General features: G+C 39.9%; 48 protein-coding genes, 1 rRNA gene and 1 riboswitch (2 of these 50 only partly in view). Of the genes, 5 read left to right on the plus strand and 44 right to left on the minus strand.

Annotated features, from left to right (window positions below; translation table 11 throughout):
• From ACIFUW_RS12650 to pth, 13 genes are all read right to left on the minus strand, one after another.
• Positions 1–1,527: ribosomal RNA gene (locus tag ACIFUW_RS12650) — 16S ribosomal RNA — on the minus strand; it reaches 33 nt to the left of the window's first position.
• Between the two features lie 680 nt (positions 1,528–2,207).
• Positions 2,208–3,704 carry a lysine--tRNA ligase gene (gene lysS, locus ACIFUW_RS12655; protein WP_002296055.1) on the minus strand — a complete coding sequence of 499 codons (1,497 nt, stop codon included), beginning with the start codon at positions 3,702–3,704 and terminating at the stop codon, positions 2,208–2,210.
• Positions 3,705–3,814: 110 nt separating this feature from the next.
• Positions 3,815–4,819: a tRNA dihydrouridine synthase DusB gene (gene dusB / locus ACIFUW_RS12660; RefSeq protein ID WP_002290055.1), complete on the minus strand. Its 1,005-nt coding sequence runs from the start codon at positions 4,817–4,819 to the stop codon at positions 3,815–3,817.
• Positions 4,820–5,707, minus strand: coding sequence for an Hsp33 family molecular chaperone HslO (gene hslO, locus ACIFUW_RS12665; RefSeq protein ID WP_002296053.1), 888 nt, complete (start codon positions 5,705–5,707; stop codon positions 4,820–4,822).
• A gap of 216 nt (positions 5,708–5,923) precedes the next feature.
• Entirely contained in the window at positions 5,924–8,035 is a 2,112-nt protein-coding gene (gene ftsH, locus ACIFUW_RS12670) for an ATP-dependent zinc metalloprotease FtsH (RefSeq protein ID WP_002287418.1), read from the minus strand.
• 89 nt (positions 8,036–8,124) lie between these two features.
• Positions 8,125–8,670, minus strand: a complete 546-nt coding sequence (gene hpt / locus ACIFUW_RS12675) for a hypoxanthine phosphoribosyltransferase (RefSeq protein WP_002287415.1) — start codon at positions 8,668–8,670, stop codon at positions 8,125–8,127.
• Positions 8,670–10,115, minus strand: coding sequence for a tRNA lysidine(34) synthetase TilS (gene tilS / locus ACIFUW_RS12680; RefSeq protein ID WP_002287414.1), 1,446 nt, complete (start codon positions 10,113–10,115; stop codon positions 8,670–8,672). Before tilS ends, hpt begins: the two co-directional genes overlap by 1 nt.
• Positions 10,116–10,234: 119 nt before the next feature.
• The gene (locus ACIFUW_RS12685; protein ID WP_002287412.1) at positions 10,235–10,705 is read right to left on the minus strand and encodes a S1 domain-containing RNA-binding protein; all 471 of its coding nucleotides are present in this window, start codon (positions 10,703–10,705) and stop codon (positions 10,235–10,237) included.
• A gap of 45 nt (positions 10,706–10,750) precedes the next feature.
• On the minus strand, positions 10,751–11,176 hold the full coding sequence (locus ACIFUW_RS12690) for an FtsB family cell division protein (protein WP_002287409.1): 426 nt from the start codon (positions 11,174–11,176) through the stop codon (positions 10,751–10,753).
• A 66-nt stretch (positions 11,177–11,242) separates the two neighbouring features.
• Positions 11,243–11,512, minus strand: a complete 270-nt coding sequence (locus ACIFUW_RS12695; RefSeq protein WP_002287407.1) for an RNA-binding S4 domain-containing protein — start codon at positions 11,510–11,512, stop codon at positions 11,243–11,245.
• A 10-nt stretch (positions 11,513–11,522) separates the two neighbouring features.
• Positions 11,523–13,118, minus strand: a complete 1,596-nt coding sequence (locus tag ACIFUW_RS12700; RefSeq protein ID WP_002287405.1) for a putative polysaccharide biosynthesis protein — start codon at positions 13,116–13,118, stop codon at positions 11,523–11,525.
• A gap of 14 nt (positions 13,119–13,132) precedes the next feature.
• Entirely contained in the window at positions 13,133–16,654 is a 3,522-nt protein-coding gene (gene mfd / locus ACIFUW_RS12705) for a transcription-repair coupling factor (RefSeq protein WP_125278159.1), read from the minus strand.
• Between the two features lie 16 nt (positions 16,655–16,670).
• Positions 16,671–17,231 (minus strand): aminoacyl-tRNA hydrolase, encoded by a 561-nt coding sequence (pth, locus tag ACIFUW_RS12710; protein WP_002287401.1) that lies wholly within the window; start codon positions 17,229–17,231, stop codon positions 16,671–16,673.
• A 352-nt stretch (positions 17,232–17,583) separates the two neighbouring features.
• On the opposite strand from pth, the gene ACIFUW_RS12715 reads away from it, so the two are divergent.
• Together ACIFUW_RS12715 and ACIFUW_RS12720 are read left to right on the plus strand one after the other, a co-directional pair.
• Positions 17,584–18,558 (plus strand): L-lactate dehydrogenase, encoded by a 975-nt coding sequence (locus tag ACIFUW_RS12715; RefSeq protein ID WP_002287399.1) that lies wholly within the window; start codon positions 17,584–17,586, stop codon positions 18,556–18,558.
• Positions 18,559–18,727: 169 nt separating this feature from the next.
• On the plus strand, positions 18,728–20,128 hold the full coding sequence (locus ACIFUW_RS12720; RefSeq protein ID WP_002287397.1) for a L,D-transpeptidase family protein: 1,401 nt from the start codon (positions 18,728–18,730) through the stop codon (positions 20,126–20,128).
• A gap of 77 nt (positions 20,129–20,205) precedes the next feature.
• On the opposite strand, the gene ACIFUW_RS12725 is transcribed toward ACIFUW_RS12720, so the two are convergent.
• On the minus strand, positions 20,206–20,928 hold the full coding sequence (locus tag ACIFUW_RS12725; protein WP_002287391.1) for a YebC/PmpR family DNA-binding transcriptional regulator: 723 nt from the start codon (positions 20,926–20,928) through the stop codon (positions 20,206–20,208).
• A gap of 78 nt (positions 20,929–21,006) precedes the next feature.
• On the minus strand, positions 21,007–21,513 hold the full coding sequence (locus ACIFUW_RS12730) for a VanZ family protein (RefSeq protein WP_002303647.1): 507 nt from the start codon (positions 21,511–21,513) through the stop codon (positions 21,007–21,009).
• Between the two features lie 122 nt (positions 21,514–21,635).
• Here ACIFUW_RS12730 and ACIFUW_RS12735 point away from each other — a divergent pair, with 122 nt between their 5' ends.
• Entirely contained in the window at positions 21,636–23,435 is a 1,800-nt protein-coding gene (locus tag ACIFUW_RS12735) for a M3 family oligoendopeptidase (protein WP_002287387.1), read from the plus strand.
• 67 nt (positions 23,436–23,502) lie between these two features.
• Here ACIFUW_RS12735 and ACIFUW_RS12740 read toward each other — a convergent pair whose 3' ends face one another.
• The 18 genes from ACIFUW_RS12740 to ACIFUW_RS12825 form a co-directional block, all read right to left on the minus strand.
• Entirely contained in the window at positions 23,503–25,077 is a 1,575-nt protein-coding gene (locus ACIFUW_RS12740) for a C40 family peptidase (RefSeq protein ID WP_002287386.1), read from the minus strand.
• Positions 25,078–25,331: 254 nt separating this feature from the next.
• Complete coding sequence (mreD, locus tag ACIFUW_RS12745) at positions 25,332–25,841, minus strand: rod shape-determining protein MreD (RefSeq protein ID WP_002287385.1); 510 nt, start codon at positions 25,839–25,841, stop codon at positions 25,332–25,334.
• Between the two features lie 3 nt (positions 25,842–25,844).
• Entirely contained in the window at positions 25,845–26,699 is an 855-nt protein-coding gene (mreC, locus tag ACIFUW_RS12750; protein ID WP_002296044.1) for a rod shape-determining protein MreC, read from the minus strand.
• 154 nt (positions 26,700–26,853) lie between these two features.
• Entirely contained in the window at positions 26,854–27,492 is a 639-nt protein-coding gene (locus ACIFUW_RS12755; protein WP_002287382.1) for a thiamine diphosphokinase, read from the minus strand.
• On the minus strand, positions 27,493–28,143 hold the full coding sequence (rpe, locus tag ACIFUW_RS12760; protein WP_002303644.1) for a ribulose-phosphate 3-epimerase: 651 nt from the start codon (positions 28,141–28,143) through the stop codon (positions 27,493–27,495).
• A gap of 12 nt (positions 28,144–28,155) precedes the next feature.
• Complete coding sequence (gene rsgA, locus ACIFUW_RS12765; protein WP_002287379.1) at positions 28,156–29,055, minus strand: ribosome small subunit-dependent GTPase A; 900 nt, start codon at positions 29,053–29,055, stop codon at positions 28,156–28,158.
• Between the two features lie 164 nt (positions 29,056–29,219).
• Positions 29,220–31,289, minus strand: coding sequence for a Stk1 family PASTA domain-containing Ser/Thr kinase (pknB, locus tag ACIFUW_RS12770; protein ID WP_002287377.1), 2,070 nt, complete (start codon positions 31,287–31,289; stop codon positions 29,220–29,222).
• Entirely contained in the window at positions 31,286–32,026 is a 741-nt protein-coding gene (locus ACIFUW_RS12775; RefSeq protein ID WP_002287376.1) for a Stp1/IreP family PP2C-type Ser/Thr phosphatase, read from the minus strand. The genes pknB and ACIFUW_RS12775 overlap by 4 nt, the downstream gene beginning before the upstream one ends.
• A gap of 12 nt (positions 32,027–32,038) precedes the next feature.
• On the minus strand, positions 32,039–33,397 hold the full coding sequence (gene rsmB, locus ACIFUW_RS12780) for a 16S rRNA (cytosine(967)-C(5))-methyltransferase RsmB (RefSeq protein WP_002305546.1): 1,359 nt from the start codon (positions 33,395–33,397) through the stop codon (positions 32,039–32,041).
• Positions 33,397–34,335 (minus strand): methionyl-tRNA formyltransferase, encoded by a 939-nt coding sequence (gene fmt, locus ACIFUW_RS12785; protein WP_002303642.1) that lies wholly within the window; start codon positions 34,333–34,335, stop codon positions 33,397–33,399. The genes rsmB and fmt overlap by 1 nt, the downstream gene beginning before the upstream one ends.
• A complete protein-coding gene (def, locus tag ACIFUW_RS12790; RefSeq protein ID WP_002287369.1) occupies positions 34,328–34,819 on the minus strand; it encodes a peptide deformylase in 492 nt (163 codons plus the stop codon). Before def ends, fmt begins: the two co-directional genes overlap by 8 nt.
• A gap of 14 nt (positions 34,820–34,833) precedes the next feature.
• On the minus strand, positions 34,834–37,242 hold the full coding sequence (priA, locus tag ACIFUW_RS12795) for a primosomal protein N' (RefSeq protein ID WP_002287367.1): 2,409 nt from the start codon (positions 37,240–37,242) through the stop codon (positions 34,834–34,836).
• A 252-nt stretch (positions 37,243–37,494) separates the two neighbouring features.
• Positions 37,495–37,800, minus strand: a complete 306-nt coding sequence (gene rpoZ, locus ACIFUW_RS12800; RefSeq protein ID WP_002287365.1) for a DNA-directed RNA polymerase subunit omega — start codon at positions 37,798–37,800, stop codon at positions 37,495–37,497.
• A 4-nt stretch (positions 37,801–37,804) separates the two neighbouring features.
• The gene (gmk, locus tag ACIFUW_RS12805) at positions 37,805–38,419 is read right to left on the minus strand and encodes a guanylate kinase (RefSeq protein ID WP_002303641.1); all 615 of its coding nucleotides are present in this window, start codon (positions 38,417–38,419) and stop codon (positions 37,805–37,807) included.
• A 486-nt stretch (positions 38,420–38,905) separates the two neighbouring features.
• Positions 38,906–39,190 (minus strand): hypothetical protein, encoded by a 285-nt coding sequence (locus tag ACIFUW_RS12810; protein ID WP_002287356.1) that lies wholly within the window; start codon positions 39,188–39,190, stop codon positions 38,906–38,908.
• A gap of 17 nt (positions 39,191–39,207) precedes the next feature.
• Positions 39,208–40,098, minus strand: coding sequence for a YicC/YloC family endoribonuclease (locus tag ACIFUW_RS12815; RefSeq protein ID WP_002305541.1), 891 nt, complete (start codon positions 40,096–40,098; stop codon positions 39,208–39,210).
• Positions 40,099–40,117: 19 nt separating this feature from the next.
• Positions 40,118–40,336: a YdbC family protein gene (locus ACIFUW_RS12820; protein ID WP_002287352.1), complete on the minus strand. Its 219-nt coding sequence runs from the start codon at positions 40,334–40,336 to the stop codon at positions 40,118–40,120.
• Positions 40,306–42,006 (minus strand): patatin-like phospholipase family protein, encoded by a 1,701-nt coding sequence (locus tag ACIFUW_RS12825; RefSeq protein ID WP_002287350.1) that lies wholly within the window; start codon positions 42,004–42,006, stop codon positions 40,306–40,308. Before ACIFUW_RS12825 ends, ACIFUW_RS12820 begins: the two co-directional genes overlap by 31 nt.
• Before the next feature lie 266 nt (positions 42,007–42,272).
• Here ACIFUW_RS12825 and ACIFUW_RS12830 point away from each other — a divergent pair, with 266 nt between their 5' ends.
• The gene (locus ACIFUW_RS12830) at positions 42,273–43,046 is read left to right on the plus strand and encodes a hypothetical protein (protein WP_002287349.1); all 774 of its coding nucleotides are present in this window, start codon (positions 42,273–42,275) and stop codon (positions 43,044–43,046) included.
• An 80-nt stretch (positions 43,047–43,126) separates the two neighbouring features.
• On the opposite strand, the gene thiT is transcribed toward ACIFUW_RS12830, so the two are convergent.
• The 9 genes from thiT to mprF all read right to left on the minus strand — a co-directional run bounded on the left by thiT (position 43,127) and on the right by mprF (position 54,057).
• The gene (thiT, locus tag ACIFUW_RS12835; protein ID WP_002296029.1) at positions 43,127–43,696 is read right to left on the minus strand and encodes an energy-coupled thiamine transporter ThiT; all 570 of its coding nucleotides are present in this window, start codon (positions 43,694–43,696) and stop codon (positions 43,127–43,129) included.
• Between the two features lie 65 nt (positions 43,697–43,761).
• Positions 43,762–43,864: riboswitch (TPP riboswitch) on the minus strand.
• A 5-nt stretch (positions 43,865–43,869) separates the two neighbouring features.
• Entirely contained in the window at positions 43,870–44,841 is a 972-nt protein-coding gene (locus ACIFUW_RS12840) for a ribose-phosphate diphosphokinase (protein WP_002287347.1), read from the minus strand.
• A gap of 93 nt (positions 44,842–44,934) precedes the next feature.
• Positions 44,935–46,308: a bifunctional UDP-N-acetylglucosamine diphosphorylase/glucosamine-1-phosphate N-acetyltransferase GlmU gene (glmU, locus tag ACIFUW_RS12845; protein ID WP_002287346.1), complete on the minus strand. Its 1,374-nt coding sequence runs from the start codon at positions 46,306–46,308 to the stop codon at positions 44,935–44,937.
• Positions 46,309–46,810: 502 nt separating this feature from the next.
• The gene (purR, locus tag ACIFUW_RS12850) at positions 46,811–47,629 is read right to left on the minus strand and encodes a pur operon repressor (protein WP_002287345.1); all 819 of its coding nucleotides are present in this window, start codon (positions 47,627–47,629) and stop codon (positions 46,811–46,813) included.
• Between the two features lie 166 nt (positions 47,630–47,795).
• Positions 47,796–48,620 (minus strand): metal ABC transporter permease, encoded by an 825-nt coding sequence (locus ACIFUW_RS12855; RefSeq protein ID WP_002287344.1) that lies wholly within the window; start codon positions 48,618–48,620, stop codon positions 47,796–47,798.
• Positions 48,593–49,273, minus strand: coding sequence for a metal ABC transporter ATP-binding protein (locus ACIFUW_RS12860; RefSeq protein ID WP_002287343.1), 681 nt, complete (start codon positions 49,271–49,273; stop codon positions 48,593–48,595). The genes ACIFUW_RS12855 and ACIFUW_RS12860 overlap by 28 nt, the downstream gene beginning before the upstream one ends.
• Before the next feature lie 22 nt (positions 49,274–49,295).
• Entirely contained in the window at positions 49,296–50,234 is a 939-nt protein-coding gene (locus tag ACIFUW_RS12865) for a metal ABC transporter substrate-binding protein (RefSeq protein ID WP_002287342.1), read from the minus strand.
• Between the two features lie 244 nt (positions 50,235–50,478).
• A complete protein-coding gene (ispE, locus tag ACIFUW_RS12870; RefSeq protein WP_002296028.1) occupies positions 50,479–51,330 on the minus strand; it encodes a 4-(cytidine 5'-diphospho)-2-C-methyl-D-erythritol kinase in 852 nt (283 codons plus the stop codon).
• A gap of 153 nt (positions 51,331–51,483) precedes the next feature.
• Positions 51,484–54,057, minus strand: coding sequence for a bifunctional lysylphosphatidylglycerol flippase/synthetase MprF (mprF, locus tag ACIFUW_RS12875; RefSeq protein WP_002287340.1), 2,574 nt, complete (start codon positions 54,055–54,057; stop codon positions 51,484–51,486).
• A 140-nt stretch (positions 54,058–54,197) separates the two neighbouring features.
• On the opposite strand from mprF, the gene proC reads away from it, so the two are divergent.
• The gene (gene proC, locus ACIFUW_RS12880; protein WP_002303638.1) at positions 54,198–55,004 is read left to right on the plus strand and encodes a pyrroline-5-carboxylate reductase; all 807 of its coding nucleotides are present in this window, start codon (positions 54,198–54,200) and stop codon (positions 55,002–55,004) included.
• Positions 55,005–55,082: 78 nt separating this feature from the next.
• On the opposite strand, the gene rny is transcribed toward proC, so the two are convergent.
• Positions 55,083–56,639, minus strand: coding sequence for a ribonuclease Y (gene rny, locus ACIFUW_RS12885; RefSeq protein ID WP_002287336.1), 1,557 nt, complete (start codon positions 56,637–56,639; stop codon positions 55,083–55,085).
• Positions 56,640–57,049: 410 nt separating this feature from the next.
• Positions 57,050–57,671, minus strand: partial view of a recombinase RecA gene (gene recA / locus ACIFUW_RS12890; RefSeq protein ID WP_002287328.1) — the 3' portion only. Its footprint extends 428 nt past the window's final position; the window shows 622 of its 1,050 coding nt (coding positions 429–1,050); the start codon falls outside the window, past its right edge — the gene reads right to left on this strand; the stop codon is at positions 57,050–57,052.

The following is a 57,671-nucleotide window of genomic DNA, read 5'->3' on the forward strand; positions in this document are numbered from 1 at the left end:
GCTACCTTGTTACGACTTCACCCCAATCATCTATCCCACCTTAGGCGGCTGGCTCCAAAAGGTTACCTCACCGACTTCGGGTGTTACAAACTCTCGTGGTGTGACGGGCGGTGTGTACAAGGCCCGGGAACGTATTCACCGCGGCGTGCTGATCCGCGATTACTAGCGATTCCGGCTTCATGCAGGCGAGTTGCAGCCTGCAATCCGAACTGAGAGAAGCTTTAAGAGATTAGCTTAGCCTCGCGACTTCGCAACTCGTTGTACTTCCCATTGTAGCACGTGTGTAGCCCAGGTCATAAGGGGCATGATGATTTGACGTCATCCCCACCTTCCTCCGGTTTGTCACCGGCAGTCTTGCTAGAGTGCCCAACTGAATGATGGCAACTAACAATAAGGGTTGCGCTCGTTGCGGGACTTAACCCAACATCTCACGACACGAGCTGACGACAACCATGCACCACCTGTCACTTTGCCCCCGAAGGGGAAGCTCTATCTCTAGAGTGGTCAAAGGATGTCAAGACCTGGTAAGGTTCTTCGCGTTGCTTCGAATTAAACCACATGCTCCACCGCTTGTGCGGGCCCCCGTCAATTCCTTTGAGTTTCAACCTTGCGGTCGTACTCCCCAGGCGGAGTGCTTAATGCGTTAGCTGCAGCACTGAAGGGCGGAAACCCTCCAACACTTAGCACTCATCGTTTACGGCGTGGACTACCAGGGTATCTAATCCTGTTTGCTCCCCACGCTTTCGAGCCTCAGCGTCAGTTACAGACCAGAGAGCCGCCTTCGCCACTGGTGTTCCTCCATATATCTACGCATTTCACCGCTACACATGGAATTCCACTCTCCTCTTCTGCACTCAAGTCTCCCAGTTTCCAATGACCCTCCCCGGTTGAGCCGGGGGCTTTCACATCAGACTTAAGAAACCGCCTGCGCTCGCTTTACGCCCAATAAATCCGGACAACGCTTGCCACCTACGTATTACCGCGGCTGCTGGCACGTAGTTAGCCGTGGCTTTCTGGTTAGATACCGTCAAGGGATGAACAGTTACTCTCATCCTTGTTCTTCTCTAACAACAGAGTTTTACGATCCGAAAACCTTCTTCACTCACGCGGCGTTGCTCGGTCAGACTTTCGTCCATTGCCGAAGATTCCCTACTGCTGCCTCCCGTAGGAGTTTGGGCCGTGTCTCAGTCCCAATGTGGCCGATCACCCTCTCAGGTCGGCTATGCATCGTGGCCTTGGTGAGCCGTTACCTCACCAACTAGCTAATGCACCGCGGGTCCATCCATCAGCGACACCCGAAAGCGCCTTTCAAATCAAAACCATGCGGTTTTGATTGTTATACGGTATTAGCACCTGTTTCCAAGTGTTATCCCCTTCTGATGGGCAGGTTACCCACGTGTTACTCACCCGTTCGCCACTCCTCTTTTTCCGGTGGAGCAAGCTCCGGTGGAAAAAGAAGCGTTCGACTTGCATGTATTAGGCACGCCGCCAGCGTTCGTCCTGAGCCAGGATCAAACTCTCATAAAAAGTTCGAACAATCTTGCGATTGTTAAGCTCAATTTGTTTGCTAGCATATTGCTTGCTTGTTAAAAATGTTTGTTGTCTTGAATTGAATCAAGACGCCCTACACATTTGGTTTGTCTTACTTTGTTCAGTTTTCAAAGGTCTACTTCATCGAGAGTGTTTCCCGATTCATTTTTGGCTGCCGTAGCAACTTTTATATCATATCAGAGAGACAAGCGATTGTCAACTCTTTTTTAAAAGTTTTTTTCGATTTCGTTTTTCGAAATCTTTCGGCAACTCATTTACCATAACTTATCGTTTGTTATTTGTCAAGAACTTTTTTGAAGTTTTTTTCGATAGAATCAAGCTTCGCAAGTGGTTCTTTTTTAACGACTCAGTTATCTTATCATGTCGTTAGTAACATGTCAATAACTTTTTTGTTATGTTTTTGAATAAATATTTTCTTCTGTCTTTTGGACAAGTAATAATATACCAACTAAATTTAGCTTGGTCAACGAATTTTTTGTATTTTTTCAAGTTTTTTTCAATAAACGATTATTCATAACTTTTCTTTCTTTATCGTTCGTTTTCGTCTTCTTTAATGTCTAGAATAGTCGGCATTAGCTTTTGAACTTTCGTTATTATTTATTCCTTTCTACACAGCAAAAGCTGCCTAAGGAATTCCTTAGACAGCTTTTATTCGATTATCTCATTGTTGGGAATAGCAAAACATCCCGAATTGATTGTGCATCAGTTAGCAACATTACTAATCTGTCGATCCCGATGCCTAGACCACCAGTTGGCGGCATACCGTATTCTAAGGCTTCCAAGAAGTCTTCGTCTACACCGTGAGCTTCGTCATTTCCTAGTTCACGTTCTTTTTCTTGCGCTTCGAATCTTTCTCTTTGATCAATTGGATCGTTCAGTTCTGTAAAGGCATTAGCAAATTCGCGCCCCACTATGAATAGTTCGAATCGATCTGTGAATCGAGGATCTTCTGGATTTTTCTTCGCTAAAGGCGAAACTTCGACTGGATGTCCGTATACAAACGTCGGTTGTGTCAATGTTTCTTCAACAAATGTTTCAAAGAATTCATTGATAACATGTCCGACACCCATAGCTTCGGTTACTTCTACATTGTGTTTTTCGGCTAAAGCTAATGCTTCTTCCAATGTCATTTCTTGCCAGAAGTCTACACCAGTTTGTTCTTTGATTGCATCTACCATATGGATGCGTTTAAAGTCACTTTCTAAGTCGACAGCTTGTCCATCATATGTGATTTTTGCTGTTCCTAGTACTTTTTCAGCTGCGTTACGGATAATACCTTCTGTCAGATTCATTACATCATTGAAATCAGTATATGCTGTGTATGCTTCTAACATCGTAAATTCTGGATTATGTGTAGTATCAATTCCTTCATTACGGAAAACGCGGCCGATTTCATAAACTTTTTCCATTCCGCCAACAATTAGTCGTTTTAAATGAAGTTCTAGCGCAATACGCAAATATAAATCAATGTCCAGTGCATTATGATGCGTGATAAATGGGCGTGCGGCAGCTCCACCTGCCTCATTGTGCAATACTGGTGTTTCTACTTCAATATAGCCATTGCCATCTAAATAGCGACGGATTTCGCTGATAATTTGGCTTCGTTTCATAAATCGGTCAAAGCTTTCGCGATTACTGATTAAATCCAAGTAGCGTTGTCTGTAGCGTTGTTCAATATTCGTTAAGCCATGGTATTTATCTGGCAGTGGACGAAGTGCTTTTGACAAAATCGTGATTTCTGAAGCTTTGATAGAAACTTCGCCTGTGTCTGTTTTCATGATTTGTCCAGTTACACCAAAGAAATCTCCAAGGTCTGCATGTTTGAATACTTCATAGGCCTCATCACCTACTTGGTCTTTTCTTACATAAATTTGAATTTGGCCTTCACGATCTTGTAGATGCGCAAATCCAGCTTTCCCTTTTCCTCGGCGAGTCATCATACGACCAGCTACACTAGCGGTCAATCCCATTTCTGCTAGTTCTTCTTTTGTTCTTGGATCAAATAGTTCATGCAATTCTTCTGAGTTGTGCGTGCGTTCAAATCGTTTTCCAAATGGATCGATTCCATCTTCACGCAATTGTTCCATTTTTTGACGACGTACAAGCATTTGATCATTTAAATCTTCTACTTGATGTTGTTGTTCCTGTGTCACAAAAGTTCCTCCATTCTCATGTTAATCTCTTTCCTATAATGCCAATGAAACACAAAAAAAGCAAGCCGAACTTGGAATTTCGGCTTGAAAATTCACGAAAAACTTAGAAATCACAACGTTTGTTTCAATAGTACTTTTTCCGCTTTTTCTACAAATTGATCCAGCAGGTCATTGATTTCTTGCTGTTTTTCTGTCTGATTGATTGCTACTTTCACTTTCGCTGCTCGAGGAATCCCTTTTAAATAATAAGCCGCATGTGTTCTGAATTCTCTACAAGCTACTTTTTCTCCTTTGAGATCTGCTAAGCGTTGTAAATGAAGTTTAGCTGTAGCAATTTTTTCGGCTGGTGTTGGTTCAGGAATCAGTTCCCCTGTTTCGAGATAATGCTGTGTGCGGTGAATCATCCATGGATTGCCCAGCGCTGCACGACCAATCATCACACCGTCTGCACCGACATAGTCAAGCATCCATTTTGCATCTTCTGGCGTTTTGACATCCCCGTTCCCCATAAATGGAATCGTCAAATGTTTTTTCACTTCTTTCAATACTTCCCAGTCCGCTTTTCCTTCATACATCTGAACCCGTGTACGTCCATGCATAGCGATGGCACTTGCTCCAGCTGATTGTGCTGCTAATGCATTTTCTACAGCAAAGACGTGCTCTTCATCCCAACCAATACGCATCTTGATTGTTACTGGGATATTTACTGCTGAAGAAACAGCTTGGACCATTTCGTATACTTTCTCAGGATCTAAAAGCCATTTTGCTCCTGCTTCTGCTTTGATTACTTTATTTACTGGACAGCCCATATTGATATCTATTATATCGGCAGCTGTGTTTTCTTCGACAAATTGAGCAGCTTCAACTAGACTATCTTTATTTCCGCCAAATATCTGTAAACTTAATGGATGTTCTGTTTCTTCAATGTGGAGCATCTCTAAAGTTTTTTTGTTTCTGAAATGAATACCTTGGTCACTGATCATTTCACATACGACTAAGCCCGCACCAAATTCTTTGACAGTGACTCGAAATGCTGAATTTGTTATTCCAGCCATCGGTGCAACAACGACACGATTAGGGATTTCCACATTGCCAATTTTCCATGTGTGTTCCACTTAAATCCCTCCTAAGGCTTCTTTCTTCAATCCATCTAATTCTTCTTCGCTATACTTGTATTTGTTATTACAGAAAGAACAAACCGCTTCTGCACCGTGATCTTCGTCTATCATTGCTTGGATTTCTTCTGCACCTAACGCGATAATTGCTTCTGCAAATTTTTCTTTTGAACAGTCACATTTGAATTGAACAGGCATTTTTTCCAAAATGTTCAATTCTTCTGTACCAAGCAATCCTTTCAATATTTCTTCTGGTGTCTGTCCTTCATCTAAGAGGGTAGAGATTCTTGGTGTCGTTTTTAATTGTTCTTCGATCTTGCTGATTGTTTCTTCATCGGCACCTGGCATGATTTGGATCATGAATCCTCCCGCCGTCTTGATGCTGTCGTCAGTATTGACCAATACACTCAGTCCAACAGCTGAAGGGATTTGTTCTGAGATAGCAAGATAGTAAGTAAAATCTTCAGCGATTTCTCCAGAAACAATCGGCGTTTGCCCAGAAAAAGGTTCTTTTAATCCTAAGTCTTTTGTGACAGTAAACATTCCTTGTGTTCCAACTGCTCCCCGCACATCGATTTTACCTTCACTATTTAGAGGAAGACTGAGATGCGGATTTTTGATGTAACCTTTCACATCTCCCTTTCCATTTGCATCTACTACAATTCCTGTTGCTGGACCATCGCCTTGGATTCGAACAGTTAGTTTGTCTTCTCCTTTGAGCGTCGCACCAAGTAGCAGACTACCGACCAATGTCCGTCCCAAAGCAGCTGAGGAGGTGTGCCAAGTATCATGACGTCTTTGTGCCTCCGCTACGGTATTTGTTGCTTGAACGGCGTATGCTCGGACGAATCCGTCGTGAGCAAGTGCCTTAACCAAATAATCTTTCATTTGTTATGTACTCCTTTTTCCGTTTTTAAACTCATAGTGAATCATACTAGCAACTACTGCTTTTTTCAACTTTGGAATGCTTCTTTTAAAAATAATTCAGAATCATCTAGAAAACAGGACATCACCCTATTTACAACTTAAATAAAGAAATCTCCCGAAAACCGGTTTTTGTTCCGGTTTTCGGGAGTCATATCAGATCAATTGACCTATATTTTTTTATTTGTATTGATCGTCTGAATGATTATCTTCTGATTGTTGAGAATCTGAATCATGTTCTGCTTTATTTTCCTCATTCAGTTCATGTTTTGCTTCTTCAAAATCACGTTTTTCTTCCGCTTGTTTTTCAGCGTCTTTTTCTTCCAAAGCACGTTTTGCTTCTTCAAAAGTTTTCGCTTCTTTTTCGCTTGGATAATCATTTGACTCAGTACCTTCAGGCATCACACCGTGTTCAAACAATGACTTGATTGCTTTGGCATCCAATGTTTCGAATTCCAAAAGTTTTTCAGCAATCAGTTTATGCTGTGCACGATGAGCTTCGATGATTTCTCGAGCTTTATCATGAGCTTCCATCAAGATTTTTCGTACTTCTTGATCAATCTCGAAAGCGACTTGTTCCGAGTAAGCTTTTGTTTGACCATAGTCGCGGCCAACAAACACTTGATGGTTTCCTTCATATTGAACAGGACCTAAACGATCACTCATTCCATATTCTGTTACCATGCTTCGTGCTAGAGCTGTCGCTTGCTCAAAGTCATTGGAAGCACCAGTTGATTGGACATTGAAGATGATTTCTTCAGCTGTACGTCCACCAAGTAAGCCTACGATTTGTTCAAACATATCTTCTTTCGTCATCAAGAACTGATCTTCTTTTGGTAAAGCGATCATATATCCGCCGGCGCGTCCGCGAGGGATGATCGTTACTTTGTGGACGACCCGAGCGCGACTCAATACTAATCCGACAATCGTATGACCAGCTTCGTGATAAGCAACCATTTCGCGTTCTTTTTTGCTGATTACGCGATCTTTTTTAGCTGGACCTGCAATCACGCGATCTTCCGCTTCATCGATATCAGAAGCATCGATTTTCTTTTTATTTCTTCTAGCAGCTACTAACGCTGCTTCATTCAAGACATTTTCTAAATCTGCTCCGGCAAAACCTGGTGTCTGTTGAGCCACAACTTTCAAGTCAACGTCATCTGCCATCGGTTTATTCCGTGCATGGACTCGCAAGATTGCTTCACGACCTTTTACATCTGGACGTCCAACTAAAATCTGGCGGTCAAAACGGCCTGGACGTAGTAACGCTGGGTCTAGTACATCAGAACGGTTGGTTGCAGCAATGACGATTACTCCTTCATTTCCGTCGAAGCCATCCATTTCTACAAGCAATTGGTTCAATGTTTGTTCGCGTTCATCATGTCCGCCGCCCATACCGGCACCACGTTGACGACCTACCGCATCAATTTCATCAATGAAAATGATAGCTGGTGCGTTTTTCTTCGCTGTTTCAAACAAATCACGAACACGACTTGCTCCAACACCGACAAACATTTCTACGAAATCAGAACCCGAGATCGAGTAAAACGGTACTCCAGCTTCTCCGGCAACAGCTTTTGCTAATAAGGTTTTACCTGTTCCTGGAGGTCCTTCTAAAAGTACACCTGCCGGGATACGGGCACCTAATTCAACAAATCGGCGAGGATCTTTCAGAAATTCAACAACTTCAACTAGTTCTTGTTTTTCTTCTTCCGCACCCGCTACATCAGAAAAACGTACGCGATTAGCTTTTTTGTCTGCTTCTTTGGCTTTTGATTTACCAAAGTTCATGACACGGCCGCCACCGCCACCGCCGCCGCCTTGTTGTCCCATCATCATGTAAAAGAAAAAGATGATGATTACGATTGGCAAGAAGCTAAGCAATAGGGAAACCCATATACCGCTGCTTGATTCTTCTTTTACTGTTGTAGCAACTTTGTTTTCTTTTGCCAGTTCTGTTACTTGGCTCAATGTTGTATCATTTGGCAAAATGATTGTTGTGAAATGGGTAGTAGTCGTATCTGTTGAACCTAAGATAGCTAACCCACCGCTGTTAGCGACGGTCTGCTGTTCTTTGTATTCACCAGTGATCTTATATACACCATTTGCAGGCTGCACTTCAAATTCTTTGATCTTGCCTGCTTGTAGTTGTTCTGTGAATTTTGAGTACTCGATATCTGACGATCGCTGGCCGTTATTACCAAAAATGAAATAAACGACCATTACCATCGCTAAGATTACGAGGACATAATACAAGGCATTTTTCATCATGCCGTTGTTCTTTTTGTTCATAGTTGCCCTCCCTAAGCGTCAATTTAATTTAACAGTTTTTTATCAATCCTGACCATTCTATTGTACCATAATTTAATTGAGATACAGCATTAATTTGATTGATAAACACTAGGTTTCAATACACCGATGTACGGAAGGTTACGATATGCTTCTGCATAATCCAAGCCATAACCGACCACAAATTCATTTGGTACGTTGAAGCCAACATAATCTGCTTCGATATTTACTACTCTTCCTTCAGGTTTGTCAAGTAGTGTAACAATTTTGACTGATTTTGCTTTGCGGTATTTGAAAAGATCCACTAAATAAGCAAGTGTTCTTCCGCTGTCAATGATATCTTCAACGATCAACAGATCGCGACCTTCTACATTCGTATCTAAGTCTTTGACGATTTTTACTTCCCCTGACGAGACTGTTGCATTCCCGTAGCTTGAAACATCCATGAAATCCAATTCCAAATACGTATCGATAGAACGAACGATATCTGCCATGAATGGTACCGCTCCTTTTAAGACACCTACTACTAGGGGATTGGTGTTTTGGTAAATTTCTGTTAACTCTTTGCCTAGTTCTTTGCAACGAACTTGTATCTCTTCTTGTGAGATCAAAATTCTCTCAATATCCTTTTCCAACATCAGGTTCTCCTTCCAATTGCTTCTTTTTGATATTTGTAAAGAAGTATGTAGTGTATTTTATCAGTTTCTTCACGAATACTCAAATATGAAAAGGCAAAAGGTATCAAGCTATATATATTTCTTTTGGCATCTGTAATGATCCAAGCATGCTGCCTTTGTGAATTAGGTACTTTCTGATCGATAAAATATCTAGATACTTTTTTTGTGAGATTCTCTGTTAATTTAATGCGGTCTCCTGCTTTTCTTTTTTCGACATACAGTTGCACATCAGCAGGAATCCAAATGTCATGAGAAAATAGAGACCATGAATCTGTTGCTTTGATGTCCCCTGCATTTTCAGGTTTGACCAGACCAATCCATTCTGTTTCATTCAAATATATTCCTTGTTCTGGAATCAGCAACAAGCGCTGGTCTTCTGTCTGGCTAGTTGCTTGTTTTTCTTTTTTAGAGAGTACAACAAAATGATACTCTCTTTTCAGTATCCAATTATTGCCAATACTGAGTTGCCATTGGCTTTTTTTCTGTTGCCACTGGTCTAAAATCGACTCCATTTGTTGTTCTTTCAAAATAATTCCTGTTTTTGAGAATGCTTTGTCGAAAAAGGAGTAAAAAAAATAGTATCGTTCAGCATCTGTCATTTCTTCAATCATTTCTGCAGAAAATCGAAATTGTTCCTCCCACTGTTCGACTTCCTTTTCGATCAACTGTCCCATATATTTTTGAATGACTTGGTCTGCCCATTGGATCTGTTGCGAAAATTGCTGGAAATGTCTCAACGCCTGTGTATTTTCTTGTTTCAATTGAGGAACTACCAAATGACGAAGCCGATTTCTCTGGATATCTAACAATTGGTTTGTCTGATCCTCAAAGTAAACAAGCTGCGATTCCGCTGCATAAGTATATAGGTCTTCTTTGCTAAAACTCAGCAACGGACGAATCAGTCTGCCCGTAGCAAATGGTTGTACTTCTTTGATTCCAGAAAAAGTATTTAACTGTCCCCCACGAACGATTTTCATTAACACCGTCTCGATTTGATCATCTCCGTGATGAGCAGTCATCAACGTGTCATATTGTCCTTCTTCCATCACGCGAGTGAATTCTTGATAACGAAAGTTACGAGCTTCTGTTTCTATGGCGGATTTGGCTGGATCTTCCCAAATACTTACATATAAAGGGAGATTCTTCTCTTCACAATATGAGCGAAGATAGGCAGCTTCTTCTGCTGATTCTTCTCTTAATTGGTGATTGATGTGGACGATACCTAAAGAAAAACCGATTTGGCGTTGCACTTGTAAAAGTAAATGGAGCAAAACCATCGAATCAACACCACCTGATACCGCTGCTAAAATTCTCGATCCTTGTTGCCAGAATCCTTGTTCATTCCCGTGCCGAATAAATGACTGCTGTAATAGCGGTGCTTTTTTCCCGCCTTTTTCAACGTTCATCCTTTCCACACCCTTTCTTCCTAAAAAAAAGAGAGCGGGAAAACGTCTAAAACGACAATTAACCTGCCCTCTGTTGATACTATGACCCAAATAGTCGCACTATCATTATTTGCGGCTTTTTAGCTGCGACGTCCGCCACGGCCACCGCGCTTTCCTTCTGTGTTTCGCTTCAATGAAGATAAGCGGTCATCGCTATCTTTCAAAAATGAACTCATCAATGAATCGAAGTCTTCTTTTTGAGCTGAAGGTTGACTGCGAGAAAAAGATTTTTTCTGTGCTGGACGATTTCGGTTGTCACGGGGATCTTTTTGTTGATATTTTTTAGGACGGCTTTCTTCTCCAGATTCAGCAGGTTGTTCCTGCGCTTTCCGGATAGATAGTCCGATTTTTCCATCATCATTTACTGAAATAACTTTAACTGTTACTTCATCTCCTACACTTAAAACATCATGGATGTCTTTTACATAGCCATTTGACACTTCGCTAATATGAACTAGACCCGTTTTTCCAGCACCTAGATCAATAAACGCACCAAAATTTGTGATTCCTGATACTTTTCCTTGCAGTTTTGCTCCTACCTCGATTGACATAAAAAAAATGTTCCTCCTAATTATTTCCCTTTTTTATATTCCTGCTTATTTTGCAGTTGTAGAACTAGTTGATTGATCTGTTTCATTTGTCGAGCTGTCTGTATTTGATTCTAATATAGGATAAACTTTTTCACCGTCTTTTGAGTAAAAGAATTTGCTTCTGGCAAGTTTAGCTACATACTCATCATCTTTCAGCAATGAAACATCTTGGTGCAGCTGATCAACGTCTGCGTTGACTTCTTTCATTTCAGTATTTGCTTCGACTCTCAATTCGTTCAATTGATGCATCCTTTGCATGTCATGGAAAATCTGCACACCTATTATCGCGAAAATGACCAAAGCACCAACAAAAATTGCAGCCAGTCTGCGTCTTCGAAAAATCAGTTGACGTTGTTGTTGCTGAAATTCAGCATACTTTTTCTTTGCATATTCCGTATCTAGCGCAGCGATTTTATTGCTTTTTTTCGTCACTTGGATTCGCTCCAATCTTTTTGATTGTCTTTTTCATTATACCAATATCGTGAAAGCTTGTCTAATCTATTTCTCTAGTGTTTCTGTGCGATTTTCAGAAATAATTTCGTACATTTTTTGTGCATCTTCTTTTTTGGTTGATTCATGTAATTCCGTAATTTTCACTTCCAACGTTTTGTTGCCAAACTGGACTTTCAAAATATCGCCTACTTTGACATCACTGGAAGATTTCGCCAATTTACCGTTGATTTGAATTCTTCCTTTATCAGCTACTTCTTTTGCTACTGATCGTCTTTTGATGATTCGGGAAATTTTTAAAAATTTATCTAATCGCATATCTTATTCCTCACTTTTTAATTTTTTTATTTAATCGCAGGATTTTCTTACCAAAAGGCAACATTAGCCATTCTCGTACTGTAAACAGACGAAGACGAATCACTGCATAAATGAACACAGAAGCCCCGATCCCAACTCCTATCACGCTGACAAAAAAAGCAGTGGAACGATGAGTTACAGGACCAAATACTATATTCAATACACCATAATACAGCAGCAGTACTACTGTCATACAAAGAAGGCTGAACATCAACTTCCGTCCAAAATGCCGTTCTTTCCAAAAAGCATTTAGCTCTTTTGTTTCAATTCGAACAAAATACCAAAGCGTCACACCTAATCCTAAAAGGGTAGACAGGCTTGCACCTGCTGTTCCTAATAAACCGGTCAGAAAAGAAGTAGTCAATCCTTTTACCAATAGTCCCCATCCTGCGCCTTTTAAAGAAGGGCGAAACGAGTTCTTGCTTTGAGCAATACTTTGATAAGCTTGGATGACTGCAGTGAAAGCAATGGAAAAAACAAATAATACAAGCGCTGCATTTCCCGCATAATCTTTAAACAACGCATAATTGATATAAGGGAGCAGCAAGGCTAATCCCAAAGACGCAGCTAATGCTAAAGCGGTCGTCAATCTAAGATAGATTTTGGCTGTCTGTAAAAACTGACGATAGATCCGGTTGGTCAAATGACGAGTCAACGCAGGCAGGAATGTCGCACTTAATGCAGTGGCAATCACTAAACCTAATTGTACTAAAGGCTGACCTCGATCATAGACCCCTTTTGCTATCTTCGCACCGTATTCTGACAGTCCGTAAACTTCCAAAGCATTTTTTACAAAGAAAGAGTCGATCAGCTGGAAAAAGATAAGCAATCCACTATAAATCGAAACCAGTCCGCCTTCTACCAGAAAACGCCGGATCAAGGGCTTTGACGGCTGTTTGAACAATGGAAACCGTCGGAAGCTTAACGCTCCTCCATGAATCTTTTGTTCATAGTAGTGAAGGATCCCATATGCGCATAAACCGCCAAAAACAGCTCCACTCATTGCTGCCGTCCCTGTTTGGTACACCGTCCATCCAAGCTTTCTAAAAGCAAACGCACTACAGACAATCACAAAAACACGAACGAACTGCTCAACTACTTGAGAAACAGCAGTTGGTTCCATCAAGAATCTTCCTTGGAAATTCCCTCGATAAAAAGATAGACCAGGCATCAGCAAAAAGGTAAAGGAAACTACTTGGATCAGCGGTTTCAATTGTATGTCTCCCATCATCCAAGCAATCCAGCTGCTAAATGCAAAGACAAACAACCACAAAAAGACACCTGTCCAAAATACTAAGGGATAAAGATTTTGCAAAGCTTGCTTTCGCTCGAAAGGATTCTTTCTTTCTGCAACGTACTTTGATATGAACTGCGGAAGACCGGATAAAGCTAAAGTCATTGCTATCCCATAAATTGGATAAACTTGCTGATAAACATAAAAACCTTCGTCGCCGACTAAGTTTTGGAGGGGAATTCGGTAAAGGGCACTTAATACTTTTGCTATGAAAGAAGCAATCGTCAATACAAATGCTCCTTGCATGACGCGCCGCATTTCTTTATGATCCAAATCATTGCTCCTTCCTACGCTGACAGATATTTTTGCTCACGCAACGCTTTGACAAACTTTTGGATTTCCTGAAGCCATACTGCTTCTTCCATTTGGTTGGGGATCGTCAAGCGTATCACCATCTGTTCTTTTTCAACGCCTAGACTGGCTTTTAGTTTTGTCGCTGTCAGTGCTTCGAATAACTGTTCCACACTATAGCGTTTTGTTCCAACTTTACTTAGAGTAAAGACTATATGCGCCTCCTGTTTCCTTATCGTTTCTAGGAGCGCTCGATCGCCATCCATTTTGATCTGCCCAATTGTCAAGAGATGTGCTACTTCTTCTGGATATTCTCCAAAACGGTCGAGCAGATCATCTTCTAGTTCATCTAGCATTTCTTGCGAATCAAGTTCACGAATTCGTTTATAGATCTCGATTTTCTGCCGTTGATCTGACACGTATGTTTCAGGTAGATACGCATCGACACCGAGGTCGATCTCAACAGTGGTCTTCTCCACTTGACTATTCTTTCCTTGTTTACGAGAAACAGCTTCGCTTAGCATTTGAGAATACATATCGAAACCGACTGCATCAATAAATCCATGCTGCTGAGCACCTAAGAGATTACCTGCACCGCGAATGGAAAGATCCCGCATCGCAATCTTGAATCCAGATCCCAGTTCTGTAAAATCTTTGATTGCCTGAAGACGTTTTTCACTGACTTCGTTAAGGATCTTCTGCTGCTCATACATAAAGTAAGCATATGCGACACGGCTGCTTCTTCCTACCCGCCCTCGCAATTGGTATAACGTGGATAATCCCATATAATCAGCGTTCTCAACGAACAACGTATTTGCGTTCGGGATATCTACTCCTGTTTCAATGATGGTTGTAGTGACAAGAACATCATATTGACCTTCAATAAATTCAAAAAGCGTATTTTCTAATTGCGCCTCTGTCATTTGCCCATGAGCATAACCGATCCGTGCTTCCGGAACGAGTTCTTGGATTTCTTCTACTTTTTGTTCGATCGTTTCTACCCGATTATATAAATAGAATACTTGTCCACCTCGTCCCATTTCTCGATGGATTGCTTCGCGAATAGCCCCAGGATTTTTTTCCATAACATACGTTTGGATCGGATAACGATTCGCAGGCGGTGTTTCGATTACTGAAAGATCCCGCACGCCTAACATCGACATATGCAAAGTTCTCGGAATCGGTGTTGCAGTCAGAGTCAAAACATCCACTTGTGCACGTAACTGTTTCAATCGTTCCTTATGTTTTACACCAAAACGTTGTTCTTCGTCAATGATCAGTAGACCCAAATCGCTAAATTCAATATCTTTTGACAAAATTCGGTGGGTTCCTACAACAATATCAACTTGACCTGTACGCAGTTGTTCGATGGTTTCTTTTTGTTGCTTTCTTGTTCTGAAACGACTTAATAGCCCGATATTTACGGGGAAACCTTCAAATCTTTCCAGCATCGTTTCATAGTGCTGCTGTGCCAAGATCGTTGTTGGAACTAAAAAGGCTACTTGTTTGCTTTCCTTTATCGCTTTAAAGGCCGCTCGAAGCGCTACTTCTGTTTTCCCATAACCAACATCACCTACGAGTAGTCGATCCATTGGTTTTTCTTTTTCCATATCCCGTTTGATCTCCGCTGCACTTCTCAACTGGTCATCAGTTTCAGAGTAGGGGAAGGCATTTTCGAATTCTTTTTGGTAGGCGTCATCAGGTCCAAAAGCATATCCTTTTTCTGACTCTCTTGCGGCATATAATTTGATTAGATCGTCAGCGATATCCTCGATTTTTGAAGAGACTTTTCGCTTGGTTTTCGTCCATTCACTTCCGCCTAGCTTATTGATGCGAGGCGCTTTGGCTTCAGAGGCGACATATTTTTGGATCAGATTCAGTTGAGTAACAGGAATAAACAGTTTGTCGTCGTTTTGATACAAAATAGTCATATAGTCTTGGTGAACGCCATCTACTTCTAGCGTTTCCATCCCAATGTATTTCCCGATACCATGATTGGCATGGACAACGTAATCTCCTGCTTTTAACTCATTATAGCTTTTCAATCGCTCTGCGTTTGTTACTGTTTGACGTCTCGTTTGTTTTTTCGTCGTTTTTTGGAAAATTTCTTTTTCTGTGATAGCTACTATTTTTTCTTGAGGAAGTTCAAAACCAGCCTGCAAAGCTCCTTCAACTAATTGTACCTGTCCTCTGATCAATGCATTTTTTTCTGTTTCTACTACTAATATGTCTTCATCTCGAAGCATTTGTTCTGCTTTGCGTATTCTGTCCTTTGTCGGAATAAAGATCACAACAGTCTGTTTTTGCTTGCGCCAACGGTCCATTTCTGTTTTCAGCAATGGCATTTGTCCGAAGAACTGTTGCATCGTCCGATATTGAAAATTATGGATTGCTTGGAAACGAAGATTTCCCATCCCTTTTTGGAAGAGTGAGAAAAAGGTTGTGGTGAACTTTTCCTTCTGCACGATTTTTTGTATATCTGCTGAAAATGTCTGCTCAGAAAACACCCGCAATTCGCTGATTTTTTGAGTCTGCCATTCTGCCGCTTCCCTTTCGATTTCCCGATTTGTTTCCATGATTCGCTGATAATCATCAACGACTAGTAAACTATTTGAAGGGAAATAATCCAAGATCGTCACAGATTCTTGGTAAAGAAGATCTGAGTAGAATTTTGCTTCTTCTGTCGGGACACCTGCTTGCCAGCTTGAAGTCAGCTGACCGAAGTAATCTTGCAAAAACTCGCGGTCTGCTTCTTCTGTGGTCGCAGCAAGCCGTTTTTCTAGCATTTTTTGCATTTGCTCTATTCCATGTTCTAGATCCTCTGGTCCGTAGACTTGTTCACTCGTTGGGGAAACCCAGATTTCTTCCGTTTTTTCGATTGAGCGTTGTGTTTCTGCTTCAAAATACCGCATAGAATCTATCTCTACATCAAATAGTTCTACACGAACAGGATAGGTTGTCGTTAACGGGTAAATATCGATAATGCTTCCTCGAATACTGAATTCTCCCGGTTTTGCGACCATCTCTTCTCGTACATAGCCCATCAAAGTCAATTGGCGAGGAAGATTTTCCACGTCTATCTCATCACCAATATGCCAATTCAATTGCGCCTGTAGCCAAGTTTTCTTATTCGGCAGTCGTTTGTGCAAAGATGCGACTGGCAACAAATAGATACCTGCTTTTTTTTCTTGAAGTGCGTTAAGCGTTGCAACTCTCTCGCCTCGCGCTTCTGGAGAAGAAAAGGCCATTTCAGCAGAAAGCACTTCATCCACTGGAAATAAATGGATCTGATCTTGCGGAATCACATGTTGCAGATCTTCTGCTAACTGATTCGCATAATACAAATTTGGCATCAGAATAATCATGTTTTTATTTGTTTTCTTAAACGCTCGAGCAAATAGAAGTGTTTTCGCTGAGCCCGCTAATCCTGTGATTAGTTGTCTAGGCATTTTTTCTTCTAAATTGCTGACCCATTCTTTTACTTGCGGATCTTTTCCGACTAATTGAATAATATCCATTCCTTTTCCTCCTTCCTCAATTGAATCGATTCATCGCATCCACGAACGAATGCCCTTCTATGAGATATTCGACTGCTTTAACAGATTGACACATGCTTTCTTCTATCAAAGGCTGATTTTCTTTGCTGAAAGGACTAAGCACATGCTGGACTACTGTTTTTTTCCCTTCTGGCCTGCCGATTCCCACCTTGATTCGATCAAAGACATTCGTATTCAAATGGGAAATAATACTTTTGATACCGTTATGCCCGCCGGCACTTCCCTTTTGACGGAGCCGGATTTTTCCCACTGCCAGATCCAAATCATCGTAGATTACGACTAATTCCTCTGGATAAATCCCAAAATAAGTCATTAGTGGGCCGACTGCACGACCAGATTCATTCATGAATGTTTGTGGTTTGACTAAAAGGATCTTTTCTCCATTATGAAAAAATTCGGCAACTTCTGCTTCGAACGGATTTTTTTTGAAAGTAGCTTGATGCTCGCGTGCAATTTTATCCACGACCATAAAGCCGATATTGTGTTTTGTATATTGGTATTTGGTACCTGGGTTTCCTAACCCGACGATCATTTTCATTTTTGTTTTCCACCTAATTCTAAAAAGCAGCACAAAAGGCTGGACTGCTAATTAGCGGTCCAGTCCATCGAGCTTTTTTCTTTTTTACACTTGTCAATGCATAGTATAACACAAAACAAGGCGTTTCGGCTAAAAGAGAATCGTTAATAAATGATAAAGAAATTAAAAATTTCTTCAAAGTTTAATGAAATAATTGATATATAAAAATAGTGAAATAACGCACATGTAAGCTTTTACATATAATACAACCTTGTTATCTGTTATATTTTATAGCCAAATAGCGTGACATGGGGCTTGAGAAATGTTAGCATAAGCATGGGAAAAAACAAATCAATGGAAGGATTGATACTAAATGACTGCAGCTGCAGAAAAAAAAGATCATCAAAAAGTTATTCTTGTTGGAGACGGCGCCGTAGGTTCTAGCTATGCCTTTGCTCTAGTTACTCAAAATATCGCTCAAGAAGTAGGTATTGTGGATATCAATACTGCTAAAACTGAAGGAGACGCAATTGACTTGTCTCACGCTTTGGCATTTACTTCACCTAAAAAAATCTATTCTGCTACTTACGCAGACGCACATGATGCTGACTTAGTTGTTATTACAGCTGGCGCACCACAAAAACCAGGTGAAACTCGTTTAGACTTAGTAAACAAAAACCTAAAAATCAACCGCGATGTTGTCACACAAATCGTTGAATCAGGATTTAACGGTATCTTTTTAGTTGCCGCTAACCCAGTAGATATTTTGACTTACTCAACTTGGAAATTCTCAGGTTTCCCTAAAGAACGCGTAATCGGTTCAGGTACCTCTCTTGACTCAGCTCGTTTCCGTCAAGCACTTGCGGAATTAGTTGACGTTGATGCACGTAACGTCCATGCTTACATCTTAGGTGAACACGGAGATTCAGAATTCCCAGTTTGGTCACATGCAAATGTTGCCGGCTTGCAAATCTATGAATGGGTAAAAAACAACCCAGAAATCGATGAAGAAGCTATGGTTAACCTATTCTTTGGCGTACGTGACGCTGCTTACACAATTATCGAGAAAAAAGGCGCTACTTTCTATGGTATCGCAGTAGCATTAGCACGTATCACTCGTGCCATCTTAGATGATGAAAATGCTGTTCTTCCTTTATCAGTATTCATGAATGGCGAATATGGATTGAACGACATCTACATTGGTGCACCTGCTGTTATCAACCGTCAAGGTATCCAAAAAGTAATCGAAATTCCTTTAAGTGACAGCGAGCAAGACCGTATGGCTGCTTCTGCTAAGCAATTAAAAGAAATTCTAGATGAAGCTTTTGCTAAACTAGACGCTGAATAATCTTTGAACATGACGGAAAACATCTATTCGGTGTTTTCCGTTTTTTTATTTTATCACCCTTATGGTTTCTAAATTTTTTCATAAAGTAGAGATAACCTTCGTCTTTTCCTCTAAATTATGCTATCATGAGACCGTTCCACCCTAAACTTTTACTTAAGGAGTTGTCGATATGACAAGATCTTCGCATCGAAAAAAATCGAAACATGTTGCTTTGCTTTCAGTTCTTGGTGTTCTCTTAGTGCTGATCAGCTTTTATACCTATCGCAGTACATACTACACAAAGCATTTTTTGCCGAATACAGAAATAAATGGAATAAATGTCAGCAATCTAACAGTCGAAAAAGCAAATGAAAAATTAAAAGAAGCTTATTCTGATAAAAAACTGGCTATTAAAGAAGATGGAAAAGTCTGGCAGGAAGTACCAAAATCCGAGCTCGGCTACAAAGATGATTTCACTTCGGAGCTTTCTCCGATCCTAAATGAACAAAACGGATGGACTTGGGGAATGACTTATGTCTCAGCGGCAGAAAAACAAGAAATAGATCCTGTCAGTCAAAACCACCAAAAACTAGACACTACCGTTCAGACATTGACAACTAAGCTGACTGATTTGAACAAAGACCGGACACCTACTACTGATGCAACGATCGAAAAAGCAGGTGACTCTTTCGTTATCAAGCCTGAAGTCAATGGAAATACGATCGACGTCGATGCTGCGGTCAAACAATTAAAAAGTGCGGTAAACTCTGGTAAAGATACAATTGAATTGACTGAATTCAAAGAAAAACCAAAAGTAACATCTGAAGACAGCTCACTGAAAGAACAACTCGCATCCATGAATGCTATCGCAAATGTAAAAGCTACTTACAGTATAAACGGTGAGACTTTCCAGATCCCATCAAGTGATATTATGAGTTGGCTGACCTACAATGATGGAAAAGTCGATTTAGATACAGAACAAGTACGTCAATATGTAACAGATTTAGGCACAAAGTATAACACAAGTACGAATGACACAAAATTTAAAAGTACAAAAAGAGGAGAAGTTACGGTCCCAGTTGGCACTTACAGTTGGACGATCCAAACAGACAGTGAGACAGAAGCATTGAAAAAAGCGATTCTGGCAGGCCAAGATTTTACTCGTTCACCCATTGTGCAAGGTGGCACAACCGCTGATCATCCATTGATCGAAGATACGTATATCGAAGTTGATCTGGAGAACCAGCATATGTGGTATTACAAAGACGGAAAAGTGGCCCTTGAAACAGATATCGTTTCCGGAAAGCCAACTACACCTACACCTGCTGGAGTCTTCTATGTTTGGAATAAAGAAGAAGATGCAACTTTAAAAGGAACAAATGACGATGGAACACCTTACGAGAGTCCGGTAAACTACTGGATGCCGATTGACTGGACAGGTGTTGGTATCCACGATTCAGACTGGCAACCTGAATACGGTGGAGACTTATGGAAAACCCGCGGTTCACACGGCTGCATCAACACCCCACCAAGTGTAATGAAGGAATTATTCGGGATGGTCGAAAAAGGAACGCCTGTATTGGTCTTCTAACAAAAATAATATATAAAAAGAAAGCACCCGTACGATTGGTACAGGTGCTTTCTTTTTATTATCTAACAATGTGCTACTTACATTTCAGCAGCAGTAAAGACTTCTGAAACATCATCATCGTCTTCTAGCTTATCTACTAGACGTTCCAATTGCTCTTTTTGTTCCTCATTTAAATCAATCGTCGTTTGTGGAATCATCGTCAATTCTGCTTGCGCCAAAGTGAACTCTTTTTCCAACTCATCTCGTACAGCAGCAAAATCTTCTGGTGCAGTATAAATCTCGAATACTTCAGGAGAAGTTTGCAGATCTTCTGCCCCCGCCTCTAATACATCCTCAAACATCGTCTCTTCATCAACAGTCAACCCATCGCGTTCAATAGCGATATATCCTTTGCGGTCAAACAAGTAACTGACTGAACCCGTTTCTCCCAGTGATCCACCGTTTCGAGTAAAAGCTACTCGGACATTTGTCGCTGTCCGATTACGGTTATCTGTCAATGCATGGACTAAGATTCCTACTCCACCCGGACCATATCCTTCATACGTGATTTCATCGTAATTCGTTTCATCTACGGCACTCGTAGCCTTTTTAATCGCCCGTTCCACATTGTCGTTAGGCATATTTGCAGCTTTTGCTTTGTCCACAACAAGCCGCAAAGCTGGATTCATAGATGGATCAGGACCGCCTGCTTTAGCTGCCATATAAATTTCACGAGAAAGTTTCTGAAAGACTTTCCCTCGTTTTGCATCTTGGGCATTTTTTCTTCCTTGGATATTATGCCATTTACTATGTCCTGACATGATTTTTCCTCCCTTGTTCTTTTGAGAATACACTTCTATTCTAGTACTATTTCACAAAAAAACAAAGCCACAGCCAATCTATAAACGCTTCTTGAATGCCGCAAAAAGCACACATAATATCACAGCAGTCAGAGCACCGATCGAATCCAACATGACATCTTGGAACATAGGTGTTCGTCCACCGGTCATCATCTGATGGAATTCGTCCAAACCTGCGTACCCTGTTGCTGAAAGCCAAGCAAGGATCGCTGTCAGCCACCAAATTTTTAGCTTGGGGAAAACACCTAAAAACAAGCTGCCTCCCAAAATAAAATAGGTACCGAAATGTGCGCCCTTCCTTAAAAAGAACTCTAAAAATTTGGCGTAGCCCAGATGGTTGATACTCACCATACTTCCACCATAATTAAAACGTATACCCGCTAATGTGTCTTTAAATGGCTGATTAGGCAGCCAGCTTTCTAATCGCGAAACTTGTGATTGCTGTCCGTAAGTTTGAGAAGAACTGTAAAATAAGATTATAACGACTATCAGTGCGATTACTAAATAAATATTTCCGTTTTTCATTTGTTTTTTTGAAGAATTCATAAGTCACCTCTGTATTTTATCTTAGACTTTTTTTGAAGAAACAACAATCATTTTCATAGAGACTTCTTCCATAAAAAAGTGCTATACTTAATTTTGTATTACAATATGAAGGGAGTTTTTTCATGAGTTATTCATTAAATTGGAATCTAGATTCTATTTTTTCCGGAGGCAGTCATTCTGATGCTTTGAACCAACGGATGAAGCAATTGGAAGACCAAATGAACGAGTATTATCACCGCGTAACAAAATGGTCACCTAGTTCTGACAATGCAGAGCAGTTAAACGCTATTCTTCAATTGCAAGAAACGATTACGAATGGTTTTACCCAATGCAGCAGCTATATTACTGCATTGCTTTCTGCCAATGTCAATGATTCAGATGCAAAGGTCTTATCAGGCAAGCTTTACGCAATGCTGCCTCGTCTGCAATCAGCCGAAACTGTATTGTCAAAGAAATTTGCAGAAATATCTGACAATGATTGGAATCAGATGCTTTCTCAATCTTCGTTTGAAACAATTGCTTTTCGTTTAAACGAGATTCGTCGTGATGGCTCACAATTATTATCAGAAGCTGAAGAAAACATTATAAATACGCTTTCTTTAGATGGTCTAAATGCTTGGAGCAGTCATTATGATACGATTGTAGCCAGCATTTCGATTCCCTTCGAACAAGATGGACAAGTAGTCGAATTATCTGCTGGACAAGCCTTCAATAAGATGATGGGCGATCCAGATCCAAAAGTCAGAGAAACACTTTTCGCAGCATGGGAAGAAGCCTGGAAAGAAAAGGCACCCCTCTTCACGGATACTTTGAATCATTTAGATGGTTTTAGACTTTCTGACTATGAACTTCATGGTGTCACAGATTTTCTACAAAAACCATTAGAGTACAATCGGTTGAAGAAAGAAACATTGTCTGTCATGTGGGATACAATCCAGAAAAACAAACAACCCCTTGTTAATTACTTGACTAGAAAAGCTAATCTTTTCGGTAAAGAAAAAATGGAATGGCAAGATCAAGATGCACCTATTATTTTAGGCGATTTGAAAGAAAAAACCTTTAGTTTTGACGAAGCAGCAGCATTTATTATCGAAAACTTTAACAAATTCAGTCCAAAAATGGCTAAATTTGCCCAATCTGCTTTTGAAAAGAGCTGGATCGAAGCAGAAGATCGTCCTGGGAAACGTCCTGGTGGTTATTGTACTGAGTTACCAGAAACAAAAGAATCAAGGATCTTTATGACCTACAGTAATTCTGTTAATGAGGTTGCGACACTTGCTCATGAACTAGGACATGCTTTCCATAGCAGCACGATGTGGGATTTACCTTCTTTAAATCGCGAATATGCCATGAATGTCGCAGAAACAGCAAGTACATTCGCAGAACTGATCGTAGCCGATGCTACATTAAAAGTCGCAAAAACAAAAGAAGAAAAAATCAATTTGCTAGATACAAAACTGCAAAATGCTTTAGCTATGTTCATGAATATCCATTCCCGATTCATTTTTGAAAATCGATTCTATGAAGCACGGCAAGAAGGATTAGTCTCAGAAGATAAGATCACAGAGATGATGGTTGAGGCGCAAAAAGAAGGCTATCAAGGAGCTTTAGCTACTTACCATCCATATTTCTGGGCTGCAAAATTGCATTTCTTTATTGATGACGTACCGTTTTATAACTTCCCATACACATTTGGCTACCTCTTTAGTTTGGGCATCTATGCTTACGCCAACCAAAAGGGAGCAAATTTTGAAGAAGAATATATCCATTTACTACGCGATACTGCCTCAATGACGACGGAAGATCTTGCGAAGAAACATTTGAATGTCGATCTTACCCAACCAGATTTTTGGCAAGCAGGTATCGACATGGTGACTGAAGATATCCAAACGTTCATGGAATTGACAGAAGAATTTATCTGATTTCTATTTTATCACAATAAAAAAAGAGTTAGTCCAGAATGGGCTAACTCTTTTTGATTAATCATTCTTACATGCTGACAGCAAAGTCAGGGGCAAACCATTGAACTGAACCAACTTTTACGCTTTCGCCTGGTTGAGGAGCATGGATATATTGTCCTCCGCCTAAAGCAATCGCTACGTGGTAAGTTCCGCCTTGTGACCCCCAGAATAACAAGTCTCCAGCTTTTGCTTGAGAAACTGAAATTTTTGTTCCAGCTGATTCTTGAGGAACTGTCCAACCACCGATGTCACGACCAGTTACTTGCATGTAAACATAGCGTGTGAACCCTGAGCAGTCAAAGCCACTTGGATCTTTACCGCCCCAAACATATGGAGTACCAATATATTTGTAAGCTTCTGCTACGATTGCTGCACCATTCACACTTCCAGAAGGAGCTGGAGCAGGTGTTACAGGTTTTGGTTGTTCAGGTGTTGGTGTTGGCGTTGGAGCCGGAGTACTACTTCCTGTGCCGTTTCCTGTATCAACACTTTGATCTGTTGATGGTGTTGTAGGCGCAGGTGTTGTTGATTCTTCTGTTGTTGAAGATTCAGGCACTGTTGTTGATTCTTCTGTTGCTGAAGATTCAGGCACTGTTGTTGATTCTTCTGTTGCTGAAGATTCAGGCGCTGTTGTTGATTCTTCTGTTGCTGAAGATTCAGGCGCTGTTGATTCTTCTGTTGAAGATTCAGGTGTTGTTGATTCTTCTGTTGCTGAAGATTGTGTAGCTGATGATGATTCTTCAGTCATTGAAGATTGTGTAGCTGATGATTCTTCTGTTGCTGAGCTTTGTGCAGTAGATGAAGCTTGAGTAGCTTGTGCTTCAGCCTCTGCTTGTTCGCGTGCTTCTTTTTCAGCTTTTTCTTGTGCAGCTTGTTGACGAGCTTGTTCTGCTAGACGTTGTTGTTCACGAATACGAGCTTGCTCTGCTTCAGCTTCTGCTTTTTGACGGTTCAAGTCAGCTTTCTTGTCTTCAGCAGTTGCTTGTTCAGCAGCTAATGAAGTTTTCAGTACGTTCAAATCAGCTTGTTTAGATAAAAGATCGCCTTTTTGAGATTCCAAAGCAGCTTGGTTTTCAGCTAATTCTTTTAGTTTAGCATCGTTTTCAGCTTTTTTGTCTTCTACAGCTTTTTTATCTTGTTTTTGTTGTTCCATCAAGTCGTTGTTTGCTTTTACCATCGTTGTCATTGCTTGAACGCGTCCAATAGCATCTGCTAATGAATCAGCATTCAATACAGCATCGATGTAGTTTGAGCTTGTGTTGCTTACTTGTGCTTCGCGTGCTTGTTTTTGGATTGTATCTTCACGTTTTTCAATACGTTCTTGTAAATCTGCAATGTCTTTTACTAATTGTGCAGATTCTTGACGCAATGTATCTTGTTTTGCTAATAGGTCTTGTGCTTGTGTGTTGATTTCAGAAACTTGGCTTTCTAAGGCATCGATTTGTGATTGTGCATCTGCTTGTTGATTTTTCAAGTCTGCAATCTTTTGATCTTGCTGTTGTATCTGAGAATCAAAATCGTCCGCCGCGGCAGCGATCGGTGATGCTACGGCAGTCAAGGTCATTGAACATACCATTACTGCTGATATTAAACTCTTTTTCACTCTTCATTCCTCCGACTGGCTTAATTTAATAAATATCTAAATATATTTAAGTCTTTCTTAACGATATAAAAATTGTACCATAGCAGTGTGTCAACGATATAATAGTTATGTTACAAAAATGTTTCAAAACAACTTTTAAAAATGACAAAACTGTTCGTTTCAGAAAATGATCATGAAAAAGCCGCGTTAAGTCTAGCATTTCTTAAGATAACAACGATTCTTTTTCGCTTTCGACCTAAAAATAAAAAAAGAAATTATTCATCACTGAATAATTTCTTAAAGGGAAAAATGAATAATACAAATATAATCATGTTCAACAGCAGTGTAGGTCCTAAAAACCTTGTAATAAAATACGTGTTATTTACTACTGCTAATTTAAAAATCAACTGGACCACCATCGTAAACAATTCATAACCCGTGACAAAGATGATCATACTGAAAAATTCAGTAAAGATGTTGACATGGATAACGTCTTTCATTACATACATCAACCATACAATTAAAGGGAGAGCTACTGCATAGATACCGATAACGCCAATATAGTAAGCGTCATAGATAGCCCCGAGAACAATCGTGGTAATCAGTAAATAACGTTTTTCAAACGCCATACTGCAACATAATAATGCCAATATCAGAAAGTGGGCATTTGACATATAGGTGCCTTTCGACCACTCCCCTAGCATTCTTGTTAAATGACCATCTATCAACATCAAAAAGAACAAAACGATTGGCAGATAGTACTTCATTGTTTCTTTCTTCAACATGGACTAATCCTCCGCTAGCCGTTGGACAATCGTCACAACTGACACGTCATACATTTCTGCATAAGGTTTCACATAAACTTCCCGATCCAGCCCATAACTATCTGGTTTCGTTTTAATAACCGTACCGATCGGCAAGTTAGCTGGAGAATTCCCTCCAAGACCGGATGTCTGGACAACATCCCCTTCTTTGATATCCGTATCACCAGTTAATTGGGTCACCACTAAGGCATGGAGCTTTTCATCATAGTTTTTAAGCAAACCAAACGCTTCGCCATTAGCCGAAGATACCCGTACTGGAAAATGATTGGAGCTTTCATTAGAGGATGACAGTAATTCGATTTTAGACGAAGCCGTATTGACCTCGATCACTCGGCCAATCAATCCTTTTTGCGACATGACTGCCATATTTGCTTCGATACCGTCTTTAGAACCCTTGTCTACGATCAGCATGTCCTGCCAACTGTCAGGCGAACGAGTAATGACATTTGCCGTTACTTTTTCGTAACTAGTCAGCGTCTGATTCAACTCAAGTTCTTTTTTCAACGCTTCGATTTCTCTCTCGTAATTCTTGTTTTGCTGTGAAACGTCATCATAGCTATCGATTTTTTCTTTTAGCCGCTCATTTTCGGCATAAGTTGAAAAAAGATTATGGACAGAATCTACTCCATTTCGTACCCACCGTACTGGGGCAGAGATTGTTTTATCAACCATTGCAACACTGTCATTAACGATGGATTGGAAGAAATTGGGCTTTCCTTCATTCGCTCGCTGCGCAGCGGTCACACTTAGTATCGTCACCACGATGATAACAATAACCAAGGTAATAATAATATTTTTATTAGGATTGAACTTCTTCACAAAGACACCTCGAATTAATTAGACTCTTGTGTTCAATTTTATCACTAAATGCCGTGAAACAAAAGGTAAGTTGCTCCTCTTAAGCTTTTTTTTAGCAAATAATAGATTCTGTCATTTTTAGCCTGAAAGACAAATTTTTTTATTTGTTTATGGATCAATCTTTGCTTTGAATAACTGCAATCATACCATCTGAAAAAGAAAATTCTGCGGTATCTGAAAGAAATTCGTTACTTGCATAAGATGTCGGATATTCTACTTCTTTATTTTCCAATACATACTTGCTGCCTTTTAATGTAAGATTCGAGACGGGAGTCAAGCAGCAATAAGCTAAATACTTCATATCTGGTATCTGTCTTACTATATGCTCTCCAGGCAAATAATAAGACAAATAATTTTGACAATCTCTGATAATAAGCTGATGGGCAAAGGGTTTGAAGCGAGGTTCCATACCTAACCAGAGATTGGCTAAAAGATGATCCAATCTTCCGCCCGTAGCTCCAATCAAAGTGACTTCCGCTTGCGGGTAACGTTCAAATGTTTTTAAGATACCTAACTGTGTATCTGTATCGTCTTTTTCTGCAGGGGAACGGGTATACTCTTTGGCTTTTGCAAATACTTCCTTCTGCTCTTCGTTCGACAATGAATCAAAATCACCCACTGCCAGATCTACTGGGTAGCCTGCTTGAAGCAGGTACAGCGCACCACGGTCTATCCCGACATAGGCATCGTATTTGGACAGCAGAGACTGCGGCCAGTTTTGCGGATTACCTCCAGCAGCTAATAAAATTTTCATTTAGTCTAATGCCTCTTTTAATCGTTCGATTTGTCCGACTGGATTTTCGGCTCCATAGATATATGATCCTGCAACGAAGACATCCGCCCCTGCATCTTTACAGATTTTTGCTGTTTCTGGAACGATTCCGCCATCTACTTCGATTGCATAAGTCCAATTGTTCTCTCTACGTAGATCAGCGAGTTCCGTAATTTTTTCTACTGTTTCTTCAATAAAGCTTTGTCCGCCGAACCCAGGATTGACAGTCATGACTAGTACTTGATCAGCCAAAGGCAAAACATGTTTGATCATGGAGACTGGTGTTCCTGGATTGATAACTACTCCAGCTTTAACTCCTAAGCTTTTTGTCATTTGAAGTGCCCGATGAATATGAGGAGTTGCTTCGACGTGGACAGTAATGATATCTGCTCCAGCTTTTGCAAATGCTGGAATGTAGTTTTCTGGATCAACGATCATCAGATGGACGTCTAACGGTAATTTAGTAACAGGACGGATTGCCTGAACAATATTTGGCCCTAATGTGATATTTGGGACAAATCGGCCATCCATTACATCTACGTGGATGTAATCTGCGCCTCCTTTTTCCACTAACTCAATGTCTCTTTGTAAATTGGCAAAATCTGCACTCAAAATGGATGGTGCTATCTTCATTCTTGTTTCCTCCTATTTTCGTTTACCTTCTTTTTTTGCATACATTGGTTTTCTTTTTTCGATTTCTTGTAAGAATTGCAAATAATTGTCGTAACGTGTCTGTGCGATACCACCTGTTTCTACTCTATGTTTTACTTCGCAGCCAGGTTCTTTAGCATGCATGCACTCTCTAAATTTGCAATGGACAGAAGCTTCTACAAATTCAGGAAATTGTCTCGGCAGTTCTCCTGCTTCAATTGTCAAAAAGTCAATCGAGCTAAATCCTGGTGTATCTGCTACTAACCCGCCATAGATAGGAATCAGTTCCACATGACGTGTTGTATGCCGTCCTCTTCCAAGTGCATCAGAAATCTCTCCTGTTGCTAAATTCAGTTCCGGTGATATTTGATTCAGTAGCGTCGATTTTCCTGCTCCAGACTGACCCATAAAGACCGATAGCCGTTCTGGGAAGTAACGGATCAGTTCTGTCGTATCACCCGTATGATTGGGTACAATCACCGGATAGCCTATTTTAGTATAGGTTTGCTTGATCTCTTCGATTTTTTCTGGGTCGTCTGACAAGTCGGTCTTTGTCAAAAAAATAATCGGTTCGATCGACTCGTATTCCAAGGTAACTAGAAAGCGGTCAAGTAGATTATAAGAAAATGCAGGCTCTACGATACTTGTGACAATGATTCCAAGATCAACATTTGTGACTGGTGGGCGAACTAATTGATTTTTTCTCGGCAAGATTTCCAGAAGATAGCCGTCTGTTTGATTTTCACTCTCAAAGATCACCTGATCTCCGACAAGCGGCGTGATTTTCCGATTCCGGAAATTTCCTCTTCCTCTTGTTTGATAGGTCTCTCCGTTTGCGTATACATAGTAAAAACCGCTGATTGCTTTTCTGATTTGTCCTTTGATAAGTGCCACCTCCGTTTTTGTTTATTTTACCATACGAAGAGGAAAGTAGGTGTTATTCCATGCAAACTTCTCAAAGTATATGGCTTGAAAATTGATCAAAAGAGATAGAAACACAAAAAAGAGAATGCAACAAATCAATGTCGCATTCCCTTCTGATATATTTTATTCAGCACTTATTTTGAACTTTCTGAGGTGCTAGCTGATGAACTTGTGGAGCTGGAAGATTCTTCTTTTGAAGAGTTGCTTGTGCTACTGGAGCTACTTGAGCTGCTAGAACTGTCTGAAGAGTCTTTTTCAGAACTAGAAGACGCTGGATCTGGTCCTTTAGAGTAAATTACGTTCACAACCATTCCTTTGGTAATTGTCGTTCCTGCCCCTGGTACTGTACGAATCACTTTATCTTTATCCACCGTGTTTGAATATTCGGAAGTCTCATGCCCGATATATTCTGCACCGACACTAGCTAAATAACTTTGTGCTTCGCTTTTTGTATAGCCGGAGATATCATTCAATTTAGGCTCTGTTCCTTGGCTTACGACAAAATTGATGTAAGTTTCTTCTGCTACAACTTCACCCGAGGCTGGATCCTGACTGATGATCGAACCTGATGGTACAGTGTCGCTATAGTCATAAGTAGCACTAATATTATTGATATTGAATCCTTGTGTAACAAGCCAATTACGAACAGTTTCGTAGTTTTCTCCTACATGACTACTCAAAGTCACTGTTTCTGGTCCTTTGCTGACTGTGAAAGTAATCGTGTCTGTTTTAGGATCGACTTCTGTATCTTCTGATGGAGATTGCGAAATGATCATTCCGCTTTCTACCTCTGAACTGAATTCCTCTTCTTTTTGAATCAAGTCAGCAGAAAACCCTAATTCTTTCAAACTTGCTTCGGCATCTTCATAACTTTTACCACTGTAATCATCTAATTTGATTTTTTTCGTGCCGCTACTAATATACAGAGTGACTTCGCGTTTTTGCTTGACTGTCGTTCCCGCTGCCGGGTCTGTCTTCACTACATTACCTTCTTCGATTTTGTCATCTGCAATTTCTTCTGTTTTTGTTGCTACTTCTAATTTCGCTTTTGCGAGTGTTTCTCTAGCAGAAGCTTCAGAAAGATCAGAAACATCAGGAACAACAACTTCTCCTCGCCCGCCAGAAGCAAAGAATACAGCTGTTCCGATTCCTAAAACAGCAAGAATAGCTAATAGGATCAGCCACCATTTTTTCTGTCCTTTCTTTTTAGGATCAGGCAGAACTTCTTCCTCCTCTGGTAAGGTTTCGTTTTCTGGCTTGTCTTTTGGCAGAGGCATAGATTTGAATGAATCAGGCATTGGTGCATCTTCCGTAAGGGGTGTGATAACTTTTGTTTCATTATCCATCACATGAGGCTGCCATTTTTCTTCGTTTGCACGAGCTGGTGATAATACTGTAGAAAGATCATCAGACATTTCCTCGGCTGACTTATAACGGTCTGCAGGTTCTTTAGCCGTTGCCCGTAAAATCACGTTTTCCAGTGCTTGTGGCACATTTGGATCAAGTGCTTTTATAGATGGAAGATCATCTTGAAAATGTTTTAAAGCAATTGTTACAGCAGATTCACCATCAAACGGTACGCTACCCGTCAACATCTCATAAAGGATGATCCCTAAAGCATAAATATCTGACTGCTTCGTTGCCATACTTCCTCTGGCCTGCTCAGGGGACAGATAATGAACAGATCCTAGCATCGTATTCGTCTGCGTGATCGATGTTTCAGATAAAGCGATAGCAATCCCGAAATCCGTGATTTTTACAACACCTTCATTATCGATCAGTACGTTTTGGGGTTTCAAATCTCGGTGGATGATTTGATGGTTATGAGCTAAAGAAATAGCAGAAAGGATCTGCTGCATAATATTTACTGCTGTTTCATAAGGAACAGGATAATGTGTTTGGATATATCGTTTCAAGTCCATTCCTTTGACGTATTCCATCACCAGATACTGCATGTTGTCTTCTTCACCAACATCGTAAACACTAACAATGTTTGGATGAACGAGTTCTGTTGCTGCTAAAGCTTCTCTCTGAAATCGTCGAATCGCAGTCTGGTCATTTTGAAAGTCAAATCGTAAGACTTTAACTGCTACATCACGATCCAAGATTAAATCGTGCGCCAAAAATACATTTGCCATACCACCGCTACCGATATTTCCAGTGATTTGATAACGGCCATTTAATTTTTTGCCCAACTCGATCATACACTGTCCTCCTTATATTCGATAAGAAGAACGGTGATATTATCCGCTCCGCCTGCTTCATTGGCACGATCAATCAGCTCAGTTACTTTATGAGACAATGGGCCTTCTTGATTGATGATCGTTCCTATTTCTTCTTCAGACAGCATGTTCGTCAAGCCATCTGAACATAACAGCAGTCGATCTTTTAGTTGCCAAAGATGAGTAGAAACATCTACTTCGACTGTTCCAGGCATGCCGACAGAACGTGTTAAAATATTTTTCCTTGGATGGTTCACTGCCATTTCTTCGCTGATTTCTCCTGATTTGACTAGTTCATTGACTAAAGAATGATCCTCCGTCAATTGCATGATTTTATCTTCACGAATCAAATAAGCTCTGCTATCCCCAACATTGGCAATCGTGAACCAGTCATCTGACAGAGCGGCCGCTACGATTGTTGTTCCCATACCGTTATATTCCGGCTGTTCTTGTCCACGCTGATAAATCAGCATATTTTCTTCTTGAATCGATTGAATGAACCATTGGGCGATTTTTTCATCGTCAACAGCTTCTTGTTTTTCCCAAGCTTCGCCTAGATTCGTTACCGCCATCTGACTGGCAATGTCTCCGGCACGATGACCACCCATCCCGTCTGCTAATACAGCAAGCTTGAGACCTGAACGGCTGGTAAATACACTGGCATAGTCTTGATTTGTGTTACGTCGTCTTCCTACATCTGATTGATATTCAATCTGCATTTTTTCACCTCATTACTTTTTGCGCAAACAACAAATGAAAAATCCATCTGTGTAAAACTGATGCGGATACAAAGTCAACATTTTCTCTTCGATTGATGATTGTAGCATAGGATTGGTCAAAACATCAATCCTCTCAAAATCAGGGTGTCTTTCCAAGAAAGCAGAAACAACGTCTTGGTTTTCTTCTTTTAAGATCGTACAAGTGCTATAAGTCAGAATACCGGAAGACTTTAAAGTTGGTGCGCAGCTTTCTAAAATTTCCAATTGGATTTTTGGTAAATTCGCTAATTCATCCGGCTGTTTTTTATAACGAATATCTGGTTTTCGCCGAAGCAGCCCAAGACCTGAACAAGGCGCGTCTACTAAAATCCGATCAAACTGCTCTGCTTCGAACTGTTTACTGACTTCTCTAGCATCCATCTTTTGAGCGTAGACAGCAGAAGAGACACCTAGACGTGCTGCATTATCTTCAATGAGTTTGACTTTGTGTTCGTGTACATCTAAAGCGACCACTTCTCCACCGCATGACGGATCTAAAAAAGAAGCAATATGCGTCGTCTTACCTCCGGGTGCTGCACAGGCATCTAAGACATGATGTTCAGGCTCGATTTGCATAGACGGCGCTACAAGCATCGAACTTTCATCTTGGATCGTCATGACGCCATCGTGGAACAATGAGCTAGAAGCTAAATGCCCTTTTTTCGCTACTATACCGTATGGACTGACTTGGCTTTTTTCAGCTGTGATCTCTTCTTCTTGCAAAACAGTGATGGCCTGATCTCTGGAAAGTCGGCGTGTATCTACTCGGGCACTAGCATGGCTAGGCTGATATAGCGATAAACCGAGCTTTTCAGTTTCTTCGTATCCGATTTGATCCACCAGTCGTTTCGTCATCCATAGAGGCAGGCTGATTTTGACAGAAAGTCTTTCGATAGGATCAGCAATGCCTTGCAGATCTGGTGCTCCTTGACGCTGATAATTCCTCAAGACACCATTTACAAATTTCCCTGTCCCAGGATTTCCTTTTACTTTTGCGATTTCGACCGCCTCGTTTAAAATAGCATGTGCAGGGACTTTATCTAAAAATTCTAATTGGTATACAGAAAGATAAAGAAGCATCTTGACCCAGTCATCCACTTTTTTTGCTTTAGCGATCAATGGTGCAACGTAAAATTCCAATAGTCGCTGATGGCTAATCGTACCATAGATCAATTCTGTAAATAAACCCACATCTTTTTGATTTAGCTCGCTTTGTTTGATCATCTCATTCAACAAAAGATTCGAGTAGGCGCCACCCTTGTTCACTCGCTCTAATGTCAGTAATGCCATATATCGTACTGATTTTTTCATTTTTTTAGGAATTTTTTTCATTATTTCACCTGCTGACCAATCTGAACTTGCTGACCGCTTCCGTTAAGGAAATCATGTACGGCCTGTTTTCCTTTACCAGCTGGCTGTAATTCATTGATGGCTAAGACGGTCTGTTTACCGCAAGCAATCCATAGATTTTTTTTGTCTTTCCGGATGATCGTACCAGGTGCTTTGTCTGTAGTTTCTGCCAATACTTCAACCGATAATAATTTCCAGCGTATGCCCTCATAGGTCGTGAATGCAATTGGCCAAGGACGCATTCCGCGTACTTGGTTGTCAATTTCTTCTGCAGTTTTATGCCAATCGATTGCTTCTTGTTCCCGTGTGATGTTTGGCGAAAAAGTTGCTTCTGACTCGTCTTGAGGTACTGGTTTTTGTCCATCCAAAATATTGGGCAATGTTTCTAGCAATAGCTTTCTTCCTAAAAGGCTAAGCTTTTCAAACATCGTCCCTACATCATCTTGTTTAGTGATTGGTATGCTTTCTTGCGCATAGATTCCGCCTGCATCCATTTTTTTGATCATTTCCATGATCGTTACACCAGTTTCTTTCTCCCCATTCATGATGGCATAATGAACAGGCGCACCTCCCCGATATTTAGGAAGTAAAGAAGCATGGACATTGATTGCCCCTAATTTTGGTACTTGCAATAACTTTTCAGGCAAGAATTGGCCAAATGCCGCAGTGACGATCACATCAGGCACCAATTCAATGATTTCTTCCATTTCTGGCGAACCGGAGATTTTCTCTGGCTGCAGCACACGGATACCGTGCTTCAGAGCCGCTTTTTTTACCGGTGTCGGCGTAATTACTCGTTTCCGCCCAACTGGACGGTCGGGCTGTGTTACCACTGCCTGGATCTCGTAACCTGATTCTATCAGCCCTTCAAGAATCGGCACAGAAAAAGCAGGTGTGCCCATAAATACTAGCTTAGTCATCAAGATGTTCCTCCATATATTCTTCAAGTTCTTCTTCCGGGATCTGCTGTATCATTTTCTCAATGAACAAGATACCGTCTAAGTGATCGATTTCATGCTGGAAGGCACGGGCTAAATAGCCAAAAGCCGTCACTTCTATCTCTTCTCCGTCTCGATCATAATAACGCACGGTCACTTCATCTGCTCGCTTGACCGTTCCATAGACATGCGGAATACTGAGACAACCTTCTACGTCAAGGCTTTCACCTTTTGCTTCGATGATTTCTGGGTTAATCAGTTCAAATTTCTCGCCTTCATCTACTTCGATCACAGCAATTCTCTTGTTTTGTCCTACTTGAGGAGCAGCGATCCCTATTCCGTCATTCGCAATCATTGTCTCATATAAATTGTCTAATAAAGCGATTGTCTCGTCCGTGATTACATCGATTGGCTGAGCAGTTCTTTTTAATTTATCATTAGGGTGGATCAATATAGGATAGCGCATAATTTGGCCCTTTCTTAAATAAAGTTTAATGGTTCGTTGTCAATTGCCACAAAAAGACCTTGTCGCTGTTCTTTCTGGCTTCCATTCAAAATTTCATCCAAAACATGAGGAAGATTCGGTTCATGTTTATATTTGATGATTAGTTGATAATAATATCGGTTTTTCACTCTCAAAATCATGCTGGGCGTTGGCCCTAATAGCAAGCTTTGAGGGCTTAACACTTCTTTTAGCTGATTGGCAATCTGAAAGATTTTCTTTGCCGCTACTTGTTCTTCAGGATGGCTGGCGGTTATTTTCACAGTAAAGTAATAAGGAGGATAGCCTCCACGATGCCGTACATGCATTTCCTGCTGATAAAACTGCTCATAATTTTGTTTTTTAGCCAATTCTATGGCGTAATGTTGAGGATTGAATGTTTGGATCACGACTTCGCCTGCTTTTTCCGCTCGCCCTGCTCGTCCTGAAACTTGGGTAAGCAATTGGAATGTATGCTCACTAGAACGAAAATCCGGTAAATTCAGGGAGGTATCAGCATTCAACACCCCAACTAATGTCACTTCTGGAAAGTCCAAACCTTTAGCAATCATTTGTGTCCCTAATAATATATCTGCTTCTTTTGCACCGAATTTTTGTAAAATCTGTTCGTGTGCCCCTTTTCTTCGAGTGGTATCTACATCCATACGCAAAATCCTAGCTTGCGGATAAAGTTCTCGGAGTTCCTCTTCTACTTTTTGAGTACCTGTTCCATAGTAGCGGATTTTATTGCCGCCACAATTAGGACAGCGATTGGGAATAGGTTCTTCATGTCCGCAATAATGGCAGCGCATTGAACGTGTATCCATATGCAGTGTAAGAGAGATATCGCAATTAGGACATGGAAGAACAAATCCACAGTCCCTACACATCACAAAAGACGAATATCCTCGACGATTGAGCAGTAGGACAGTTTGTTCTTTTTTGTCTAATCGATTTTGTATTTTTTCCTGCAAATTAGCAGAAAAAGTAGAGGTCCGATGATTCTGAAACTCTTCACGCATATCTACGATCTCAATAGCTGGAAGCTGTGCAGCTGCTTTGGCTCGGTGGTTTAACTGCAATAACTGATAAACGCCTTTTTGAGCTCGTGCTCTTGATTCTAAAGAGGGCGTCGCGCTTCCTAGAACTATTGGGCAATGATGATATTTACTGCGCCAAATTGCTAGATCTCTCGCATGATAACGCGGTGTCTCATCTTGTTTGTAACTTGATTCATGTTCTTCATCGATAATGATCAGCCCGATATTTTTCAGCGGGGCAAAAATAGCAGATCGTGCGCCTACTACTACTTGCGCTTCTTCCCGCTCAATCTTGCGCCATTCATCATATTTTTCACCTTGGGAAAGTCCGCTATGTAAGACCGCAACTGATTCTCCGAAGCGTCCTTTGAATCGCTCGACCATTTGCGGAGTCAATGCGATTTCAGGCACTAACATAATAGCCGTTTTATTTTCTGACAAAACATCAGCGATTGCCTGAAGATATACTTCTGTTTTCCCGCTGCCAGTGATTCCCTCCAGCAAAAAGACCTGATCTTTTTGCTGCTGACCTGCTGTGATGATTTGTTCGACAGCATTTTTTTGTTCTGCATTCAGTTCCAATGCCGTCGTTTGGTCAAATACTCGGTCTTTATAAGGGTCGCGATAACGTTCTGATTCTATAAACTCCAGCCAGCCCTTTTCTTTTCCTTGATTCAAGACAGCAGTACTGATTCCTTTATTTTTGAAATAAGCAATTGGTTCTTCTTGGCTCAGTTCAGATAAACACAAAAGAAGTTCTTTTTGTTTCTTGGCATTTTGCCGTAATTTTGCCCATTCTTCTTCGATTTGCTTTTCAGTTAACAAAGAACGGACCAAACGAATCGTTTTTACTTTATTTCGTGTATGGACTTCATATTTGATATCTACTAATTGCTCTTGGCGCCAGCGAATCAATTGAGAAAGGCTGCCTTCTTCTTCTGCTTCCTTCCAGGAAATCACTTCTCGCTGATCAAACAATACCTGAACTTCTGGTGTGTCTGCCAAAGGATAGATCAATTTATCATATTCTGCTTTCATCACACTCGGAAGCATCGTTTGTAGACAAGTGATTTTGAATGCGTAAGTAATTTTTTTCATATAATCAGCTAATGAAAGTAATTCTTCATTGACCACCGGAGCAAGGTCTAGCAAACGAATAACTGCCTTCAAAGATGGATTAGCTGATTCTTCTGATTTTTGGATAGCCATAACAAATCCTTGGACATGACGATTGCCATTACCAAAAGGGACTTCTACTCGCATCCCGACTTGCAAAGCTGTTTCCATTTCAGAGGGAACCAAATAAGTGAATGGCTGATCGGTCTGCATAGTAGGTACGTCCACAATGACTTCAGCTGTTAATGTCATGGTTCGTTTCCTCCTTTTTTTGTCTTTTCTTATCAAGCGACAAAAAGTTCCTTGCCTATTTTACTAGAGATCGATGGATTTGTCTTATCTTCTGCCAAATCCTAACAAAAAATTAACAGCAGATAAGAAAAAAAAGAACTGTGTCAAAAAGTTCAGACACAGCCTTTTCTACCAGACAATAAGTGGCGAATGTTTGAAAAGGAAACAGCTGGGTTTGCTTTTCTTTTTAGATGTTCGCTCTATTTTTCTTTATTACATTTTTTGCTCTTCACGGATACGTGATTCCAATTCGTGTTGTTCACGCTCTTTTTGTGCTTGACGTTCCTCTTCTTCCATCTTCAAACGTTCACGTTTTAATTCAGGATGTGGATCATTGACTACATTTCCTGCATCGATTTCTTCTAAAGCTTGACCGACGCTTTTTACTGAATCAAAAGAATCTAGAGTAGGCTGTGCACTTGCATCCAATTCATGCGCGCGTTTACTTGCTAAAATCACTAGAGAATATTTTGAATTTACACGATCTAATAGTGAGTCAATTGAAGGTTTTAACATCATAAGACTACATCTCCTTTAACATTTTAATATATTTACCGATTACGCGATCTACTCGAAAATGTTCACTGGCAATAATGTTTTTGATTCGTTCAACTGCTAGCGGCACTTCATCATTTACAACAGCATAGTCGTAAAGAGCCATCATTTCGATTTCTTCTTTTGCAACTTTCATTCGTTTTTCGATTACTTCATCTGCATCTGTTCCTCGGCCTACGATCCGTGATTTTAATTCCGCTAAATCTGGCGGAGTCAAAAAGATGAATACACCATCGGGCACTTTTTCTTTGACTTGTTTTGCTCCTTGGACTTCAATCTCCAAGAAAACATCTTTTCCTTCATCCAATGTCTTGTTGACATATGACAAAGGAGTTCCATAATAATTCCCGACATATTCTGCGTATTCCAGCATCTCTCCAGCTTCGATCATTGATTCAAACTCTTCTTTGCTTCGGAAGAAATAATCAACGCCTTCGACCTCCCCTTCACGCATTTTACGGGTAGTCATTGAGATCGAATACTGAAAATCATTATCCTCACTCTCAAAAATTGCTTTTCGTACTGTGCCTTTTCCTACACCGGATGGACCAGACAACACGATTAATAATCCACGCTCTGACATGACGACGTCCTTTCAACTAGTCTTTTTGTACTTATCGTTTATTTTGCACTTTTTTTCTGCAACTTTCAAGGTTATCTTTAATTATAGCTAGAAATTGGTAAAAAAGCTACCCTGTACCAAGAGGTCGTAAAAAAGCTGTCCTGCATCAAGTAATAAGAACAGCCAAACATAAACAGCTTCTCATGTTTTTCGTTTGGTTGGGGTTATTATCGCAGATGCAAGCTTTTGAACGCCGTGTATAAGAGGTCGTGAAGAAGCCGATTAGTTTCGAGTATGAAGAAAAATTTTGTGAAAATAGTTTCTCACATTTTTGCATAAATTTGGCTTAATACCGAGAAAATGGTTTTTGAACATCACTTATTCAAAATAAAAAAAGATTGTGACACGAATTTTGTCACAACCTTTAAATGTATTCCTAGAGCAAAGAAGCTAAGCGAAGAAATCCAATTCTGTTTATTTATTGTATTTCTTTGTTCAGCATCCTTGCTAAAAGCCCATATTGGACAAAGTATTCACTACACCCATGATCTCATCTTTTCGAGAACGTGCTTTTTCTGTCGGATCTTCTACCTCTTCTGTGTCAATTCGAACAATAAATTTCCGATTCATCGTCACGTAAGCACCGTCGTTGATCAAAATAAACAGTTCGTTCTCATTATAGTCTGCACAGGCATCTTTCCATACGTCAAAGCCGTTTTTTTCAGAAGGGATATCCCGTTTAACCACAGTTTTTCCACTTAATTCGTGGAACGTTACGTCATAATATTTCATTATCTCTACCTCTTTCGTCATTCAATATTTTGTACTTGTTCTCTGATTTTTTCTAAGATCGTCTTAGACTGGACGACTTGATTTTTAATTTCGATTGCATTTGATTTGGAACCGATCGTGTTGATTTCCCGATTCATTTCTTGGATCAGGAAATCTAATTCCCGACCTACAGGACATTGTGCTTCGATAAGTTCATCTAGTTTTTGTACATGGATCGCCAGACGATCCAGTTCCTCGTGAATATCTCCGCGTTCCAACAAGATGGCTAGCTCCGTCAACAACCGTTGCTCATCGACTTTCGCTCCAAGAAATTCCTCCAGCTTTTTTTGATACCTTATTTGAAATTCCTTTTCATAGATTTCTACAAAACTATCGAGTTTTTTTAGTACTTCTTTGAATTCTTCAGTATTCTTTTTCAACACTAAAGCTAAAGCTTGACCTTCTTTTTCTCGACTCGCCTCAATAGAATCAAGTGCGCTTTTCAATGTATCTAGAGCTAACTGTGCCAATTCTTCCATGCTCTCTTCCGGTTTTTCTTCTACCGTTACGAAGTTTTCGTCCAGCACGAAGCGTTCCGCCATCCGACTAATTGACACTTGATTTTGACTACCGTATCGTTGTTGAATTCCGTCTGTCAATTGAGTGATAAGTGAATCAATCAATTCCCAGTTGATGACGATCTGTTTTTCGTTTTTGCCAATATAAGCTAGATTCACAAATACTTCGATTCGACCGCGGCTTAACTGCTGTTTAATAAGCTGACGAAAATCGTTTTCAACAAAGTTCAGGATTTTAGGACTTCGTATTTGAACATCTAGAAAACGCTGGTTGACACTTTTTATTTCAATATCTAACTGATACGCTTTTGTTTCGCGGATGGCTTTGCCAAAACCAGTCATACTTTTCATTCGACAGGGTCCTTCCTCATTACATATTTTCTATTGCTTTTTGCAGTTGTTCAAACTCTTCGTTCGTCAATGTCAGGCCTTTCCCCATTTTTTCATGGTCTGGCGCCCAATCTCGAAGATCGAATTTTGGCGGGCGACCATTCCAGCTGACTAGGTTCAGTTCTTTACGCCACCCCTTGTTGTTTTCTGACAATATAGCGATTTCTTCTACGATTTCATATGAAAATTCTTGTGCCATGGTTGTTCCTCCTTGAGATAATATAAATATAGGATCAGTAATGTGTCAACTGGTTGCTTAAGCAATTCATGCTGCAAACGATCCTTGCGTTTTCCTTGTAGCAGATAATCAAAATAAACAGTTTTCGTGCGCTCATTTTGTATTTTTTGCTGGTATTTTCGATACCTTCGCCATTCTTCAGTACTTAATTGACCAATTTGTGCCAATAAATCATCCGGCATACTTTTTATATCTTGTTGGCAGATCATTTGAATCATCATGTCTACTTGATAGATTTCATTGGGCAGTAAAAAATGTTTTTTTGCTAAAAGTTCTAGCATCGCCAATCCGCATGTCTCTGGTACGACCCTGTTCTTATATAAATTACGCAGTTTTTGCCAAAATTTTATGCTTTTGAAAAAAGATAATTCTAACTGAATTTCTTTTGTTAAGTAAGACAAAAATCCTCGCCAGTATGTTCTTGCAGGTTTAACAGAATGAAATGTATACCAGTTCCCATAGTAATAGCCTAATCGTTTTTTCATTTCCAGATAGCCTAATTGTAAATTTAATTGGTTCCTTTGGCTATCAAAAAGCAGAAAGCTGCCTAGTGTCCACAATGTTTGACATTTCCAATGGATAAAAATGTCTGGCATACGAATTTTTTTCGCTGGGCCTGGCCCTTGCACATCTACGACAAATGCCTCTGTTGCTCCTTTGTTAATCGCAATATCAATAGGTATTTTGTTGCGATACCCACCGTCTGCATATTTATTTTTTCCGATCTTTCGATAAGCCATAGCGGGATAAAATGAAGCAGAGGCGAGTATCCAATCTGGTATTTCTTCTGTTTTTGTCTGTTGGATATCAGTCACTACTTCCGCTAGTTCTGGCAGTTTAGTAGACACCGTATATAAACGTATTTTGGGATTATGTTTGAGTAAGGACAAATCCAAATTGTCTTTGACCATCTTTTCCAATGGAGCAGAAGAAACCCCGCCTTCAATTAGTGCTGTTTTCGTCATTTGGCGTCTTTCTCGATAGAAGCGTTCACGAAGGTCTTCAACTGCAGCCATTTCTGGTAACGCAAGCACTTGTCTTGTCGACAGCTTTTTCCATAAATTCACAGCTTTTTTCATATCTCCTTGTAAAATCAATGCGCCGTTCAACGCACCTACCGAGGTACCTGTGATAATCTCAAAGTTGATATCATGTTCCTTCAGCGCCTGCCACACACCAATCTGATAAGCACCGTGCGCTCCTCCTCCACCTAAAACAAGTGCTGTATGATAGACCAGCTTTTTATTTAATTGTGTGGTTCCTTGATAGCCGTTTTTATGAAAAATACGCAACCATTCTTCTGATAGAGGAGATTGAAATAAAAAACAACAGTTTTCTTTAATAAAAAAACGAGCGCAAGCTTCCATATACCGAAAAAATTTTTTCCATTCAAAAGTTTCACCTTCAATCAACAGATTATTAAAAATAACATCTCCTCTACTTTTAGCAATAGTAAAATAGACGGTATATTTTTTCGATACTGCTTTAAAAGCACATTGCTTTTTTGCAGAACGCCAAAAAGCGTCTCTACTTTCTTGATGACTTTGAAAAAATGGAAGGGGTTGTTTTGCTTGCTGGATAGGCGAATACAGCGACATTTTCTGTGAAAAGTAAACTTTTTTTATCTCCATCGCGCTCTCCTTTTTCTTCAAGTATACCAGTACGTCATAAAAAGGTCATGAGTCTCGTATTCGACTTTGTAGATTCCATAAGAAAACAATTCATAAAACCTCCTTTAAATAAAAAAATACAAAAATCACAAAAATTAATTGAAAATGAGAGTGTTTTCAATGAAAACGTGATTTTGTAATGGAATTTTAAAATAAAAGAAACAAGCTTTTTTAATGCAAATGTTGTAAAATAAAAGAGATTAAGAGGAAATAAGAGGAGGAACATGATGACTGAGTCAGTTTATGTACATATTGATACCACAAGTAATGCTGTTTTAACAAAAGGGCTGACTGCTACTGACTTTGCAAACAGTATCGTGCATTTTCCTCAAAACTTGCTCTTGCTTGATCCATCTGCTTCTGCTGGAGAATATGAATCCCATACAGGGCTGAAAGTAATCCGTGGTACAGAAAATATTCAGCGTTTCTTTTCCTCTTCTCGTAACAGGCGTGGATTCGATGAATTGAAGTGGATCGACTTTACTGATTTAACGATGCTGAAAGAATTGACACCTTTAGAAATTTCAGAATTATTATATTTTGGTCATATGAAAACACATCTTCATTCGCCGTTTTTTTATAAACTACAGAATAATTTTGTATACTTCGATCTTAATGATCAGCTGAATCGGATTTATTATCGCTATTTAGATGAATTTTATAGGATTTTTGCTAGTAAATTAAGTTCGATCTTGTCAGATAAGATCAATGTAAAAAAATCTTTTTTCAAAAAAGAAACACCTGTTGAAAAAATCAGTGTGGAATTATTGAAAGAAATGCGTAATTTGATGCAGGAAGGGATCATTTTTTCTTTTGATCAAGTTGGTTTGATCGATGGTAAATATCGTATCCCAATCTATGTGATTGAAGATTATATTTGGAAATTAAAAGGCACCCGGTATCGAGAAGAGGAAATCATCGCTACTTTAATCTACTCTGTCACCGATCGACACTGGCAATTGGTAGAAGATGCCGATCTTTCTTATCTGCCATTGAAGTAGATCTATTTCTTATCAAAAAATAAAAAGGAAACAAGAAACTAGGACATGATTCTGTCTCAAGTTTCTTGCTTCTTTTTTATTTACAGCTCCTGTCGTTTATCTGGCACAAAAATCGAAGGAGTCGTTTGTTGGATCCCTAATAAAACGATGATCGTTACAATAGCTGTACTCAACCCGCTGGCACCATTCATTACGAAAGAAAAGAGCCAAGGATTCATCCCCCATAGTGCATACGCTCCCCAGAAAACCACTCCTGCAATAAAATGCCAAAAATATCTGGAAAGTGCGCCAATCAATGCACCAAACACGATGCTTTTTCTAATTTGTTTCGTATTATCGTCTACATAGCCTTTTTGGACATTTGAAGCCATGAGCCCTGCTGCGCCTGCAAAAGTATAGGCAATCGGGTACTCAATCAACACTTGAACGACACTTAAATAATAAACTTGTCCCAACGGAAAATGTAGGATGCCCCAAATGAAACCTGCCAGCATCCCTGCCTTTGTCCCTCTTCTTAACGCAAAAAGAGTCAATGGAATCTGCCCTAATGAAATAGAAAAACTGCTGCCGATCTGGATCGGAATCAACGACAACACCATCGCTAACGCTGCAACAATCGTTCCTTCTACCCAAACTCTATTTTTTCCCATAAAAAAACTTCCTCCTTTGAATAAAAAAGTCACAAAGGAGGAAGCAGCTTTCGAAAATAGTCAAACAGCTGTTTATTCACAATTCCTACGCTCGCATAACCGATACAGGTACGAAGGGTTTAGAAATAGATTCAATCTCAGCCCAATTGGACTCCCCTTTGTGAGTTTATTTATTATTTATTTTTTGTTTCAAACAATGGACTAACTGGTTTGTTTTCATGGATACGTTTGATTGCATCTCCCATTAGTCCGCCAACACTTACTTCATCGATTTTGTCGATTTTACGATCTTCTGGAAGATAGATCGAGTCTGTAACAACTAGACGCTCGATAGCTGAATCTTCTATTCTTTGTAAAGCAGGGCCGGATAATACTGGATGTGTACATGAAGCATACACACTAGTTGCACCAGCTTCTTTCAAAGCATTGGCAGCCAATGTGATCGTACCTGCTGTATCGATCATATCATCGATCAGTACACAAGTTTTGCCTTTGACTTGTCCAATGATATTCATTACTTCTGCAACATTTGCTTTTGGACGGCGTTTGTCTATGATCGCAATCGGAGATTTCAAAAATTCCGCTAATTTACGTGCCCGTGTGACACCACCATGGTCTGGTGAAACAACGACAACATCATCGCCTTTGATTCCTTTTTCTAAGAAATAATTGGCAATAAGTGGCGCACCCATCAAATGATCGACTGGAATATCAAAGAAACCTTGGATTTGGACTGCATGAAGGTCCAAAGTCAGCATTCTTGTTGCACCAGCTTTTTGAATCATGTTTGCTACTAATTTCGCTGTGATTGGTTCCCGTGCACGTGCTTTACGGTCTTGACGCGCATAGCCATAATAAGGCATGACTACGTTGATTGTTTTTGCACTTGCTCGTTTCAGTGCGTCAATCATGATCAGCAACTCCATCAAGTTATCATTGACTGGGCTGCTCGTTGATTGAATAACATAGACATGCGATCCACGAATACTTTCTTCAATGTTTACTTGAATTTCTCCATCACTAAATTGAGTAACAGATGATTTTCCTAACTCGACGCCGACTGCTGCTGCAATTTTCTCTGCTAATGGGCGATTGGAATTTAACGCAAAAATTTTTAATCTTGGGTCAAAGTAATGTTTTGACATGGGGACCTCCACTTTCTTTTTCACAACTCTAGAATTCTACCTAATAAATAGTAGTCATATTTTTTAAATAAATCAAGTGATTTTGCAAAAGTCTTAGTTTAGATAAGGGAGTTTTTTTGCATATCCTTCTTTATTGACTTGTCTTGCTCTCGCAATTGCCAGCGCATATTCTGGAATATTGTCTGTAATTGTTGACCCGGCAGCAATCGAACTGTTTTTAGCTACCTCGACAGGTCCGATGATATTCGTGCTAGAACCAATAAAGCTGTGGTCGCCGACAGTCGTATGATGTTTGTTCTTTCCATCATAGTTGACGAAGACAACACCACATCCGACATTGATTTCTTCTCCCAGCGTAGCATCACCAACATAAGTCAAGTGACCGACTTTAGTTCCTTTGCCGATTTGAGCATTTTTCACTTCCACAAAGTTTCCGATATGGACGTTTTCGCCAATTTCAGCTTTTGGTCGTAAATGTGCATAAGGTCCCACATCTGCATGTTTCTTGACATGGCTGCTTTCAATGACTGAGTTTTCAATGACGACGTGATCCTCAATCCTACTGTCTACGATTTTTGAATGTGACCCGATGACACAATCAGAACCAATGACTGTATTTCCTTGGATTTGTACACCTGCTTCGATCAATGTGTCTGGACCGATTTCTACGCCTGCATCGATGTATGTCGTTGCTGAATCGACAAAGCTTACGCCATTGACCATATGCATCTGGTTAATTCGCTTTCTCATGATCTCATTTGCTTTAGCTAACGCGATCCGATCATTGACTCCCATTGATTCTTCAAAATCATCCGTTTGATAAGCAGCAACTGTATGGCCTTCTTCTTTTAAGATTTCGATGATATCTGTTAGATAGTATTCACCTTGAGCATTGTTTGTTCCAACTTTGCTTAACGCATCGAACAAAGCTTCGTTGTCAAAACAGTAAGTTCCTGTATTGATTTCTTGTACAAGAGCTTCTTCTGGTGTTGCATCTTTTTGTTCCACGATTTTTTCTACGATCCCAATATGGTCACGGATGATTCGTCCATATCCTGTTGGGTTTTCTGCTTGTGCCGTCAAGATCGTTGCACTTGCATTTTTTCCTTGGTGATATTCAAAAAGATTGTTCAGCGTTTCAGTAGTCAATAATGGTGTATCGCCACTGATAACTAACGTTGTTCCTTTTTTTCCTTCCAAGAAAGAAGCAGCTTGCAAAACAGCATGTCCTGTTCCCAATTGTTCTGCTTGTAACGCATATTTACTGCGTTCTCCTAGTTGTGCTTTAACTTGTTCTGCTCCGTGTCCAACGATCGTAATCACTTCATCTGGTTTCGTTTCACTGACCCGATTAATGATATGTTCTACCATAGGTTTACCAGAAACGGGATGTAAAACTTTATATAATTTTGACTTCATGCGGGTACCTTTCCCTGCCGCCAAAATAATTGCATAACGTGCGTCCAACTGCGTCACTCCTAAATATAGTTTGCTGATTTCAGTTTATCCCAGTATACCCATTTTTTCAACAAAACAAGTGATTTTCTTTTATCCCAGCGTTTTCTGGATAAAAAAATAGATAGACCATAACGGGCCTATCTATTTGGTAACCGGTGCTCTCCTGCCAACTCCTCGGTCACAAGTCACACTACTCATAAAACATGAAAAGCTGTTTTTTGAAATCGTTTCTTGTGACTTAGAGTTAAACGGTAGGCTTACAACCTCTTCATTAAACGTTTTTCAATCAGCTGACCTTCGGTATTAGCTCAATAAACGGCAAAATATGAGGAGCAATTTTTCCGTTTATTGAGCTAATACTCAGGACAGGACGCTGATTTCACAACCTCTAGATAAACGGTGTTCAAAAGCCAGTTTCTCGGTATTAAGCCAAATTTATGAAAAAATGTGGAAAGCCATTTTCACAAAATTTTTCTTACTACTCGAAACTAAGCGGCTTTTTCACAACCTCTTATTCTGAAAAATAATTTCCTGGCACAACCGTAATATTTTTCGTTTGAGTATCTACATCTTTGACATAAAGCAGTGACGTATAATCATCGATGGCGCGATGACCGTTGAATTTTGATTCGGCAAATACAGTGATGCCAACAAGTTCTGATTCGAATTCTTCAATCAAGCTCTTCATTCCGTTGACTGTTCCGCCGCCTTTCATGAAATCATCCACTACAAGGACACGTGAACCACGTTTCAAACTTCTCTTAGACAGTTCCATCTTTTCAATTCTTTCAGAAGATCCAGACACATAGTTGACACTTACTGTTGATCCTTCTGTTATTTTTGAGTCCCGGCGTACAATAACGAATGGCGCATTCAGATAATAGGACACAGCTTGGGCAATAGGTACGCCTTTTGTGGCTACAGTCATTACAGCATCGATTTTTTCACCAAGGTATTTAGAAGCAATGATTCTTCCAACTTGACGCAGCAGTTCAGGTTCTCCTAACAAATCAGAGAGATAAACATATCCTCCTGGAAGCAGACGGTCTTGTTCTGATAGACGTTCTGCTAGAGATTCAATATATTTTTTCGCCTCTTCATATGAAATTTCAGGGATGAACAATACACCACCTGCAGCACCCGGGATTGTTTCCAAGGTTCCATACCCTCGTTCTTTAAATGTTTTCTTGATGATTCCCAAATCTTCACTGATAGAAGATTTAGCAGATTCATAACGTTCGGCAAAGCTTGTTAAGGAAATCAATTCATGCGGGTGATTCAATAAATACTGTGTCATGTCAACTAGACGTTCACTGCGACGTACTTTCACCTATTCCAACTCCTTTTAAGAAATTTTATCGTTTTACATTATATAAGTTTTTCTTCAAAAATTCGAGCATTTTATGAAAAAATAAGAAAATAGTTCGGTATTTATTAAAATAAAAAGAAGCCTATAAAAAATTTTTCGTTTTTATAAGGCTTCTTTTCTTTATAATTTAGTTATTTTTTCTTCTGAAGGCAACCAATATTCGTTTGATGATATTTACAATCAGGAACAAAGCAATAAAGACTAATGTGATTGTTGCTCCTGGAGGTGTATCTAGATAAAACGAGCTAGTTAGTCCTGACAGCATCCCTAGAAATCCTACACAAACACTGATAGCAATCACGACATTGAAGCTTTTGCCTAATCGCATACCGATTGCTGCGGGAAGAACCATGATTGCGGATATCAAAAGTGCACCGGCAATCGGGATCATCACAGCAATAGCCACACCAGTAATCACATTGAACATCATCGACATCAAATGAACGGGTAGCCCATCCACGTGGGCGGTATCTTCATCAAAAGTCAGAACATACATCGGCCGTTTGAATAAAAAGAACAATATACCGATGGCAACGAATAAGATTCCTAAAAAGATGACTTGCTCCCATGTAATGGTCACGATCGAACCAAACAGATAGGATTGGATACTTGTTGCTGAATTCCCTCCGCTCAAATTCATCAATACTAACGCTAGCGCCAAACCACCAGCCATTAAAATGGCAATGGAGATTTCTGAATAGGTTCGGTAGATCGTTCGCAGATACTCCAATATCACAGCTGCTAATACAACGACTAGCATGGTCGTAAGTGTAGGATTAAGGTTCAAAAAGAATCCTAACGCTACCCCTGCTAAAGAGACATGAGAAAGCGTATCAGCCATCAGCGATTGTCTTCTGATCACTAAAAACACACCTAGCATCGGGGCGATTCCGGCAATGAAGATAGCGGCAAGAAACGCTCTTCTCATGAATTCATATGAAAGCAACGCCATTGAGAATCCTCCTTTCTCACCAGTCGGATCTGTCTGTCCGCATACTGTTTGATATCTTCATGATCATGGGTGATCATTAGAACTGATTTCCCATGGACATGCGCACTATGTCGGAGAAGACGATAAAATTCATTTCTGGATTCTTCATCCATACCTGTTGTTGGTTCATCAAGAACAAATAAGTCAGGGTCAGTAGCAAAAATACGCGCTAAACTGATTCGCTGCTTTTGTCCGCCAGACAATTCACCTATTCGCCGATTTCGCATATCCCACATCCCTACAGCTTCTAAAGCACGCTGTACATGTTGATGATCTTTTTCAGAGAGACGCTTGAACCAGCGGCCTCTTGGATATCTTCCTGAACGGACTAATTCGATCACCGTACTAGGAAAACCTGCATTGAAAGATGCAACTTGTTGAGGAATATAACCGATACTTAATTTTTTTCCTTCTTGATTTTTCTCAGCAATCTTTATCATTCCTTTTGAAGGTTTCAGTAATCCTAACGATGCTTTCACCAAGGTTGACTTGGCTGCTCCATTTTCTCCAGTTAAAATGACAAATTCACCCGCATCTACATGATAAGAGACATCTTCTAGTACAGGTTCATCATCATAGTAAAAGGTCAAATCAGATATTTCGATATAACGCACCTTACAACCTCCATTCTAAAACTTAATTGATACTTTCTTTTAAAGCTTTCAGATTTTTTTCCATGACAGAAATATAATTTTCGCCTGCTTTGATTTGTTCATTAGTCAAGCTTTCTAAAGGATTCAACACTTCTAGCTTCACTCCTGTTTCATTCGACAATGTCTCAGCTACCTTCGAAGAGGCATTTTCTTCAAAATAAATCACTTTGATGTTGTTTTTCTTCACAAATTCTTTTAGCTCAGCTAAGCGACTTGGTGTGGGTTCCTGATCTGGTGAAACGCCCGAAATCGCTACTTGTTTTAAGTCGTATTGATTCGCTAAATAAGCAAAAGCAGCATGCTGAGTGACAAATGTGCGGTTTGTTGCATCTTTTAGCTCATCGGAGTATTTTTGATCCAGTGCTTCAAGCTTTTTGATATAAGCATCGGCATTCTTCGTAAAAGTTTCCTTTTTATCTGGATATTTTTCGCCTAATTCTTCAGCAATCGTTCTGACTTCTTTTATAGCTAATACCGGATCGAGCCAAACATGTGGATCGTATTCATGTGAATGACCATGCCCTTCTTCTGATTCTTCATGTTCGTCTGCTTCTTGCGATTCTAAACGGTCGATTCCTTTAGCTGCTTCGATCATCAAGGTCTGTTTGCTATCCACTGAATCCTTTAACGAATCCACAAAAAATTCCATGTCTGAACTATTATACACGAAAACATCTGCATCGGAAATTTCTGCTCTTTCTTTTGCACTTGGTTCGAAATCATGCGGCTCCGTTCCAGCAGGGATCAAAAGTTTCACGTTTCCTTCATCCCCTACGATCTCTTTTGTAAAATCATACATCGGATAAAAAGTCGTAACGATCGTCAAATCCTCTTTTTTGTCTGCTTCCTTGTTCGTATTTCCACATGCTGCAAACAGTAAAGCACCTATCATTACCGTAGCTGTCAAAAGATATTTTTTCATTTATATGCTCCTTTCAATGAACAAATCGTAATTTTACGATTTATTAACGTGAACTAATGTATCAAAATAAAAAAACACAGTCAATAGAAATCCATCAATTTCTGATTTAAGCATGTATATTCTTGATTAAATCGTAAAATGGATGAGTTGCTGCTCATATCTAGCCATTTCACTACAATAAAAAACTGAAGAATACCATTTTAGGATTCCTCAGTTTTTCATCACCTATTTTACTTCTTATATTTTATTGCAGGGTTCGTACTAAATAAACTTCCTCACAAAAACCTTTTAACCCATTATATACTCTCTGCGCTCTTGAATAATGTTGACACAAGGCAAAAACGGTTGGTCCGCTTCCACTCATCAATGCAGCATCTGCTCCGTACTTGATCATACGCTCTTTGATTTGATGGATGACTGGATGCCGCTTTCCCGTTATATCTTCTAAACTGTTTCCCATTTTTTTGATCATCTGCTGATAATCTTGCTCTCGGATGGCTTCAGCAAGTCCGTGGATGTCTTGATGTTGGATGGCTTGCGTATCTACTTCTCTAAACACTGTACGTGTAGAGACACTCATTCTTGGTTTGACCAACACAACCCAGCACTGTGGCATAGAAGGTAATACTTGGATTTCTTCCCCTTTGCCACCGACAAATGCCGTACTTCCGTAGACACAGTAAGGAACATCTGTACCGACTTCCAAACCGATTTCTGCCAGTTCTTCTAACGAACAGCCCAGATTCCATAATTGGTTGATCCCTCTTAGAGCAGCTGCACAGTCTGTACTTCCTCCGCCTAATCCAGCTGCTACTGGAATATTCTTCTTAACAAAGATCTTGACACCGGTTTTGATATTGTATTTATTTTTTAGCAATAAAGCAGCTTGATAAACATTGTTCCGTTCATCTACCGGTAAAAATGCTTTATTTGTTTCTACAATGATTTTGTCTTCTGTTATTTCTTCAAAAAATAGATGATCTGCCAAGTCTACGCTCGACATCACCATTTCCAACTCATGATACCCATCTTGCCGTCTATATAATACATCCAGTCCTAAATTTATCTTGGCTGGCGCTTTTTCAATCAATTCCATCCTCTCACCCATTCGAAAAGTCTAAGTCGCAAGTATTCTATCATAGGGAAAAATAAAAGTATAGCTTATGTCTGCCTAGTGGTTGATTTTGTCATCGTTTCAACAGCTTTCACAGAATTTTCTCTTCATAATCCAAACAAGTTCTAGTGATTCTTATAATTCTGTGAGCACTTCTTCTGCCAAACTCGGAACATTTCCTTTTTCTTTTCCTATCAGACTGAGTAGCTGCATGGTAGCAAATCCGAAATTACTTCCTTTCCTATAAGCAAAATAACGTCCTTCCCAATGATCGACATATTTTAATTTCTTTTCATAAGCAGACTGGAAGGAATAGAAAAAATTACCATAATTATATACGATATGCATGACTTTTTCTTGAAAGAAAGAAAAATCTGTTTCTCCAACATTAGCTAATGGAGCTAAGCCTAGATTGGCTTCCGAGTAGCCCATTTTCTCGTATACAATAAACAGATTGGCTAACAGATAGTCAGCTAATTCCTCAGATTCTTTAGGTAAGACCCGCAACAAATCATATCCCGCCTGCTTCTTCGTCATCGGCTGAGCGGTGATGAAGCCAACGACTTTTTGATCTTTACGGACAATACCGACACCGCTAGATAATACATATGATTTATCAAATCGTCCCACAGAGAAGTATTTTTCTCGTGCACCTTGAAGCCATTTTTGTGAAACTTCATTTACAGCTTGATGTAATTCTTCCGGCAGTTGATCGTACCAAGTAAAATGGTATCCTTCTTTCATCAAACGTTGATATTCAAGTTGCTGACTCAGCCGAGACAAGTCTTCTGTTGCTAGATCAACAATCCCTGCTTCACCTACTTTCGTGAAGTGAAAACCCAATTCATGAAGCATCACTACGTAGCTTTCTGATATCTTATAAAACGCAAGCTGATAGCCTAAACAATCTGCTTGTTTCATAAACTGATTCGTTGCTGCCCGCATCATTTTAGGATTGCCAACTGGATCTCCTAAAACAAAGCATTTGTTTCCTTTGATCTGATAACCAAAAACGACTTGATCTTGGTCGTCTTCTTGGTAATAAAAATAACTGTAACCTGACAAGCGAAGCTGATGGCTTGTAGCTGTGCCTCCGTATGTTTCCAATAAACGGTCAAAACGGTCTTTTTCGTACTCACTGCCAAGCTTCGTAGTATCTTCAGCTAAATATTGATAAAGCGCCACTAAAGCTAGCAATGAGATGCCCAAACCAATAAGCCCTGAGAACCACACATCATCTGAAGGAAACAAAATAAAATGATTTCCTGTTATTCGACCGACTAAAAAGCGTCCGCTGTGATAGCCTGCAATTGCGTAAACGATAAACAAAAAGCCGAACAAGCTAGCATCAAAGATTATAGCTCCCCAAGAATAAACGAATTTTGTTCGATAAAATTCTTTTCTGGATAACCACACAGCTAACAGAATCAAGACATATACCAATATCAACTGCCAAGATAACGTACGTGTGATTGTATTTAAAATACCAAAAGATAGTAAAGCAATCGTAGGCAGAAATGCCTTTTTGACTTTTACTGAAAGTGCTCTAGCAAGGCCGAGTAATAAAAAGCCAACCAATAGATTCACTGTCTGATCTAAAAAATTGAATGAGAACGGCAATAATACTTGAAATAGCCGACTGATTGCAGACAGATTAGTGATTGTTGATAGAAGTACCATCATGATCCCCGCAAAATAGACAGCACTTACGAGCACGATATGCGCAACCTTTTGGAAAAACAGTCGCGGAATGTTATCTAAAAATCGATTGATTTTGACTCCTGTATGTGTGATGAACAATAGAAGTCCCGTCATAAAAGGTAGAACATAATAAAACAACCGATAATATAATAGCCAAACTACTGCTACATCTTGCCGAACAGACAATTGACTCATTCCTAAGATCATCAAAACGTCAAAAGTCCCCATTCCACCTGGGACCATCGTCAGCATTCCTATCAATGTAGCAATCATGAACATAGGATAGATCGAAAGCATCGAAATATCTATTCTCATCAACTTGCCGATGATCAAAAATACCGCAAGGGCTCCCGTCCATTGTCCAAAGGATGCCAGTAGCAGACCAAGCAAGCCTTTTGGATAAAACTCGAAGAACAATGTCTTTCTCTTTAGATAAGCAAAAAAGAAAATGACTGGTGCTAAAAAACTACCGCCGAAAAGCCAGATCCAATAGCTTCGAAAAATACTTTCTGACTGAATAAAAAAGACATCAATAAATGTAAGAAACGACCATACAGACAAACCAGTCAGCATAAATAGTGCGACTTTTGATACAGTGGCTAAAACCATTTTTCTATTTGTCTGCTTTCCATAAAAACTAGCCCGCAGACTTGCTCCTACCACACCACCAAAACCGGCGAGATTGTTGATCGTGTTTGTTACCCACGCAGCAAGAAGAAACTCTTTTCTTTCCATTTTTGGTTTTCCTTGTTTTTCTAAGACTCTGATCGTCACCCAATCATACAACAACATCGGAGTGACACCCAGCAGTCCAGCCAGAATCATGAGCAGGATCGTCATGCGGCTTTGTTGTCCCATCCTTTGCCAAATATCTTGCCAACTCATGCCATTAGCAATATTTGCGACTTGATTTGCCACAAAGACTAACACGGAGCCGAAAAAAATCAGTTTTAAAATCAGACTATGTTCCTTTATCCATTGCAGCATCAAGTATCGTTTATTTTTCACATTTTCCCATTCCTAACTTGTATACTTTTGTGTCATACCCCAATGTTATCTTATTTATTTTAATTTTTCCACTTTAGACCTGTTCTTTGCTTGCGATGATAGAAAAAGAAAGATATCCTAATGCTAAAGGAGAGGATAACATGAAAGTAGGATTTATCGGCACAGGGAATATGGCACAAGCTATTATTGATGGTTTATTAAAAAAAGGAACAGTCTCGAAAGAAGAGGTGTTCGTTTCCAGTGGACATTTTGAAAATGCACAAAAATTTGCTGCTGAAACTGGCGTCCATGCATGCAAAAGTAATCAGGAAGTTGCATCACAATCAGATATCGTTCTTTTAGCCGTGAAACCAAAAATCATTGAAAAAGTATTGGAAGAACTAAGAGAATATAGCCAGAAAGTCTTATTCATTTCTATTGCTTCAGGAAAATCATTAATAGATTTAGAAACAGCGCTTGAAGATCCTCAGGCCTCCATCGTACGTGTGATGCCGAATGTCAATGTCAGCGTAGGAGCAGGCGTTTCTGCGATTTGCAAAAATGAAGCTGCCACGGAGGAACAGCTTCAGCAAGCTACGATGATTTTTGAAGCAATCGGCAGCGTCTATCCTTTAGCAGAATCAGATTTCAGTACATTCATTGGCCTTGCTGGCAGCTCACCCGCATTCGTTTACATGCTGATCGATGCGATGGGACGGACTGGTGTACTGAATGGTTTGTCCAAACAGACAGCCACTGAGATTGCTGCAAAAGCAATTATGGGTTCTTGTCAAAAATTCCTTTCAAGTGATAAAAATCCATGGGAACTTGTAGACCAAGTTTCTTCTCCTGGCGGTACAACTGTTGCAGGTGTAGTTGCCTTAGAAGAAGCAGGATTCATCCCAGCAATCATCAAAGGAATCAATACGACGATCGAGAAAGATCTTGAGATGTTGAATAAAAAATAATGATAGCAATGTTTTTTCGTGCCTTACAAAAAAAGAAGAGCTGTGGCTTTTGCCGCGGCTCTTCTTTTGTATTTTTTATTATTTAGCATAATCAGTTGCACGAGTTTCCCGAATAACGATTACTTTGATGTGTCCAGGATAATCCAGTTCTTCTTCGATTCGTTTACGAATATCACGTACTAAACGAACAGCGTCTAAATCCGAGATTTCTTCTGGCTTGACCATTACCCGAACTTCGCGTCCAGCTTGAACTGCGTAACTTGATTCTACACCGGCGAAGCTGTTCGAAATATTTTCCAGACTTCTTAAACGACGGATGTAGTTTTCTAATGATTCACTTCGCGCACCAGGTCTTGCTGCTGAGAGCGCATCTGCTGCAGCTACAAGGACAGAGATAACAGAAGTAGCTTCCACATCTCCATGATGAGAAGCGATCGCGTTGATTACTACTGGGTTTTCTTTGTACTTGGCAGCTAATTCCGCACCGATCTCAACGTGAGATCCTTCAATCTCATGGTCAAGTGCTTTCCCAATATCATGGAGCAACCCGGCACGTTTTGCTAATTGGATATCTTCGCCAAGCTCTGCTGCTAAGATACCAGCTAATTTTGCAACCTCGACCGAATGCTTCAAGACGTTTTGTCCATAACTAGTTCTGAATCGCAGACGTCCGATGATCTTGATTAGATCTGGATGAAGTGTATGAGCACCGACTTCAAACGCTGCCTCTTCCCCGTATTCGCGAATACGTTCATCCATTTCTTTACGAGATTTCTCGACCATTTCTTCGATACGCGCTGGATGGATTCGTCCATCTTGTATCAGTTTTTCCAAGGTCATCCGTGCGATTTCTCTTCGGATTGGATCGAATCCGGAAAGAACAACTGCTTCCGGTGTATCATCGATGATTAAATCGATACCAGTCAGCGTCTCAAGCGTTCGAATATTACGACCTTCTCGTCCAATGATACGACCTTTCATTTCATCATTCGGAAGGGTAACGACTGAAACAGTCGTTTCTGAAACTTGATCTGCTGCGCAGCGTTGAATCGCTAATGATAATAAGTTTTTCGCTTTGCGATCTGCTTCTTCTTTGGCACGCTGTTCAGATTCTTTTACCATTAGAGTTAACTCATGATTCAGCTCTTCTTCAGTCGATTTCATGATGACATCTCGTGCGTCCTCTTTTGATAAACCAGCAATTTTTTCTAGTTCTTTTTGTTGATCTTCAATCATTTTTTCAACGTCTTTTTCTCGCTCTTCAATTAATTGCTGTTTTGAACTAAGTGCTTCTTCTTTACTTTCAAGTGAGTTCTCGCGTTTTTCTAACGAGTCATCTTTACGATTCAGCGTTTGTTCGCGTTGAATCAAACGATTCTCTTGAGATTTTAATTCTAACTTACTTTCTCTCAGCTCACTTTCAACTTCAGAACGGTATTTCTGATTTTCTTCCTTAGCTTCTAACAATGCTTCTTTTTTTAGAGTTTCTGCTTCTTTTTTTGCACTATCGATGATTCCAGCAGCTGATGATTGTGCACCAGCTATTTCTTTCTCGTGACGTGACTTTGCGACCATAAACCCTAAACCAAGACCGACAATTAAACCGATGATAGCGAGGAGAATGTTGAATACCATAAAATCCACCTCCATACTATCTTTTTCATTTTTATCATCTATACAGCTTCTATGATAAATTATTCTAAACTCGTCAATATGCATCTTCGCATATATGTGTACAAAAAACATGCACAACTTTATTCTAATGTTTGTACCCCGTAGTGTCAACTTTAAATAAACAAAGAAACGGCTTTCTACTTATTCATTAAACGATGGTTTTTAAAATAAATGACACTAGTTTCATATAGGTAAACCTTTAAATTGAGAAACTTTTCTATTAAATTATTCTTTGTAGATGAACAGATATTTTTATTTTATGTACCCACTCGTATAATTAAATAACTCACGATTTCTTTATTCAATAAAAAAACGGCAGGTCAAGGAGAGTACCTACTCTTCAGACCAGCCGTTTTTGTTTATCATAATTTTTATTCTTCTACTAAAGGCAATTCTTCTTGTCCTTTTTCATCTTCTGGGACAGCGACTTCTTCACCAATACCATAAGCTGCTCTAACTAGAGCAGAAACTTCTGCCATCATTTCAGGATGATTAGCCATATAGATTTTAGCGTTTTCCCGTCCTTGACCAATCCGATCTTCTTTATAAGAATACCAAGCACCGCTTTTATCAACAATGTCTTTTTCTACTGCCATGTCTAGAAGTTCTCCTTCTTGTGAGATCCCTAAACCATACATGACATCTACTTCAGCGATTTTGAAAGGAGGTGCTACTTTGTTTTTTACGACTTTGATCTTTGTACGGTTACCAACAATATCTGTACCTTGTTTCAATTGTTCTGCACGACGTACTTCCAAACGGATCGTTGCGTAGAATTTCAATGCGCGTCCTCCAGGAGTGATTTCTGGATTCCCAAACATCACGCCTACTTTTTCACGGATTTGGTTGATGAAAATAGCGATTGTTTTTGTTTTGTTGATCGAACCAGAGAGTTTACGCAATGCTTGAGACATCAAACGTGCTTGTAACCCGACATGTGAGTCACCCATTTCGCCGTCGATTTCTGCTCGTGGAACTAAAGCAGCAACTGAA

The sequence above is a fragment of the Enterococcus sp. PLH-Efm8 genome (assembly GCF_053011625.1).

Coding starts and splice junctions, on each gene's coding strand:
- hslO (WP_002296053.1), bottom strand. CDS start 5,707: ATGAAAGATTATTTGGTTAAGGCACTTGCTCACGACGGATTCGTCCGA.
- ftsH (WP_002287418.1), bottom strand. CDS start 8,035: ATGAACAAAAAGAACAACGGCATGATGAAAAATGCCTTGTATTATGTC.
- hpt (WP_002287415.1), bottom strand. CDS start 8,670: ATGTTGGAAAAGGATATTGAGAGAATTTTGATCTCACAAGAAGAGATA.
- tilS (WP_002287414.1), bottom strand. CDS start 10,115: ATGAACGTTGAAAAAGGCGGGAAAAAAGCACCGCTATTACAGCAGTCA.
- ACIFUW_RS12685 (WP_002287412.1), bottom strand. CDS start 10,705: ATGTCAATCGAGGTAGGAGCAAAACTGCAAGGAAAAGTATCAGGAATC.
- ACIFUW_RS12695 (WP_002287407.1), bottom strand. CDS start 11,512: ATGCGATTAGATAAATTTTTAAAAATTTCCCGAATCATCAAAAGACGA.
- mfd (WP_125278159.1), bottom strand. CDS start 16,654: ATGGATATTATTCAATTAGTCGGAAAAGATCCGCAAGTAAAAGAATGG.
- pth (WP_002287401.1), bottom strand. CDS start 17,231: ATGAAAATGATCGTCGGGTTAGGAAACCCAGGTACCAAATACCAATAT.
- ACIFUW_RS12715 (WP_002287399.1), top strand. CDS start 17,584: ATGACTGCAGCTGCAGAAAAAAAAGATCATCAAAAAGTTATTCTTGTT.
- ACIFUW_RS12720 (WP_002287397.1), top strand. CDS start 18,728: ATGACAAGATCTTCGCATCGAAAAAAATCGAAACATGTTGCTTTGCTT.
- ACIFUW_RS12725 (WP_002287391.1), bottom strand. CDS start 20,928: ATGTCAGGACATAGTAAATGGCATAATATCCAAGGAAGAAAAAATGCC.
- ACIFUW_RS12730 (WP_002303647.1), bottom strand. CDS start 21,513: ATGAATTCTTCAAAAAAACAAATGAAAAACGGAAATATTTATTTAGTA.
- ACIFUW_RS12735 (WP_002287387.1), top strand. CDS start 21,636: ATGAGTTATTCATTAAATTGGAATCTAGATTCTATTTTTTCCGGAGGC.
- mreD (WP_002287385.1), bottom strand. CDS start 25,841: ATGTTGAAGAAAGAAACAATGAAGTACTATCTGCCAATCGTTTTGTTC.
- ACIFUW_RS12755 (WP_002287382.1), bottom strand. CDS start 27,492: ATGAAAATTTTATTAGCTGCTGGAGGTAATCCGCAAAACTGGCCGCAG.
- rpe (WP_002303644.1), bottom strand. CDS start 28,143: ATGAAGATAGCACCATCCATTTTGAGTGCAGATTTTGCCAATTTACAA.
- pknB (WP_002287377.1), bottom strand. CDS start 31,289: ATGATCGAGTTGGGCAAAAAATTAAATGGCCGTTATCAAATCACTGGA.
- ACIFUW_RS12775 (WP_002287376.1), bottom strand. CDS start 32,026: ATGCAGATTGAATATCAATCAGATGTAGGAAGACGACGTAACACAAAT.
- rsmB (WP_002305546.1), bottom strand. CDS start 33,397: ATGAAAAAAATTCCTAAAAAAATGAAAAAATCAGTACGATATATGGCA.
- fmt (WP_002303642.1), bottom strand. CDS start 34,335: ATGACTAAGCTAGTATTTATGGGCACACCTGCTTTTTCTGTGCCGATT.
- def (WP_002287369.1), bottom strand. CDS start 34,819: ATGCGCTATCCTATATTGATCCACCCTAATGATAAATTAAAAAGAACT.
- priA (WP_002287367.1), bottom strand. CDS start 37,242: ATGACATTAACAGCTGAAGTCATTGTGGACGTACCTACTATGCAGACC.
- rpoZ (WP_002287365.1), bottom strand. CDS start 37,800: ATGATGTTAAAACCTTCAATTGACTCACTATTAGATCGTGTAAATTCA.
- gmk (WP_002303641.1), bottom strand. CDS start 38,419: ATGTCAGAGCGTGGATTATTAATCGTGTTGTCTGGTCCATCCGGTGTA.
- ACIFUW_RS12810 (WP_002287356.1), bottom strand. CDS start 39,190: ATGAAATATTATGACGTAACGTTCCACGAATTAAGTGGAAAAACTGTG.
- ACIFUW_RS12815 (WP_002305541.1), bottom strand. CDS start 40,098: ATGAAAAGTATGACTGGTTTTGGCAAAGCCATCCGCGAAACAAAAGCG.
- ACIFUW_RS12820 (WP_002287352.1), bottom strand. CDS start 40,336: ATGGCACAAGAATTTTCATATGAAATCGTAGAAGAAATCGCTATATTG.
- ACIFUW_RS12825 (WP_002287350.1), bottom strand. CDS start 42,006: ATGGAGATAAAAAAAGTTTACTTTTCACAGAAAATGTCGCTGTATTCG.
- ACIFUW_RS12830 (WP_002287349.1), top strand. CDS start 42,273: ATGACTGAGTCAGTTTATGTACATATTGATACCACAAGTAATGCTGTT.
- thiT (WP_002296029.1), bottom strand. CDS start 43,696: ATGGGAAAAAATAGAGTTTGGGTAGAAGGAACGATTGTTGCAGCGTTA.
- ACIFUW_RS12840 (WP_002287347.1), bottom strand. CDS start 44,841: ATGTCAAAACATTACTTTGACCCAAGATTAAAAATTTTTGCGTTAAAT.
- ACIFUW_RS12855 (WP_002287344.1), bottom strand. CDS start 48,620: ATGGCGTTGCTTTCATATGAATTCATGAGAAGAGCGTTTCTTGCCGCT.
- ACIFUW_RS12865 (WP_002287342.1), bottom strand. CDS start 50,234: ATGAAAAAATATCTTTTGACAGCTACGGTAATGATAGGTGCTTTACTG.
- ispE (WP_002296028.1), bottom strand. CDS start 51,330: ATGGAATTGATTGAAAAAGCGCCAGCCAAGATAAATTTAGGACTGGAT.
- proC (WP_002303638.1), top strand. CDS start 54,198: ATGAAAGTAGGATTTATCGGCACAGGGAATATGGCACAAGCTATTATT.
- rny (WP_002287336.1), bottom strand. CDS start 56,639: ATGGTATTCAACATTCTCCTCGCTATCATCGGTTTAATTGTCGGTCTT.